Below are 57,671 nucleotides of genomic sequence, written 5' to 3' on the forward strand. Positions count from 1 at the left end.
AATGTAAAAAGTTTGTTTTTATTGTGCAGTTCATCGAATAAATTATTTAAGGAAATCTAAGTCTTTCATAAAAAGGAACTTGCGATATTATTTTTTTACGTCAATTAATTTGTAAAAGGACTAGTTAATATGAAGATTTTTCTTTTCAGGTTGAACTAACAAATTATTTAATATCAAACCCTAATCAATCTTATTAATATTGAAGAAAAACAAATGTTATAACCTATGACTTATGTCAGTATTTAATGATACAACGTACAATATTTTTGTATTAAATATTAAATACATAGATCATGAAAAAAGTAATTTTTAGTGCAATTTTAGCTTGTTTATTTGTTTTTAACGCACAAGCACAAGATGATAATGCGATGTCAAATGATGATTTTAGTAAATGGCAAGTTCGTTTCAGAATTCTTTCGGTAATTCCTTCGCCTAGCGATGACATAGATGGTGTGGATGTTGATATCTCAACAGCTTTTACACCAGAATTTGATTTCACTTATTTTTTTAATAAAAATATTGCTGCAGAATTAATATTGGCAACGACTAAACATGATGTTAATATCAAAAACGGACCAGATTTAGGACATGTTTGGTTATTGCCTCCAACATTGAACTTGCAATATCATTTTTATGCAGATAACTTTAAACCTTACCTAGGTGCTGGTATTAATTACACAATCTTTTATGGTGTAGATGGTGGTGATTTAGAGGATATTGATTATGAAAATACCATTGGGTTTTCACTACAAGCAGGTGTTGATTATAATTTAAATGAAAAATGGTTTTTAAATCTTGATCTTAAGAAGTTGTTTTTGGAAACAGATGTAACTCCTAAAGGAGCAACAGAAAGTTCAAAAGTGGGTATTGATCCATTAGTTATTGGTTTTGGAGTAGGAATGAAATTCTAACTTTGGTATAAAAATTAATTATCTAACATATAGACGAGTCTTAATAGGCTCGTCTATTATTTATAATATAATCTATTGGGTTTAAAGACCACATGAATCATTAAAAAGAGTATGACAGATAATACACCTTATCCCTATTCAAAATTTATTTTCAACTAATTTTATAAGGATATATTTGATATTTATTGATTTATAATTTGTCAAATAATTATCTGTATTCAAGTAATATTTTTGCATTAAATATTAAATTATATATCTTACCATAATTATTAATACTAACGTTTTATGAAAAAATTAATTTTTAGTACAGTTTTAGCTTCCTTGTTTATTTTTAATGCTCAAGCTCAAGAGGAAGATATTCCAGATGATGATTATAGTAAATGGCAACTACGAATTAGAGCTATCGCTGTATCACCAGCACCTTATTTTTATGATGCTATCAGTGGATTTAAGCCTGATATATCTACAGCATTTGCACCAGAAGTAGACATTACTTATTTCTTAAGCAAAAATATTGCTCTTGAGTTAATGTTAACAACATCTAATCACGATGTAGAAATTAAAGATGAGGCTAATTTAGGATCTGTTTCATTATTGCCACCAACACTATGTTTACAGTATCATTTTGATTTGGATGATTTTAAACCCTATATTGGAGCTGGTTTGAACTATACAATATTCTACGGTGAAGATGCAGGAGATTTAGATGCTATTTCTTATAAAAATGAAATAGGATATGCACTTCAGGCAGGAATTGATTACAATTTAAATGATAAATGGTTTATAAACTTAGATTTAAAAAAGATTTTTTTAAAGACGGAAGTAACACCTAATAATGATAATGCCAGTAAAGTAGAAGCCAACCTCGATCCACTTATTATGGGTTTTGGTGTAGGAATGAAATTCTAATTTTGAATCGATAATATATATTTGGAGAAGGTCACTATTTGGTGACCTTTTTAATTATAACGAAGTTAGTAAATATGACGTTGTTAAATGAAATCCTAATTACTCACCAATTCTTGAACCCAATTCATGGCATCAGTTAAGTTGTTAAATATCTCATAAGGTTTGTCATAAAATTGTCGTTCATACTCTGCATTTTTTCGCATCACTTCTGTTTTTGGAATCATAGCAATAGCGATTACATTTGGAATGGTCTCAGTTTTTGGATAAATCAAAGGATTTACAGAATATGATTTTACACGATTAGACACATAAACCATATCTCTATTACTGAAATGTTCTTGAACAATTTCATTAAGTAGTTCATTATGATGTGGCTCAATTGATGCGCCTTCTTTAACTTGGTTTATAATAAAGTTGTCGAAAATGAAAAGTTCAAAATCTTCATAATCTAAATATTTAATGATTCCCATGTTTTTAAGTTTGCTATAAATTACAAAAAAGTAATAGGCAAAAGAAAAGCAACACTTGTTTTATTTCTAAAACTCGCATTGCTTTTCAACTAACCAACCACTTAAAAGACTTCTATATCATGATTTTGTTACATGAGATGATTATAATTCTTCGGAAACGAAACTGGCTTCATTTCTAAATACTAACTTGTCATCAAAAGCATCAAGTAAAATGATACTATCTGTTGTTATTTTTCCAGATAAAATTTCTTTACTCAAAGCATTTAAAACTTCTTTTTGAATCACTCTTTTCACAGGTCTCGCGCCATATTCAGGATTATAGCCTTTTTCAGCTAAATATGTTATAGCTTCAGGTGTTGCGTCAAAGGTAATGCCTTGTTTTGCAATCATTTTTTGAACACCTTTTAACTGTAAACCAACGATCGCTTTAATATCTTTTCTGGTTAAAGGTGTAAACATAATGGTATCGTCAATTCGGTTTAAAAACTCTGGACGAACGCTTTGTTTTAATAATGCCAGAACATCAACTTTTGCCGCTTCCATAGCAGATTCAATATCTTTAGTCGCTTCAAAACGCTCCTGAATAATCTGACTTCCCATATTGGAGGTCATGATGATTATAGTGTTTTTGAAATCGGCAACACGACCTTTGTTATCTGTTAATCGACCTTCATCTAATACTTGTAGTAAGATATTAAAGGTATCAGGATGTGCTTTTTCAATTTCATCTAATAATACTACAGAATAAGGTTTACGTCTTACAGCTTCAGTGAGTTGACCGCCTTCATCATAACCAACATATCCTGGAGGAGCACCAACTAAACGGCTTACACTATGACGTTCTTGATATTCACTCATATCAATTCGAGTCATGGCATTTTCATCATCAAAAAGGTATTCAGCCAACGCTTTAGCTAATTCTGTTTTACCAACACCTGTTGTTCCTAAGAAAAGGAAAGTGCCAACTGGTTTTTGCGGATTTTGTAGACCTGCTCTTGAGCGTCTTACTGCGTCACTAACAGCAACAATGGCTTCTTCTTGTCCGACAACACGTTTATGCAATTCGTCTTCTAATTTTAAAAGTTTGTCACGTTCACTTTGAAGCATTTTTGTCACAGGAATACCTGTCCATTTCGCTACAACTTCAGCTATATCATCATAAGTAACTTCCTCTTTAATTAATGAATTACCTGTTTGATTTTCTTTCAGTTCATTCTGGAATTTTTCGAGTGCTTCTTGTGCTTCTTTAATTTTTCCGTAGCGAATTTCGGCAACCTTACCATAATCACCATCACGCTCGGCACGTTCGGCTTCGAGTTTATATTCTTCAATATTCGATTTGGTAGTTTGTATATTATCTACAACTTCTTTTTCACTTTTCCATTTCGCATTGATTTCATTACGCTCCTCTTTCAGGTTTGCTAAATCAGCACGTAGCGATTTTAATTTGGCTTCATCTTTCTCACGTTTGATCGCTTCTATTTCGATTTCGAGCTGCATGATTTTACGATCAAGCACGTCTAATTCTTCAGGTTTTGAATTGATTTCCATTCGTAATTTAGAGGCAGCTTCATCCATTAAGTCAATGGCTTTATCTGGAAGAAATCGATTGGTAATATAGCGTTCAGACAATTCTACTGCACCAATAATAGCTTCATCTTTAATACGTACTTTATGATGCGTTTCATATTTTTCTTTAATACCTCGTAAAATTGAAATGGCACTTTCGGTATCAGGTTCATCGACCATCACTTTTTGGAATCGACGCTCGAGGGCTTTATCCTTTTCAAAATATTTTTGATATTCATCTAATGTTGTCGCACCAATGGCACGAAGTTCTCCACGAGCTAGAGCTGGTTTTAAAATATTTGCTGCATCCATAGCGCCTTGTCCGCCTCCAGCGCCAACAAGCGTATGAATCTCGTCAATAAATAAGACAATATCACCTTCACTTGTAGTAACTTCTTTAATGACTGCTTTTAAACGTTCTTCGAATTCACCTTTATACTTAGCACCAGCAATTAATGCTCCCATATCTAAAGCATAAATTTGTTTATCGATAAGGTTTTCAGGAATATCACCATCAACAATTCTGTGAGCCAACCCTTCAGCAATAGCTGTTTTACCAGTTCCTGGTTCACCGACTAAGATTGGATTGTTTTTGGTACGACGTGATAAAATTTGAAGAATACGTCTGATTTCCTCATCACGACCAATTACTGGATCAAGTTTACCATCTTTAGCTAACTGATTTAAATTTTTTGCATACTTGTTAAGTGAATTGTAAGTGTCTTCCTGACTCTGTGAAGTCACACGATCACCTTTTCTAAGTTCATCAATAGCAGCTTTAAGACCTTTTTCGGTAGCACCTTGATCCTTTAGCATTTGCGCAATTTTGCTATTCGATTTAAAAATAGCCAGGATTAAATGCTCCACTGAAACATACTCATCGTTCATTTTTTTTGCGATAATTGAAGCCTCATTTAAGGCTTTATTAGCCTCTCTGGACAACATGATATCTCCACCTGAAACCTTTGCAAAACTTTCAAGTTGTTTATCAAGTGCTAATTTTAAAACATCGATATTGATGTTTAATTTTTTAAGAATAAATGGCAATACGTTTTCATCAACTTCAAAAATAGCTTTTATAATATGTTCATTTTCTATTTGTTGATGTCCCAAGCTTTGAGCAAGTTGTTGCGCTTGCTGGATGGCCTCTTGAGATTTTATGGTATAATTATTAAAGTTCATATAAGTATTTCAATTTTTTTATTATTACTTTGGTTAAGTATAAGTCAATAATCTTACCATTTCAGTGTAATAGAAAATAAGCGACAAAATGACCGAATTTATTGGAGCTTAGATGACGATTCGTCAGAATGTAAGCTTTGTATAAGTTTTCGACTGAACTAAAAACAGAAAAATGGGATTTTTAAAAAACATTTTTGGTTCGTCTGAACCTAAAGAAGAAAAAGACTTGCCTTGGCAAGCTCTTACAGAGGTTTCTCAATTGGATGAGATTGAAAAACGTTCGATCACTAGAACTCAAGTGATTTTTAAGCATTCGACACGATGTGGAATCAGCAGTATGGTGATGAACCAATTTGTTAACATGTACGATTTAGATGCAAATTTAGATTTGTATTATTTAGATTTGTTGAGCTATCGCGATGTGTCCAATGAGGCTGGCTATAAATTTCAGGTCATGCATCAATCGCCTCAGTTGCTTATCATTAAAAACGGAGTAACTGTTGCTCATGCGTCTCATGGAGCGATTAATGATATTGATTTGAGTGTATTTTAATGTTATCGTTGAAAAAAATATGGATTACTAAAAATCATCAGTAAATAAAAACTCCCAAAATAATTCTTTGGGAGTTTCTATTTTTAAACTATAATGAACTAACCTCTTCTTAATTTATACGAATTAATGACATTTTTTAATCTCAATTTTAAGTCTTCTCCTGTGTCATATACCATTTGAGCATCAGTTGGAAAATACAGAGGTCTTACTCTAATTAAATCAAGTTCTCTTCTGTCTAGAGCTCTTTCATCTCCTCTAATAGTTGCGTACACATGTTCAAAAATAAATTCACTATCAATTGGAAATACATCTAATATTTGATTTGCTCTCAAATCGGTAAATACAACATCTGCTAATACATGAGTGGATTTAAACTGATGTGTTTCAAAATATCTCGCTTTTACAGTAATAATTTTGTCTATTTTAATTTTTTGTCCAAGACTATCCGTTACGAAATTTCCATCACTATCCGTTTTAAATTTCCAGCCATCAACAATCGTTTTTTGTTTCAACTCTTGTCTTGTGTTCACTTGTTCTGGTGAAATATTGATTTGCTTTAGCTTTAATTGCATAGCGTAGTCATACGTGATGTCTTGAGCTCTATCAATGTGATATTGCGTCCAGAACTTATCCAATCCATAAGTATTAAAGTTTAACAAATCAGCTTCCAGTTGCTGAGGAATGATTTGATAAGTTTGATTTTCAATTGAAACGATAACAAAATCTGTTCCTTTGTTATGAGCTTCAGTCATCAGGCTTCTCGTCTCTTCAAAGTTTGGGTTGATGCTTTCTATATAACTAAAAATATTATAAGCTTCTCTCGCATTATATTTGTTATCAGAATCTAAAAGCGCAATGCCTTCATCAATTAAATAATCTGAGGTTTTGTATCTGTAGTTTACAATTTCAGACGTATAATCATTGAATTTTAGATTCAGTGTTTTGCCATTTATTTGTAAAGGTAAGACACGTTTTATTGCATTTTGTCTAGCATCCAGATCTACGTAAATTTCATAGATTGTTTTAAATTGCTCTGGATTGCCATCTTTTTTAAGATGTTCAAGATCCTTTACATCTTCCTCTAAAACTTTGTAATAAGCCTCTTCAAGCATGACAATATAGTCTTGCTTACGCTTTTTGTCTTTATTGTTTTCAAGTTTTCGTAACGCGTCATTGATAGCTTGGTCATAATTACCATGACTGATGGCTTTTTCAATTTGTTTTCTTCCGCTACATGATGTTAGTACCAGAAGAAGTACTGTTGTGAGTAGTAATTGCTTCATAATTCTGGATTTAAGTGATTGTTTCCTATTAGAATCCAAATATGATGCCAAACAAAAAACTCGAAGACAAATCATTGATTTACTTCGAGTTAAATTTTTAAGATAATAGTGTTTACTTCTTTTTCTTCGGATTAAATACAGGGAGTAATTGTGTTTTTACTTGTCCGAAACCAATACGTACATCATCATTTTCACAATAACCTCTCATGATGACCGTGTCGTAATCGTTAATAAACTTACGCTCTGTACCATCTTTCATTTTGAGAGGTTTGGTGCCTTTCCAAGTTAATTCTAACATCGAACCATACGAATCTGGCGTTGGTCCTGAAATTGTTCCACTTCCCATCATGTCTCCAGAGTTTACCGGACAACCATTAACAGTATGGTGTGCAAGTTGTTGAGCCATATTCCAGTACATATATTTAAAGTTTGATTTACAAACCGTAGTTTCTTTACCACCTTTAGGTTGGATACCTGCTTCTAAATGAATATCAAAACTCTTTTTACCCTTGGTTTGTAAATAAGGTAAGGGTTTTGGATTCTGTTTCGGACTTTCAACTCTAAAAGGTTCTAAAGCATCTAAGGTTACAATCCATGGTGACATTGAAGATGCAAAGTTTTTCCCTAAAAACGGACCTAAAGGTACATATTCCCATTTTTGAATGTCGCGTGCAGACCAATCATTAAATAACACTAAACCAAAAATATATTCTTCAGCTTCATCTATTGGTATAGGCTCACCTAAATCATTTGCATCTGTCGTGATAAAAGCCATCTCTAATTCAAAATCGACCAATTTACTCGGACCAAAAACGGGTGTGTCAGCTCCTTCAGGCATGGTTTGACCTTGAGGCCTGTGAACAGGGATATGAGTCGTGATTATTGAAGAACTACGACCATGATATCCTACTGGCATGTGCACCCAATTAGGAAGTAAGGCATTATCAGGATCTCTAAACATAGTTCCAACATTCGTGGCATGTTCTTTACTGGCGTAGAAATCTGTATAATCTCCAACCAAAACAGGCATTTGCATTTCTATTTCGTCTAATCTGAAGCAAACAATCTCTTTATGTTTTGTGTTATTTTTTAACGTGTCATTATTGGCATCAAAAATTTGTGCAATTCGATTTCTAACAGCTCTCCATGTTTTTCTTCCATCCGCAATAAAATCGTTTAGTGTATCCTGAAGAAATATATCGTCTGTTAATGGAATGCCATCAAAGTAGCCTAATTGATGTAAAGCGCCAAGATCTATTGCTGTATCTCCAATTCGAGTACCAATGGTAATGATGTCTTCTCTTGTAAGAAAAACTCCGAAAGGGATGTTTTGAATTGGAAAATCAGAATACTTGTTCACGTATAACCAAGACGTTCTATTTGGATCATTTGCTGATAAAGGCATATTTAGAAGTATTTTTTGTTTTTATTTTCTATTCAAACCTACATATTTTTTTTTGTTTTAATTGTATAAATTCTCAAAAAATAATGTTAATAACCTGCTCATAAAACATTGCGTTAAACTCTTTTTTTTGAAACCATTTCATAAGATGATTTCTTATTTTTGATAAATTTTAAATGTAATAGTATTTATGCAACGCGATCAACAAATATTCGAACTGATAGAAGCTGAAAAACAACGACAAATTAATGGTTTAGAACTCATTGCTTCAGAAAATTTTGTGAGTGACCAAGTGATGGAAGCTGCAGGTTCTGTTTTAACTAATAAATATGCCGAAGGTTATCCTGGTAAACGTTATTATGGTGGTTGCGAAGTTGTTGACGAGGTTGAGCAAATTGCTATAGATCGTGCAAAAACTTTATTTGGTGCTGTTTGGGCAAATGTTCAACCACATTCTGGAAGTCAGGCCAATACTGCCGTTTTTGCTGCTTGCCTAAAACCTGGCGATAAAATCTTAGGATTTGATTTATCACATGGTGGACATTTAACTCATGGTTCACCAGTTAATTTTTCTGGTAAATTATATAATCCCGTTTTTTATGGCGTAGAGGAAGAAACAGGTGTACTTAACTACGATAAAATCCAAGAAATTGCAACTCGAGAACAACCTCAAATGATTATAGCTGGAGCTTCTGCCTATTCTCGTGATATTGATTTTAAACGTTTTCGTGAGATAGCCGATAGTGTAAATGCCTTATTACTTGCCGACATTTCTCACCCTTCGGGTTTAATTGCTAAAGGTATTTTAAACGATCCTTTACCTCATTGCCATGTAGTAACCACTACAACTCATAAAACATTACGTGGACCACGTGGAGGATTAATCATGATGGGAAAAGATTTTGACAATCCTTTCGGACTCAAACTTAAGAATGGTAATTTGAAAAAAATGTCCTCACTTCTAGATTCTGCGGTGTTTCCTGGAAATCAAGGCGGACCTTTAGAACATATTATTGCTGCTAAAGCCATAGCTTTTGGTGAAGCACTTTCTGACGAATTTATGCATTATATGTTGCAAGTGAAGCGTAATGCTTCAGCAATGGCGAGTGCTTTTGTAAATAGAGGGTATCATATTATTTCTGGAGGAACCGATAATCATATGATGCTTATTGATCTTCGAAATAAAGACATTACAGGAAAAGCTGCTGAAGAAGCGCTTGGAAAAGCGGATATTACAGTCAATAAAAACATGGTGCCTTTTGATGATAAAAGCCCATTTGTTACTTCAGGAATTCGCGTTGGAACAGCAGCTGTGACTACAAGAGGGTTAAAAGAATCGGATATGGAAACTATTGTCGCTTTTATTGATGACGTTATTAAAAATCATGACGATGAGAAGAAACTCGAAGCTATTGCAGACAAGGTTAATGAAATGATGAGTGGAAAGCCATTGTTTTCTTAGTATCATAAGTTAATACTATTGGTTTTGGTATTGAATTAACAGAATCATATTTCTTTTTTGAAAAAAATGTTATTTTTAGATGATAATTTATTACCGTTGCTATGTTGTTAATAATTAAAAGGGAACTTTTTAAAAGACTCATCTTATTCTCCAGTTGTCTGTTTTCTCTTAGTGTATGCTCTCAGGCTTTTTTTCAGAATAATGCTATCCCTTTAGGTCTAATTAATAATACTGCTACTGGTAACAATTTAGGAGGTGTTAGTTTTTTCGATTACGATAATGATGGTTGGGATGATGTTACTATAGCTTGCAAAGGAAGTGATCCTGTCCGTTTTTTTAGAAATAATGGTGGTCAACTTGTAGAGGAATTTTATGGAATAACAATCACAGGACATTCCAAGCAAGTCATTTGGGTAGATTATGATAATGACAATGATAATGACTTATTTGTAACACGATTGGATGGAAATAATTTACTGTATCAAAATGATGGCAACTTAAATTTTACAAATGTTACTGTTGCAGCTGGTTTTTCAAACTTCACCGTGTTGTACACCTATGGCGCAACTTTTGGCGATATTGATAATGATGGTGATCTGGATTTATTTTTGTCTAATAAAGATGTGAGTGGAACAATACCAAATAAATTATATAGTAACAATGGTGATGGTACTTTTAGTGACATCTCATTTGCTGCTGGCATTAGTTTGACTGGACATTCAACTTTTTGTGCTTCATTTTTTGATTATGATAACGATGGATTCCAAGATATCTATATGTCAAATGATCGATTCGCTAATACAAACATTCTCTACAAAAACAATGGTAATAGCACGTTTACTGATGTGAGTGCAATTTCTGGAGCTAATATTGCTGCAAATGCCATGTCTACTACTATTGTTGATTTTAATTACGACGGATGGTTAGATATTTATATAACAAATACGGTAGAAGGAAATCATTTATTGAAAAATAATGGTGACGGAACCTTTGATGATATGGCTATAGTCAGTGGATTGAGTTTTAATAGCATTGGATGGGGAGCTAATTTTTTTGATGCTGATAATGATACAGATTTAGACCTATATATCAGTAGTATGGTTGACAATCCAGATTCAGGATTGCTGATGACTGCTTTTTATGAATGTCAAGATAATCTAACCTACACACTGTCAACAACATCAGGCTTTGATAATGATGAATTTAAAAGTTTTTCTAATGCCATAGGCGACATAGATAATGATGGCTTTCAGGATTTTGTTGTTGCAAATCAAGCACCAGATAACCATTCTCTCTGGCATAACCAAAACGATACTAATAACTGGCTCAAGGTGAAATTAGAAGGGGTTCAGAGTAATAAAAACGGCATAGGCTCTTGGATTGAAGTGTCTGCCAATAACAAAGTCATGTATCGCTACACGCTTTGTGGTGAAGCGTTTTTAGGTCAGAACTCTGCTACTGAAATTTTCGGCATTGGTGATGCAACGACGGTAGATTATGTTAAAGTGTCTTGGTTGAGTGGGATAGAGGATGTATTAACAAACATTAGTCCGAATCAAACCATGTTCATTCAAGAAGGTAGCACATTATCTGCTTTAGAGTTCAATACCAATACAATTGCCATTTCGCCTAATCCTACCAATGGAGTTCTTAAAATAAAAGGCTTGAATCAACCAACGGAGATTAAGATTTTCGACTATTTAGGAAGGTTAGTATATTTAAAACAATTGTCTTCTAAAGATTATGTCATTGACTTAAGTCAAAATTCTAAAGGCATTTATATGCTTCAATTCACTAGTGAAACTTCTAAATTGACTAAGAAAATTATACTGAATTAATCTTCCGAAGGTACAAATTGATAAGCACCCAAATCTGTTGTAGAAGTTCTGCTGTTTCCTAAAATATCAAACGGAACTTGACCAGCGAAAATAGAATTTCCAACGCCTCTGGCTTCAGAATCTTCATTCAATCGTAAATCATTTTCAAATGGTAATTTAAATGATGGTTCGTCATTCAAGAAAATATTGTCGTAGTGCTCGGCATCATCGAAATCTATTGGGTCTCCATTCACATCATAACGAATCAAACAATCTGTAAACTTGTAAAATAAGTTAGCATCAGAGTCACCAAAGATATCAATTTCGGCATTGTCATTTCCGTAGATAATACAGTTATTGAAGTTTGCAGCATCCAGATTATTTATTGTTACTGAATTATCTTCATTAACCTGAAAATTATTCAGTAATACCGAGGGAAACTGTCTGAAACTAGTATCCCAGTAGTTGACAAGTGTACAATGTGTGAAGTTATATTTTCCACCTAAAGTTCCTGCAAATGAGGACTGACCAGAATTATTTATGACTAAATTTTCAGCTCTGATGGACGTTGCTCGAGCTAAGATTCCAAAATTACTGGAATTATAAATTTTTGAATTCGTTATCGTTAATTTATCGTTAGGAGCATCTTGATTAAGTTCACATAGCACGCCAACAGTACTGTTTTTAATTGTGGCATAATGAATTTCATTAGCTACACTACCGTTAAATAAGTAAATCGTTGACCATTGCCCTGGAATGTTTTCGTATAGAGGTTCTAAGCGATCACCTTCAAAGATGACTTCATTTTCTAACACATCCTGATCAGTACTTAATGCTCCATTGACTTTTAAAGACGCATTATTAGTCACTAGTAATCCTGAATTCGCATGAAAATGGACTCGAGCTCCAGCTTCAATAGTAAGTACATCGCCTTCATCAACTGCAGCAAACCCATAAATCACATACGGTTTTTCATTGGTAAACGTGAGTTCGTCATCTTGGAGAAAACGACCCTGAAGATTGGTTTGGTCAGGTGTTCCATCGCCATCAACATCAAACGTCAAAGTTTCAATGACTCGAGTATCTTCATCACGTCCTGGAAATATAAATATGGCATCTTTAATAAGGGTAACCAATTCTACTTTTTGAAGGTTAGTACCACTATCAAATTCTATAGCGTCGGTATCCAAAAATTGTAATTCAGATAATGGATTTCCGTTCGTATTGTATGTGGTTTCTATAAAAATGAATAAACTGTCGTTTGCTAAAAGTTCTACATCTTCAAAAACTTTACCTGCCATCCCATCAACATTTAATCTGTAGTTGGAATTTTCGCCTTGTGATAATCGCACACTTGGAATGGAAATATCAGTATCACTTCTGTTGTAAACTTTTAAATTGTATGTGCTTGAGCCAATATCAGCAAACACAGTATCCAGGTAAACGGTGTCTTTAGAAAACGTTAGGTTTCCAGTGCTGGGAGCGAAGTCAAAGTCTTTACGACAGGAACTCCAAAGTGTTATAAATGTTAAAGTAAGTGCAAAATAAAGTATTCGTTTCATTTGTTGTTTTTGGTCTTCATTACTAAAGTTTTGTTTAAGCATTTGTATCACAAATAATCAAACATGCCTTGAGGCATTAAAAATATAACTTTTGGAAGCAATTTGTAGTATAAAAACTAAATTTTGATATAATTCGTATAATTTAATGGTCTTTTTTCGATTCCTTAATAATCTTTTGAAATTCCTGACTACAAATAACCAGTTCTTCAAGCAAATCGACCTGTTTGTTTATGGCTAGTAATTTAGAATCGATTGCTTTGGCATCACAATAATTAAAGAATAGTGCATGGTATTCTTTTGGAATATTTAAGTCAAGAGTCAGTAAAGCTTTGTTAAAAAAAGGATTCGTATTAAAAAGTGAATCAAAGTCCTTGTAAGTTATAGGAATGGTTGGTGCTTCCTTAGATTTTTTACTTTTAAAAAGCTTTCCAATCATGCCAATAATGGCTATAAAATCCATATTTCCACTCGGAGTTCCTTGGTACTGAATAGGATTCTTTTTGATGTCTTCACGGATTTGATTTTTGAATTCTGATGCCATTTTGATAGAATCAAATTTTCGTTGACGTTCGTCTCTTAAAAGTACAGCGTCAAGTTCATTTAAGGTTTTTTTGACTTCAACCACAACGATGTGATTAAAGTCTACGTTTTTAATTTCAATAAATGTTTTAGTATGAAACAGTGAACTTACGTAGAGTGTGTCTTTTAGTTTCGCTTCAATGGTAAAATCACCTTCGTCATTGGTATACGTCATGATGTTTTGAGTAACATTTACAACTAAGGCGCCTTTTACAGTGGTTTCTGCGTCGTACACTTTTCCATTAATAGTTTGTGCTATAATATGAATTGGCAAAAGCGTTAAAATCAGAAATACAAGTTTTTTCAAGAATGGAAATCGATTGGTTTGCCTTTCAAATTAAGAAAAATCGATTGACAATACAGACAAGATTATGATATTTTAACACTGAGTTATTTAGAATAAATCAATGATATCTTGAGTGATGCGAGTAGGTTTATTGGTTTTATGAGACATAAAGCACCAAATGGTTTCAGAAGTAGTTAAAAGTTTGTTGGTATTTCTGTTATAAATTTCCACCATACGTGTAGATCTTAGCCCTTCAGATTTGGTGACATATGTTTTTAAAAGTAAGTCATCTCCTAAAACGGCTTCCGCTTTATATTGAATATAATGACTTAACATGACCCAATAATAGTTGTCTCTTATAGCAGTTGAAGTATTTGCAATCCAGTTATCTTCAGCGATATCCTGAACCCATTGTACATACCTCACATTATTTACATGGTTACGAGCATCTAAATCTTCAGAAGAAACAGTAATGTGCTTTTCAAATACTAACATACTATTTTTCAAAAACTTCAACTTCAAAAAGCTTATCCCAACGCTTTCCGGTTACAAAAATGGTTTTCGTTTCAGAATTATAAGCAATACCATTAAGCACATCTAAACCTTGATGTTGGGTGACTAATTTACGTAAAGGCGAAAAATCTATGACACCTTCTACAGCACCATTTTCAGGATTTATGATTGCAACGCCATTTTTTTGATAGCGATTGGCATAAATCTTTCCGTTTATCCATTCCATTTCATTAAGACCAATAATTTTACCTTTATTAGTATAAACTTGCAATTTTGAGGCTTCCGCAAGTGTCTCAGAATTTAGCAACCAGATGTTTTCTGTGCCATCGGATTTATAAAGTGTTGTTCCATCATTACAAATTCCCCAACCCTCTTTGCTTTGTCCGTATTTAAAGCTACTCATTTTTTCAAACGTATCTACATGATATACAAACCCTGTATTTTCTCTCCAGGTTAGCTGATAAACACGATCATCTAAAATAGTTAATCCTTCACCAAAATATTGTTGCGCTAAATCTACATTTTTTAAAACCTGACCCGTTTTATAATCTACTTTTCTAACTTTTGATTCCCCATACTGACCAGTGCTTTCGTACAATTCACCATTATGAAACTCTAAGCCTTGTGTATAGGAAGTGATATCATGTGGATATATGTTTACAATTTCATAGCCATAGATTTTAGGTAGCTGGTTATTCAGGATTGTGATTTTAGTCGAAACATCTTCTTTAGAATCGCCATAATCAATCGTTGCAGTTACAGTTTGAATACCTAATTTTTGATTTTTCAAATGAAGAGATTCAGATATGGTGTTACCGTTGAGCTTATAACGAACAGAAGCGATATCGACATTATCAGGATTATGTATTGAAAATGTAACCGTTTCACCAAGCTTAACGACGTTATCTTTGGCATTTGTACGAATTGAAACGTTATTTTTTTTGCTTTCTGAATTTCCACAAGTAATAAGCAAAAAGGATAAAGCAATGAGAATGAAAGATTTAAATGCCGACATTTTTTTTCAAATTTTAATGCAAGTTATTTAATAAAATTCGGTTTAAAAAATCATTGCAAAAGTATTAAAAGATTGTATCTTTGCAGTCGGCAAGTCCTACACAACCAGCTCCTGCTTAATCCTCCAGGTCGGGAACGAAGCAAAGGTACGCGGTCGTAGCGGTGTGATGTAGGTAGCTTGCCTTTTTTTATGCGCTATACTTTCCTAATTATATTGTATTTTTAACTTCAAATAGTTTATTTTATTTATGTCTAAAGTTGTATTAATTACTGGAGGTTCTTCAGGTATTGGAAAATCTATAGGTGAATTTTTAATCTCTAAAGGTTATACTGTTTTTGGCACTAGTAGACATCCTGAACGGTATTCAGCTTCAAAATTCAAACTAATAACCTTAGATGTTGCTGATACAACTTCAATTGCAAAAGCCATTAAAAATGTAGTTGAAATTTCTGGGCGATTAGATGTTCTGATTAATAACGCAGGTGCCGGAATTACAGGTCCAATAGAGGAAATTCCAGATGTAGAAATCAAACGTAATTTTGAAACCAATCTTTTCGGACCTATCAATGTGATTAAGGCAGTGTTGCCGCAAATGCGTCAGCAAAACTCAGGTTTGATAATAAATATTACATCTATTGCTGGATATATGGGTTTGCCCTATCGCGGAATTTATAGTGCAAGCAAAGGTGCTTTAGAATTAATTACAGAAGCTTTTAGGATGGAAATAAAAGATTTTAACATCTCTATGAGCAACTTAGCTCCAGGTGATTTTGCGACTAACATTGCTGCAGGTCGTTATCATGCACCTGTAACCATTGGTTCTCCTTATGAAAAAAAGTATGGTTCAGTTTTAAGAAATATAAATGAAGACGTCGACAATGGAAATGATCCAACCTTAGTGGCAAATGCAGTTTACAAGATTATCAATACATCGAATCCAAAAATACATTATAAAGTTGGTGCTTTTATGCAGAAGTTCTCAATAGTTTTAAAACGGATTCTTCCAGATAAACTATACGAAAGACTGTTACTTAAGCATTACAAATTATAGTATTCGATTTTTAGATGTTGATATGTTTTAAAAAAAAGATATCAATTAAGCTATGTTTAAGTTGTAATTTCGCGTCTGAAATAATCACAATAAAGTTAGTTCTTTAAAAGAGTTAAACTCGGAAAAAAGGAAGAATCAAAAACACATTTTTATGAAATTTTTTATAGATACAGCTAATCTCGATCAAATTAAAGAAGCTCAGGATATGGGCATCTTAGATGGTGTAACTACAAACCCATCGTTAATGGCTAAAGAAGGAATTACAGGTCATGACAATATCATGAAGCATTATGTTAATATCTGCAATATTGTTGATGGCGATGTCTCTGCGGAAGTCATTTCCACAGATTTTGAAGGCATGGTAAGAGAAGGTGAGGCCTTGGCAGAACTTCATGACCAGATTGTTATCAAATTACCAATGATTAAAGATGGCGTAAAAGCTTGTAAATATTTTAGCGATAAAGGAATCAAAACGAATGTAACTTTAGTGTTTTCAGCCGGACAAGCTTTATTAGCTGCGAAAGCAGGAGCAACTTATGTGTCACCTTTTATTGGTCGTTTAGATGATATTTCTACAGATGGATTAAACCTTATTGCAGAAATCAGAATGATTTATGATAATTATGGTTTTGATACTGAAATTCTTGCCGCATCTGTTCGTCATACAATGCATGTTATAGATTGTGCTAAATTGGGAGCAGATGTTATGACTGGACCTTTAAGTTCAATTGTTGGATTGTTAAAGCATCCGTTAACCGATATTGGTTTAGAAAAGTTTTTAGCAGATTATAAAAAGGGTAACTAAACGGCAAGTATTTAAAATAGGAAACACTCTTAAAACGGATTTTAAGGGTGTTTTTATTTTGTGCTCAATTTGTTAGATGAAGCTGTCATTTTTTCTAAGCATTCAGTTAATTCATCATTAAATAATTCAATATTAGAATTCACGATCTCCATGTTTTTATCTACAACAAAAATCTTGTGCGAAAAAGTAATAACATACTGATCTAATGCCTGAGACGGATTAGAAAATTTGTATTCATTTTTCAAAGGATAATTTAATGATCTCACCGTCTTTTTCCAGTAATGTAAATCATTATCATTAAAATTGATAGCTATAAAATTTACTTCCGGAAATTTTTCTTTCAATTCCTTTATTTTAAAGTGGCTATTTCTTGAATGCATCTTGTAAATTGAAGACCAGCAATATACAACTGTAGGTTTGTCTATGAGTTTACTTAAAGCAACGGTATTGCCATTAAAGTCAATTAATTCTGCGTCAGGAAGCAAACGACCTGGTTTTAACTTGCTAGCAGATTCTACCAGACTTTTTAAATAGGTTTTGTCATCTGGATTAGTACTTCGCTCTAAATAATAATTGATCAATGTGATGGTTGCATCACGATCATCTGTATTAAGTACAAAATCTCTGATGTTATGTTTTAGTAAATAATTTTTAATTTTTTCATTAGTGATTGTACTATCGATAAGTGTTAGCTTTTCAATATTATAATCCAAGGCCATTCTGTCAAAAGCTTCATGATGCCCTTCAATGTAGTATTGTTTTAGGGCAATATTATTAAAATGCCAAAATAAAAACCTGTTGTATGCGTATACCTTACTTAAATCTTCATTATTAAGATCTACTTCACTTCTGAAATCGTAAAAGTCGTCTGGTAAATCCTTAAAATGAATCAATTTATTGTTCCCGTAATACGCAAAAGGAAACATTTCATGATATGCATAATAATTGTAATCTATACTCGATCTTACGATGGTTTCAAATAATTTAGAAGAAGGTTTATTAGACAAAAATTCTTCAAAGTGCGCTAGTTTTTGTTTTCTGAGTTTTTTCATGTGCTCTACAAAAACCTCAGGTTCTAAATGTCTGATGGTATTAAACTCCTTATTTTCTATTTCATCATCTAAAAATGATTTGATTAGATAATTATTCTTTTTTGAACCAGAGCCTGTGTAAACTAAAGACTCATCAAAATCATTAGTATTTAACCTAATCAATAAACTATCATTTGCTTCTAATAAAATGGTTTGATATTCGCCACCATGAGTGAAGGTGAAAATACCTGGCTTCAAACTATTAACTTTATAAAGAAATCGGTTGCTTTTATCGAGGTAAATGGTATCTCTCTCTTCGTTTGAATTACTAAGAGTCACATAATTATTACTTGGGTTTATAATTTCACCACCAAAATATGCGTAATCACCTTCATCAGATTTAGATTTTTCACAACTAAAAATAAGTAAGCTTGTTAGTAATGTATAAAGATAAAATTTCATAAATATATTGTAGGTAGTTCAATAACCAAACAAAAATAGAGTTTGCAAATAATAAGTCTTGTTAATTCGTTGTTAAATCTTATAGATACAATGGTTTTATAGAATTTCCTTGAAAAATAAATTAATGCTAGTTGTTTCTTACAATGGATTGATTTCTCTACTTTTGCAAAAAATTAAAATAGATATTATGTTATCAGTTTCAAATCTTTCAGTTCAATTTGGTAAGCGTGTTCTTTTTGATGAAGTAAATACTACATTTAATAATGGAAATTGCTACGGAATTATTGGAGCAAATGGTGCAGGTAAATCTACTTTTCTGAAGATTATTTCTGGAAAGCAAGACCCGACCTCTGGGCATGTTCACCTGGAGCCAGGTAAACGTATGTCTGTACTTGAACAAGACCACAACTTATATGATGAGCATACAGTTTTAGAAACCATAATTATGGGTAATAAACCGTTGTTTAAGCTCAAATCTGAAATTGATGCCTTGTATGCAGATTACACTGATGAGAATGCTGAAAAAATAGGGGAACTTCAAGTGCAATTTGAAGAAATGAATGGGTGGAATGCCGATAGTGATGCTGCAGCTATGTTGTCTAACTTGGGTATAAAAGAAGAATTTCATTACACCTTGATGAAAGATCTTGATGGAAAACAAAAAGTACGTGTGCTTTTAGCTCAGGCACTTTTCGGAAATCCCGATGTATTGATTATGGATGAGCCTACCAACGATTTAGATTACGAAACTATTTCGTGGCTGGAAAATTTCCTGGCTAATTATGACAACTGTGTCATTGTAGTATCTCACGACAGACACTTTTTAGATGCTGTTTGTACGCATATTTCTGATATTGACTTCGGAAAAATTAATCATTTTTCAGGAAACTATACCTTTTGGTATGAGTCTTCACAGTTAGCAGCCAGACAACATGCGCAACAAAACAAAAAAGCTGAAGAGAAGAAGAAAGAATTAGAAGAGTTTATCAGACGATTCTCGGCCAACGTTGCTAAATCTAAACAGGCAACCAGTAGAAAGAAAATGATAGAAAAGTTAAATATTGCCGATATTAAGCGTTCTAGTCGTCGTTATCCTGCTATTATTTTTGAAAGAGAACGTGAAGCAGGAGATCAAATTTTAAATATCGAAGGCTTAGCTGCTTCTATTGATGGTGACACGTTGTTTAAAAACATAGATATTAATTTGAATAAAGGAGATAAGGTCGTTGTCTTTTCGAAAGATTCTAGAGCAACAACGGCTTTTTATCAAATTATTAATGGTAAGGAAACAGCTGATTCAGGTAAGTATGCCTGGGGAATTACTACAACGCAATCGTATTTACCATTGGATAACAGTGAGTATTTTGATAATAATTTAACATTGGTCGATTGGTTACGTCAATGGGCAACTACTGAAGAAGAGCGCGAAGAAGTCTACATACGTGGATTCTTGGGAAAAATGATTTTCAGTGGAGAGGAAGCTCTAAAAACATCAAACGTACTTTCGGGAGGAGAAAAAGTTCGTTGTATGTTGAGCCGAATGATGATGGTTAGAGCAAATGTTTTAATGCTTGATGAACCAACAAATCATTTAGATTTAGAAAGCATCACAGCCTTTAACAATTCACTTAAAAACTTTAAAGGAACCGTTTTATTTACAACACATGATCACGAATTTGCTCAAACTGTTGCTAACAGAGTTATTGAGTTAACGCCAAATGGTATTATAGATCGTTACATGACTTTTGATGATTATATGAGTGATAAAAAGATAAAGGAATTACGGGATAAAATGTATACGGTTACTGCTTAAGACTTTCTTTTTAGTATAAATTTTAAATGTTGGTATGATTATAATATCAACATTTTTTTTGGCTTAATTCTAAAAAATGATTTGTTAGACTTAAATAATTTATAGTTTAAAAATACAATGAGTACCTCTTTTTATAAAACCTCAACTTATATTTTCTCGTATATAAAGTGAACATATAAATTAACAATTATGAAAACAAACAAATTATTTAGCAATGCATTATTCGTAGCCTCTCTTTTAATAGGATCACTATTTGTTGGGCAACATTTGGTGGCACAGAGTAAAATGATGAAAGAAGACACTAAAATGGTTGGTGGAGCAGAAATGTATCCAAGTAAAACCATTGTTGAAAACGCAGTAAACTCGAAAGATCATACAACTTTAGTCGCAGCAGTTAAAGCGGCAGATTTAGTTGAAGTTTTATCAAGTGAAGGACCATTTACTGTATTTGCACCAACTAACAGCGCATTTGATAAATTGCCGAAAGGAACAGTTGAAACACTTTTAAAACCAGAAAATAAAGAACAACTACAAATGATATTAAAATATCATGTCGTTTCTGGAAAGTGGAATGCAAAAGACATTATTAAGTTACTAGAAAAAGGTAATGGAAAAACAGTTGTAAAAACTGTATCTGGAGGTACATTAACGATTTGGACTAAAGGTAAAGATGTATATGTTACTGATGAAAATGGGAATTCTTCAAAAGTGACTATTGCAGATGTTAATCAATCCAATGGTGTGATTCACGTTGTTGATAGTGTGCTTTTACCAAAATCTTAAATTTTATAAGCACTTAAAATTTGAATGTATTAATAAGTTAAATAAGCCTCATCAATTTGATGAGGCTTATTATTTTATGCTTTAAGTTCTTGGTTTACTTCATTTAATATGGCTTTAGCTTTTACATGTTCTTCATTGCTAACATACAATTCCTGAAAACCTTGTATTGAAGCTCCGAAGCCAGCCAAACGACCAGATTCAGATTCGTCTTTAACAATTGGACTTATTCCTACGCTTTCAAGTCGATCTCTTAACATCTGAACAACGATGAAGTTACCAGAAAATAGTTTTGTATAATTCGTATCAGTCATAATATTCTTTTTTATACTAGTAATTTACAAAATTTATACCAATTCCATTCTACTTAATTGCCAAATTAAAATGTTAAATATTTAATAATAGAAATTGTCTTTGTTTAAAGATTATATATATTTGTTAAACAATAAATAGATTATCGCTAGATAATATTTTGATTGATTTAGTTAGGTTGTTGAAAAGCCATATCCTATATTAGGATATGGCTTCTTTCATGTATAATAGTTATTGATTTTTTAGTTTTGATAAATTATATCTATTTGAACATAAGATATTAAAATATGGTTTTCATTTGAATTAGGATACAAATGTTTTAATTTTAGAACATTATAAATTAAATTAATCGTAGTTATTATGGAAAATAAAATGAATCCGCATGCCGATAGAAATCCAAACGGTGAAAATTTTGAGCTTAATGAAAGTATAGCCAATTGTCCGTTTTTTGGAGGAACCAATAAAGTAACTGCTGGAGGTGGTGTTAAAAATCGCGACTGGTGGCCTAATGAACTTAAATTAAATATTTTACGTCAACATGCGCCTCAATCTGATCCAATGGGAGAAGATTTTAACTACGCTGAAGCTTTTAAAAAGTTAGATTATAAGGCTTTAAAGCAAGATGTTTTAAATATGATGACAGATTCTCAAGATTGGTGGCCTGCAGATTACGGTCACTATGGAGGATTCATGATAAGAATGGCCTGGCATAGTGCAGGTACATATCGAATAGGTGATGGTCGAGGAGGAGCAGGTGGTGGAAATCAAAGATTTGCACCTATTAATAGTTGGCCAGATAATGGAAATTTAGATAAGGCAAGGTTGCTATTATGGCCAATAAAGCAAAAATACGGACGAAGTATTTCTTGGGCAGATTTAATGATATTGGCGGGAAATTGTGCTTTAGAGTCTATGGGCTTTAAGACTTTCGGTTTTGCAGGAGGCAGAGAAGATATTTGGGAACCTGAACAAGATGTTTATTGGGGAAGTGAAACGCAATGGGGAGCAAATGAGGCGCGCTATGAAGATGGTGAATTAGAGAATCCTCTTGCGGCAGTAATGATGGGATGGATTTATGTGAATCCTGAAGGTCCAAACGGAAAGCCTGATCCGATGGGTTCTGCTAAAGATGTTAGAGAAACTTTTGGTCGAATGGCAATGAATGATGAGGAAACTGTAGCTTTAATAGCAGGAGGTCACACTTTTGGAAAAGCTCACGGAGCGGCAGATCCTAATAAATTTGTAGGAGCTGAACCTCATGGTGCATCTATTGAAGAAATGAGTACAGGATGGAAAAATACTTTCAAATCAGGTGTTCTCGATGATACAATTACGAGTGGAATTGAAGGTGCATGGACACCGAATCCGACACAATGGGATCATGATTATTTTGATGTATTATTGAACTACGATTGGGAATTGACTAAGAGTCCTGCAGGAGCTCATCAATGGACGCCGACTGCAGCATCTAATGCTAGAATGGCACCCAAAGCAGGAGATCCAAATGGGAAACAGGCTTTGATGATGACTACTGCTGATATTGCTTTAAAAGTAGATCCAGATTATTTAGAAATATCAAAACGTTTTCATAAAGATCATAAAGCTTTTGAAGATGCTTTTGCCCGAGCTTGGTACAAATTAACACATCGTGATATGGGACCAATTGATCGTTATTTGGGGCCAGAAGTACCAGAAGTTGAATTACTTTGGCAGGATCCGATTCCTAAAGTTAATTACAAGCTAAGTGATGCAGATTTAGCGAATTTAAAAAATATGATTCTAGATTCAGGGCTTACCGTTTCTCAAATGGTTAAAACAGCTTGGGCGTCGGCATCTACATTTAGAGGATCTGATAAACGTGGAGGAGCTAACGGAGGACGTTTGCGATTAGAACCTCAAAGAAGTTGGGAAGTAAATAATCCTAAAGAACTGACTAAGGTTCTGAATGTTTATGAAAATATTAAAAGCGAATTTAAAGGCGAAGTATCCATCGCAGATTTAATTGTTCTGGCTGGTAACGTAGGAGTTGAAAAGGCAGCAAAAAACGCAGGATATGATTTGCATTTAGATTTTTCTCAAGGTAGAGGTGATGCAACACAAGAGCAAACAGATATTGAAGCTTTTAATTATTTAGAACCACTAGCAGATGGTTTTAGAAATTATATGAAATCTGATTTGCACATTGCAGCTGAAGATTTATTAGTAGATCGTGCTAATTTACTAACATTGTCTGTACCTGAAATGACAGTTTTAGTTGGTGGATTGCGAATGTTAGGAGCTAATTATGATGATTCTTCGAATGGAGTTTTTACTGATAATAAAGAAACGTTATCGAATGATTTCTTTAAAAATATTTTAGATTTCACTTATACTTGGAAAGCCACAAGTGAAGATGACAGATTTTTTGAAGGCACCAATAGAAGAACTGGAGAAGTTAAATTTAAAGGAACAAGAGCCGATTTAATTTTTGGATCCAATTCAGAATTACGAGCTATATGCGAAGTTTATGGCGCTAATGATGCTGAGCAAAAATTTGTAAATGATTTCGCTAAAGCTTGGGTGAAAGTTATGAATTTAGATCGCTATGATTTAAAATAATAAAGGTTAGATGGCACTGAAGGAATGGAGTGTTAAGTTTCATTCCTTCTTTAATTTTGAGATTATTCATGACAGAAGTAGAACAATTATTTGATGCTATTCGTAGTAATAACACTGAAAATCTTCAGACACTTATTCTAGATAATCCACATATAGTGAATAGCGAGGATAGCCGTGGTTTTACACCTCTAATTTTTGCTTCTTATTTTGATAATGAATATGCAACGCAGCTCTTATTGAAAAATCATGCTAACCTAGAAGCTAAAGACAGTGCAGGTAATACAGCTCTAATTGGTGTTTCATTTAAAGGGAACACCACTTTGGCAAATATGTTACTAAAATATGGAGCCAATATCAATGCTCAAAATAATCTTGGCACTACACCTCTTATTTTTGCAGCTATGTATAATCAAGAAGATATCATCAAAATTCTTTTACAAAAAGGAGCAGACTGTTCTATAAAAGATAATAAAGGTAAAACAGCCAGAGATTATGCCTTGGAAAAGGGTGTGACTAGTATTATTCAGTTGTTAGCATAAAAAAAAGCCACTTTATTTTAAAAGTGGCTTTTTTTAAATTTGAAAACTTTCTAATTGTCGATTGAACCTAAAACCCGTTGCATGAATGTGTTTAGAGCTTCTTTTTTTGGAGTTCCGGTTTGAACCATTTTATGGACTTCAAGAGCACCATACAAATTAGAAATTAATTCTCCTATTACGTCAAGTTCTTCATCTTTTAACGAAGGAACTTCAGTTAAGTTCTCTAAAGTTTCAATAGTTTCAATTACGAAATCTTCATCGTTATCTTCAATAAACTGATTTAGATGTTTAATTATTGGTAACTTCATTAACTAAATCTTTTAAAACATCAAACTTATTTGTTTGAGTCTGGTTTACGAAAGTTCCGTTTTTAAAAGTAGCAAAAGTTGGTAAATTGTCAACCGTTGCAAGTGTTCTGGATTCAGGAAATTTCTCTGCATCGGCTATTATAAAAGTGATGTCCTCATTTTCTGAAGCTAATTTCTTGAACTTAGGTTTCATTATTCTACAGTTACCACACCAACTCGCAGAGTACTGTACAACAACAGTTTTGCGATCTGCAATTAATTGTGATAAATTGTCTTGGTCTAATTCTTTAACCATATTTTTTTAGTTTAAGTGTGCTTTTAAATACTCAGCTGTACCTTTAGCATTTGCTTGCATAGCATCTTTGCCTTCTTCCCAGTTTGCAGGACAAACTTCTCCTTTTTCCTGTACATGAGTTAAAGCATCAATAATTCTTAAATATTCATTAACATTTCTTCCGAGAGGCATATTGTTAATACTTTCGTGTTGAATAGTACCTTCTTCATCAAGAATATAAGTAGCTCTATAGGTAACGTTATCTCCTTCTACAGTAACTACACCTGTTTCTTCATTATAGGTTTCATTAGTAATATCTAAAATACCTAAAGTTGAGGCTAGGTTTCTGTTTGAATCTGCTAAAAGAGGATATGTTACACCTTCTATACCACCATTATCTTTTTTTGTACTTAACCATGCAAAATGAACTTCAGCAGTATCGCAAGAAGCACCTATCACGATGGTATTTCTTTTTTCAAATTCACCTAAAGCTGCTTGGAATGCGTGTAACTCCGTTGGGCAAACAAATGTGAAGTCTTTTGGATACCAAAATAAAAGTACTTTTTTATTGTTGTTTTTTGCCTCCTCAAGAACGTTGATTTTAAAAGTGTCACCCATGTCATTCATTGCGTTTACACTTAAATCTGGAAATTGTTTTCCTACTAATGCCATATTTATATATTTTAAAGTTTATTAATTATGATACAAATTTAGCGACTTCGACAATGTGTTTCAATAGATATAAATAATATAATATTATAAGTTAATAGTATTTAAATATGGACTTAAAATTAGTTCTGATTTATTATTAAATTCATAGTTATTTATAGTGTAGAATATCAACTTGATAAAGAAGGGGGTAAATAGGTGAGTAATTGCTTATCCTTTCTTTACTAATTGTTTTATTTTAATTGAAAAGGCTGCAAATATAAGTGTCATAAATGGACTTAACCAATTAAATATGGCATAGAAGAAATAATCAACTACAGGGACACCTAAAACCCCAGATTGATAAGCACCACAGGTGTTCCAAGGGATTAAGACTGAAGTTACTGTTCCTGAGTCTTCAAGAGTTCTACTTAAATTTTCAGGTGCTAAACCTCTGTCTTCATAGGCTTTTTTAAACATTTTGCCAGGTATAACAAGCGCAAGGTATTGATCTGAAGCTATCGCATTCAAACCGAGGCAACTAACCACTGTGCTAAAAAACAACCCGAAAATTGTAGTTGCCACAGACAATAAGGCTTGAGTGATTCTTGCAAGAGCTCCAATGGCATCCATGATACCACCAAAAACCATGGCGCAAAGGATAAGGTAGATGGTCCAAAGCATACCATTCATTCCTCCAGCTGAAAATAAATCATTGAGTTTTTCATTATCTGTTTCAATTGCAGTGTCAGTAAGAATAGAATTAATAATAGCTCCAAATTTTGATTCAGAAAGATTATTTAAAATATCGGGTTGAAAAATAAAGGAAAAAATTCCTGCCAATACAACACCTGTGCCAAGTGCAATTAAAGGTTTCGTTTTTAAAAGTATCAAAGCAATTACAGCAGCAGGAACTAAAAATAACCATGGTGAAATATTGAATGTATTATTGATTGTGTTTAATAAGTTACTTATATCTGCACTTCCAGTTGTATCGATATTCATACTAATAACGGCAAAAACAATTAGTGTGATTAATATTGTTGGTACTGTTGTAATGGTCATGTATCTAATATGGGTAAACAAATCTGTTCCAGCCATAGCAGGAGCAAGGTTTGTGGTGTCACTTAGAGGTGACATTTTATCACCAAAATAAGCCCCTGAAATCACTGCTCCAGCAATCATTCCTGGATGAATTCCTAAAGCTGTTCCTATGCCAACTAAAGCAATACCTACAGTTGCTGAAGTCGTCCAGGAACTTCCTGTTGCTATTGAAATAACTGCTGCAATTACTACAGAAGCTGGTAAAAATATTTCTGGACTTAACACTTGTAATCCATAATAAACCATTGCAGGAATCACACCACTCACCAACCAAGTGCCTGCTAAAGCACCTACAAGTAATAAAATTATTATAGGAACAATTATACTTTTTATATTTTCCCAAACCTCTTTAACCATAAGTTTTAGAGGAACTTTATTCATTAATCCACCAATCATTGCTACAAAGCCACCCATTAATAATATGAGCTGGTTTGTATAACCTCCTAACCATTCTTGACCATCAACAAAAAAGATATTATAAGCTAATAAACCCATTAAAATGACAACAGGAATAAGCGCTTCATAAATATTGAGCTCTTTGTTTTTTACAATGTCTTGTTTATCTGCTTTAAATTTAGAAATGTTATCGTCGTCTTGCATTGATTAGGCTTTAGTTTTGTAATGTTACGATTTTGTCAAGGGAATTGCAAATTGAATTAGTGGTGTGTTTATGCTATATAATTGTTTGAATTCTGAATGAAATGTATATAAGAAAGCCTTTTGAATATCATTTCAAAAGGCTTTCTTTAATTGAAAATAAATCCTCTAAACCATTTCAGCTTTAAGAATATTTAAAGATTCCATGCACTCACGCATCATTTGATATGTACGTTCAATATCGGCATCTAAACCAATAGAAAAACGAATTAGACCATCACTTAATCCCATGGCTTCTTGTTCTTCCTCAGGAATTTCAGAAGATGTAGAACTTCCAGGAGCAGAGAATAAGGTTTTATAAAATCCTAAACTCACAGCGAGATATCCTAAATTTTTCTTTTGCATCATCTCCATTAATTCGTTGGCTTTATCTAAGCTTCCAACATCAATGGTGAGCATGCCTCCAAATCCGTATTTTTCATTCATCATCGATTTAAATAAATCATGAGAAGGATGAGATGCTAATCCTGGATATACGGTTTTTAAACCATCTTGTTCAAATTTTTCAGCTAAATAAGAAGCATTCAAACTGTGCTGCTGCATGCGAATATGTAAGGTTCTTAAATTCTTTAATACGGAAGCAGATCTTAAGCTATCCATTGTTGAACCTAAAAGCATAGAAGCACCATCATTTACATTTCTAAGCGCATCGATAAATTCTTGAGTACCACAAACGACTCCACCAACAGTATCGCTTGAGCCATTGATAAATTTTGTTAAGCTGTGAATGACGATGTCAGCACCCAATTTCGCAGGTGAAATTGACAATGGAGAGAAGGTATTATCAACGACCAGTGTAATATTGTGTCTTTTGGCTATCTCTGCCAAACCTTTAATATCTGCTACTTCCAGTAACGGATTACTAACCGATTCGCAAAATATGACTTTTGTATTTTTTGTAATGGATGCTTCAACAACATCTAGCTTAGTGATATCAACAAATGAGGTTTCAATATTAAATCGAGGTGTAAAGTTTTTCAAAAAGGCATACGTTCCTCCATAAATGGTTCTGCTCGATACAATATGATCACCTGCGTCACAAAGTTGCATTAATGTTGGTGTAATTGCACCCATTCCAGACGCTGATACATTTGCAGTTTCAGTACCTTCCATGGCAGCTAACGCTTCGCCTAGATATAAATTTGATGGCGAGGAATGGCGTGAGTATAAATAACAGCCATCGGCATTGCCTTCAAAGGTGTCAAACATGGTTTTTGCTGATAAAAAAGTATAGGTTGATGAATCTGAAATAGACGGGTTTACACCTCCGAATTCTCCAAAATATTGCAAGTCCTGAATGTTATTTGCTGGTTTAAAGGCCATTAGTTTTAGATTTTGTTAGCTAAATATGGTTAAGCTTAGTTTATATCACATCAAATATCAATATTTATAGATAATATATCAATAGTTGGTTTTATAATTAGAAAATAAATCTACTAATAAGTATATTTGTGGATGTTTTTGTTTTGCTTATTGACATTCAAATTATAAAACTGAAAATTTTTCAAAATGATACAATTAGATCCAATCGATAAAAAATTACTGCATTTCCTTCAAAAGGATAGTAAGCAAACTAATAAAGAGCTTTCTCATAAATTAAATTTGTCGGTAACTGCAGTATATGAACGTATTAAAAAGTTAGAACGTGGCGGTATTATTTCCAAACATGTCGCTCTTCTTGATAAAAAAAAAGTGCATAAAAATTTTGTGACGTTTTGCAGTATCAAACTTGTGCAACACAGTAAAGATTATGTCATTGATTTTGAAAAACAGGTCACTAAACTTGATGAAGTGTTAGAATGTTATCACATTAGTGGTGATTATGATTACCTGCTTAAGGTTATTGTTGCAGATATGGATGAGTTCCGTGAATTTATGGTAAAAAAACTAACAACGATTAGTCATATTGGGAGTACACACAGCGCATTTATGATAAACGAGGTAAAACACACCACAGCTATTAAAATGTAAACGATTATTATATCTTTAACAAATGCAATCTACATGCTATAAACTAACAGAGTTTTTTATTCTTTTTGTGTTAATTCCTCTAAGTTTTGCAATTCCATATGCTTTGTGGATTAAAATGAGTATTGGTTGTTTTGGATTTCTTTATGTTGTGTTTGTACTCCTAAGAATTGAAAAAAACAGATTTAAAATCACTCCAAACTTGAATTGGAAAACTTTTTTTAAGCGAATTTCTGTTCAGTTTATAGGAATTGTCATTCTAACTATATTATACATGTGGTTTATTGATAGAGACAACTTGTTTATAATTGTAGCCAACAAGCCTCTAAAATGGTTAGCTTTGATTGTGATTTATAGTTCTCTTTCGGTTTATCCACAAGAGCTTATTTTTAGAACGTTCTTTTTTCAGCGGTATCAATTGCTTTTCAAAAGTGACGTTTTATTCTTATTTATCAATGCGACAGTATTTTCACTAGCGCACATATTCTTCAGAAATGGATTAGTTATGATGATGACATTCATTGGAGGAATCTTATTCGCTTTTACGTTCAAAAAAACAAAATCAACCCTTTTGGTATCCATTGAACATGCTATTTATGGCTGTTGGTTATTTACCGTTGGAATGGGAGAAATGCTTGGTTTTCCTAGTTAAAAAAAACGTGTATTTTTATAGTGCTCTAATTACAGTTGAATACCACTATGAAATACCATCGAATTAAAGATTTTTATAAATCTATATTTGAGTCTTATGAAAGTCCGTTACTTGAAGAACATATTAAAAAATTTATAGAACTGGATAAGTTTTTACCTTATAGTTCTACGTTTTTCTGTATCACAAACACTCAAGATTTAAGGTTTGAATATATTAGTAAGAATTTTAATGCATGTTTAGGACTAGATTCTAAAGAGATGAGCATTAAGGGTATGGGTTACTTTTGGTCAAGAATACACCCTGAAGATATCGAAGGTTGGCTTGCTGCACTAAATCAACTTATGGAATTTACTATGGGTAATATTCAGCTTACAGATCGAGATAGAGCAAATTACACATGGAATTTCAGATTAAAAAATAAGAATGGTATTTATGTGAATATTATTCAAAATACCACACCTTTGATGTTCGATTCAGAAGGGAAACCAATTATTGGATTAGCACATTATACTGTATTAGATTCAAGCATTAAAATGAAAATAACAGCATCAGCTAAATTGCTAAATGCTCAAAATGAATACGAAACAATTTATTATAACAATTTTTCTCAAAAACTACTAAATGATGGTATTAGCAACAGAGAACGTGATGTTATTAGGCTACTTTTATTAAATCATTCTAGTAAAATTATTTCAGAAAAGTTGAGCATAAGTCCGCATACTGTTGATACACATAGAAGAAATATTCTCAAAAAACTTAATGTCTCCTCCACAGGAGAACTTATAGGAATGCTTAAAACGAATCAACATTTTTTATGATGTGTTACAATTACTCAAATTGAGTATTGCTTGAATTAAATAAAAAACAGAATTTTGAACTGTTATTAATTCAAGAGGGAAAAATACGCTCATTCAGATTAGGTTTTTTATGAAAATCTAAAAGGAATGGGCTTTTTTTTGCGCTTGTGTAAACACTTAAAATTACTAGTAATTCATTAATCAAAATTGTATTTTTGTATTTGAATTAAAAATCGATAAAAAAATACTTTATGAAATCTTACGATGTAGCAATAATAGGTTCTGGTCCTGGTGGATATGTAGCAGCCATTCGATGTGCGCAATTAGGCATGAAAACAGCAATAATCGAGAAATATTCTACACTTGGTGGAACATGTTTAAATGTTGGTTGTATTCCTAGTAAAGCCATGTTGTCATCTTCTCATCATTATGAAGAAGCTACAAAACATTTTGAAGAGCATGGCATAGAAATTCCTGGTGATATCAAAGTGAACCTAGAAAAAATGGTTGCTCGTAAACAAGCGGTTGTCGATCAAACGACAGGAGGCATCGATTTTTTAATGAAGAAAAATAATATTGATGTTTTTGAAGGCTTAGGAAGTTTTAAAAACGCAACACATATCAAAATAGAAGGTAAAGATGCTGGAGAGATTGAAGCGAAAAACATCATTATAGCGACAGGATCTAAACCTTCAAACTTACCATTTATTACCTTAGATAAAGAACGCGTGATCACATCTACTGAAGCGTTAAAATTGAAAGAAATTCCGAAGCATATGATCATCATCGGTGGAGGCGTTATTGGATTGGAGCTCGGACAAGTATACAGACGTTTAGGAGCTGAAATTACGGTTGTTGAATATATGGATAGAATTCTGCCTACTATGGATGCTGGTTTATCTAAAGAGTTGAATAAAGTCTTTAAAAAGGCGAAATGCAACATGATGATGTCTCATAAAGTGCAGTCTGTTGAACGTACAGGAGACGATGTTATCGTAAAAGCCGAAAATAAAAAAGGTGAGGTTGTTGAGTTTAAAGGCGATTACTGCTTAGTCTCTGTTGGACGACGTCCTTATACTGACGGACTTAATGCGGAAGCTGCAGGAGTGAAGCTTAATGATAGAGGTCAAGTTGAAGTTAATGAGCACTTACAAACTAATGTGCCAAATATCTATGCCATTGGTGATGTCATTAAAGGTGCCATGCTCGCTCATAAAGCTGAAGAGGAAGGTGTCTTTGTTGCTGAAATTCTTGCTGGACAAAAACCACATATCGATTATAACTTAATTCCCGGAGTAGTTTATACTTGGCCAGAAGTTGCTGCTGTTGGTAAAACTGAAGAAGAATTAAAAGACGCTGGAGTAGAGTATAAGGTTGGACAATTTCCATTTAGAGCTTTAGGAAGAGCAAGAGCTAGTGGTGATCTTGACGGTTTTGTGAAAATATTAGCCGATAAAACAACTGATGAGGTTTTAGGTGTGCATATGATTGGTGCACGTTGTGCCGATTTAATTGCTGAAGCTGTTGTCGCTATGGAATACAGAGCATCTGCCGAAGATATTTCACGTATGTCACATGCTCATCCAACATTTGCAGAAGCTGTTAAAGAAGCTGCTTTAGCGGCAACTGAGGATAGAGCACTACATGTGTAATAGAAAAGAATGTCATTCTGAGCATCGTCGAGGAATCTAATTTATATATAAGCAAACTCAATGAGTTTGCTTTTTTTATTTTAAATAGAACATTCTAGAACAATTTAATATCTTTATGTACATAATTATTCAGCCTCAACAACTACCTTCAACTTAATTTGCTTGCTAACCAAAGTGAATGATTAAGTTTTTTCGTAAAATTCGTCAAAACCTGATAAAGGAAAATAAAACGTCTACATATTTTAAATATGCCATTGGTGAAATAATCCTTGTAGTCATAGGTATTCTTATAGCGCTTCAAATAAATAACTGGAATGAAACTCGAAAAACCAACAATCAACTTCATGGGTATTTAAAAAGTATCAGTAAAAACATTCAATCAGACACTACGGAAATCAATCAGATAAAAAGTATTAGAATTCAACACAATCGTGCCGGAAAAGATTATATGAAATGTATGCTTAAAGATTCAATGTCTTTAAGTCTGGTAAGTAGAATGGCTCCTGTTGTTGGAGAACAATATTTAAATGTGAATACAGCAGCTTTCGATGCATTAAAAAACTCAGGTTTTATTGCTAATTTGCAAGGTTCTGCAATTGAAGATGCTATTTTTGATTATTATGCTTATTTTGAAGAAATCCATGAAAGTGAGACGAGTTTAAATAATTTTATAGAGCGTCTGGAAGTGGGTTTGTTTGATGAGGATTTCGATAAAGTTTCAAGATTCTTTAAAATGGAGCATAGACAAATTACAAAAGAGGAATTGCAAATAACTCTAGAACTTATCTATAAGAATTCTAAAATGTTAGGCATCATGCAACGTGTCGCTGATGAAGAATATTTTGAGGTATATGATAGTTTAAGAGCTAAAGGTCATAAAATTGTAAAACTGATAGAAATGGAAATTGCTAATGATTAAATTCTTCCGTAAAATTCGTCAAAATCTAATTATGGAAAACAAAACATCTAAGTATTTCAAATATGCTATCGGTGAAATAATCCTCGTAGTCATAGGTATTCTCATTGCGCTTCAAATTAACAACTGGAACCAAAATAGGTTAAATTCTAGCAAGGAAACAGCAATTTTAGCCGATATTCATAGGGAGTTTATACAAAATAGAAAACAATTAGATTCGGTTATTGGTGAACATAGAACTGTTTATGAAAGCTGTCATAAAATAATCAGTTTATTTCCAATTACTTCGAAACCAGAGCCTGAAGTTTTAGATTCTTTATCACATCATTTGTGGTGGTCTTATGGAGGCATTACTTTTAATCCGTCGCAAACGAGTATCAATGCACTTGAAAGTACAGCTTCTTTCGATATTATTAAAAATGATACCTTACGTGATTTTTTGATTTCTTGGAATGATTTAGTAACCGATTATCAAGAAGAAGAATTGCTTTCAAGAAGTCATATTTGGGACCAATACGATCCTTATATGTCTAAACATTTTGATTGGAATTTTAATTTTAAAGACGAACGAAATAATTTTCAAGCGTTACAAACTTTAGAATTTGAGTACATGGTTAAAGGCAGATTTGATTTGATGGAGCAAATTTTAGAAAGTAGTGGAGAATTAAAAAAAGTACAAGAAACACTAGATCAAATTATCGAACTTTCTAAGACTAATGCCAACAATTAATTACTCTAGATATATAAAATAATCAATTAATGAACGAACTTACACTCACAACTCCAGCACTTTTGTTTTCGGCAATCTCATTAATCATGTTAGCATATACCAATCGGTTTTTAGCTTATGCTGCTGTCATCAGAAATCTACATGATAAATATTTGGAGCAAATGGATGAATCTCTTATCGAGCAAATCAAGAATTTAAGATTAAGACTTAATCTAACGCGTTGGATGCAAATTTTTGGAATAACAAGTTTGTTATTATGCGTGTTAACTATGTTCTTGATTTACATTAATTTCGATGTGTTAGCTGTTTGGGTTTTTGGTTGTGCGCTAATACTTCTTATCGTGTCTTTGGCTTTATTAATAAAGGAAATACAAATTTCAGCGAAAGCATTAAGTCTTCATTTGAGTGATATCGAAAGCCATTTGAAAAAGAACTAATTTCGATTATAATTCTTTTATCAAATCATAAATTCGTAGTCGATTGCTATAATCATCTTCGTTGATGTCTCTTACAAAACAATAGACGCTAATTTTATCGTCTCTTACTTTTGCAGATAGTTCTTCAACCGTAAATGGTCCGAATTCTTTAGATTTTTCAATATAATAAAACTCATGGCCATAAATTAAATCAGAGACTTTCTGTTTGTATTTTTCTCTTAGATAAATTTTTACATCTTCAATACTGTTTAAATCTTCTGTGTAGTTTGTCGTGTTGATAAAAAGTGCAAATTCTTTTTTATTCTGATGGTTTAAAACCAATACATCGTCATCTTTAAAATAGGCTTTTACTACGATAAGTCCATCTTCAGTTTCAATAGAAAATATGTTATTAATACTTAAGGTCCAGGAGGTTTCTATTACTGAAGACTTTCTGGATATTTCAAGTATGTTATCTTCCTTGAATGTGTAAACGGACTTTTTTTTAGAAATTCCATTCACTAAAACCCATTGCTGATTGATAAAATGCGAATCGTGATGGCGATTGTAATCAAAAGGCTTTAAATTCGGAATGGTGTTGCGTAAATAATCTTCCATTAAGCAGGTTTTCAACAAAAATAATAATTATTAATCCAACGTAGTTTTATTGAATTTATTGAATGATTTAAAACTTTTCTAAAAAACTTAAGACCGTTTTTTTGTAGGTTCTACTTATAGGTAAGGCATTATTATGAATGGTAATGTGTTCATTAGTAAAAGATGTAATAGCAGATATAGCAATAATATATGATCTATGAATCCTTAAAAATAGTGACTTCGGAAGCTTTGCTTCAATAGAACTGATGGTTTCTCTCGTGATGATAGTCATGTGATTTAAATGTATTTTTAAGTAATCACTATAGCTTTCAATATAGATAATATCATTAAAATCAATCTTAATCATTTTACGTTCTGAACGCACAAAAAAGAAGTCAGAACTTTCATTTATAGCATTTACTAAAGGTTCTTTTTCTCCATAAATTTCGAAATAAGTATGAATTGCTTTTTGAAGTCTTTCCAATGAAATTGGTTTTAATAAATAATCAACAGCTTTGAGCTCAAATCCTTCTACAGCATAATCTCTATAAGCGGTTGTGAAAATGACCTTAATGTTTGAATTTATTGATTTTGCAAAAGATATTCCAGAAATATGAGGCATGTTAATGTCTAAAAACACCAAATCAATGGTTTGATTACTGATATGGTTAAAAGCTTCCATCGCATTACTGCAACTCGCAACTACATGAGTATTTTTAATTTTTGATAAATGTGTAGCAATAATTTCTCTGGCAATAGCTTCATCATCGACAATTAAACAAGAAATGGTTTGGCTTTTAGTCATGATTGCTGATGTGTAATTGTAGTTGTACCGAAAATTTGTCGTTTTGATTCATAATCTCAAGGTGATACTGATTAGGATATAGCAATTCTAAACGCTTTTTTATGTTATCTAATCCAATACCATGTTGCTGTTCAGTATTTTCTGAGTTTGAATTTTCTATTCTGAAATCGATCATATGTGAATGAGCAGACAATTGAATGTCGATTTTAAGTTGTCGATCAATAAGGCTTCCGTGTTTAAAACTATTTTCAATAAATGGAAGTAATAACATTGGAGCAATGGTGACAGATTCTGATGGGATATCAATATGAAAACTCACATCAAGGGTGTCATTAAAACGCATTTTTTCTAAATCGATATAATCTTGAATATGGGCAATTTCTTCTGAAAGTAAAACGGAAGGTTTCTCTGTTTGGTACAAAAGATAGTCTAATAGATTAGATAGTTTAAGAATCATATCTGGCGTATCATCTGCTTTTTTCAAAGCAAAACCATACATGGTATTGAGTGTGTTAAATAAGAAATGCGGATGAATCTGCATTTTTAAATAATGGAGTTCTTGTTCCTTTAATTTCAGCTGCGCTTCTAAGATTTTCGCCTCCAATTCAGCGTTATTTTTTGATTGTTTTAGATTTAATTTTAACAACTTGAAGGCACTAACAACAATAACAACAAGATAAACAGCTGTGGTGATAAAGAGCACATTTTTAGTCAGTGGATTCATGTCTGCATATTCAAAATTTGAAATGTAAATCAGACTAAAAAAAATAGAAACAAACAAGAGATACAAAGAAATGATTAAGGTATAGCTAGTGTAGAGCGCAAAACGCCAATACTGTTTGGTAATAAGATAGTCTGGAATCAATTTATAACTTGCTACATATGTTGTTGCAATAGTTATTGGCATTAAAAACAGAGAGAACTTAAGAGTGTCTTCATAAGTTGCTTTTTCTACTCCAAAAAAGTTAGTAAAGAAAAATAAAACAACAATCCAGAAGAGGAGGTGTAACAGGATTTGTCCTATTTTTTTTAGTATAAACGCTTTTGTAAACATAACGATATTACAATAATAGTCTATTTTTTTTCTGAATGAAACGATTTTGAGATGAACAACCAATTTAGTATGCTTTTCGACCGACTGGTTAAATCAGGTTTTAAAATGGTTATTGGTCGCAATAAAAAAAAAGAAACGCAAGTTAGGTATAAGTTTGACTATGTTTAACTAAATTTAAAATTATGATAACACTTACTTTTACTATCAAAAGCTTAATCAACCTTTCTGTATTCATGAATATATTTATGGATGGCGGACCATTATTTATGTCACTAATATTAATTTGTTTATTAGTGTCAATTGCATTTCTAGTGTTGGGTTTCTCTAAGATTAATAAAGCTTCAGAAAAATCGGCAAAGCTACTAAAATTGGCTGCCGATTCTAGTTTACTTGGATTGGTCATGGGTTTTTTAGGATCGGTTTTAGGATTGATTTCCGCATTTGATTCTGTTCAAGCCCTAGGTGAACCTGATCCTGCTATTTTTGCTGGAGGATTGAGAGTGTCATTGTTAACGGCAACTTTCGGACTTTTTACGTTTGTAGTAGCGCGTATCGGAATTTTAATTTTAAGGTCTTTTTTATCGTCGGAATCAAAAATCGAGTAGTATATTGTAATCCCATTTTTTTTAAGTGAGTCCATGTCATCAGGCTCACTTTTTTTGTGGTTAAAATTGATTATTCTCCTGTATATTTTTCATAAATTTAAATACTTTAATAAAATATGTGACTAAATCTAAATGTGTGTGTCTTAATAATAACCTTTTATAATCAATCCAACATTTTTTGGAACCCTTAGAAAAAATTAATAAGCTATCTGACGAGGAGCTGGTGAGTAACATTGTAAAAAACAATGACACTCTGCTGTTCGAAGTATTGTACGATCGATTTGCACATTTGGTGTATAATAAATGCTATGGATTTGCTAAGGATGAAGATGAAGCGAAGGACTTAACACAAGATGTGTTTTTAAAACTATTTGTGAAGCTGGCAAGTTTTAAAGGGAAATCTAAGTTTTCAACATGGTTGTATGCTTTTACTTATAATCATTGTGTAAATTATGTAACCCGTAATACAGCTAAAAAATTTGAAAAGCAGTCTGTAGATTATACAGATATAGAAAATATTTCTGAAGAGCCAAACGACGAGGGATTTAATGAGATGCGTTTAGATAAACTCAAACAAGCCCTAGAACTCGTTTCGCCTGATGAAAAAATGATACTGTTGCTAAAATATCAGGATAATCTCTCAATTAAGGAGATTGAAAGTGTTTTAGATATTGGAGAAAGTGCGGTTAAGATGCGAATTAAACGTGCTAAGGATAAATTGTTAACTGTTTATAGTGATAACCTTGTGTAATGGAAAATCCTTTTAAAGACATAGATAAGCCATTGAGATCAGTTCCGCCAGAACTGAAATCCAAGGTCATGAATGATATTGCTATTGCAAAGTTATTGATGGAGTTAGCCGAATTATTCTCTTATAATCTTGGCGATGTTATTGAAACAGTAATGAGTAAAAGACCAAAAAAATAAGCTATTAATATAATCATCACATCATGGATAAAGTAACAGAATACAAAGACATAGCCACAGAGTCTCTCACTGCTATGTGGCTTGAGATAACAAAGATTTTTCCAAGTATTATTGGAGCTCTGGTAGTTTTGGTAATAGGTTGGTTAATCACAAAAATTGTGGTTAGACTAATTAAAAAGGCCCTAAAACTTGCCAAAGCAAATAAACTGGATGATAAACTTAATGAGATTGAAATCATTGAGGGTAAAAAACTCAATTTTGATACTGTAAAAATCGTATCAACATTTGTGAAATGGGTGATTTATATCATGTTACTTATAGTTGTTTCAGATATTTTAAACCTCAAAATTATATCTGAGCAAATCAGTAATTTCTTAGGGTATCTGCCACAACTGTTTGTAGCACTCATCATATTTACACTTGGTTTGTTATTTGCAAACTTTGTAAAAAATGCACTCAAATCCTTCTTTGAGTCTATGGATTTATCTGGTGGAAAAATGATTAGTCAAGTTGTGTTTTTCTTGCTAATTATTTTTATTTCAATTACAGCTTTAAATCAGGCAGGTGTTGATACAGAGATAATTACAAGTAATCTTACTATGATTCTTGCGGCTTTTTTATTGTCTTTTGCACTGGCATTTGGGTTGGGAGCTAGAGAAGTTGTTGCCGATTTATTACGAACGTTTTACACGAGAAAAACTTATGAAGTTGGTAAAAAGATAGAATTTGAAAATAAAGTTTATGAAGTTGAATCGATAAGTAACATTTCTGTAGTTCTGAAAAATTCAGATGGTAAACTTATAGTGCCTATTAAAGATATCGTGGAGAATCAGATAAAAGTTATGGACTAAGTATAATTTAGGGTTAAAGGTTAGCATAATTATATGACCATAGCAATTTGACGATCTTTCGCTTCCCTTTTCATTAATTTGAAAAGGGATTTTTTATTGTTTTTAACAACTAACAACTAACAACTAACAACTAACAACTAACAACTAACAACTAACAACTGACAACTAACAACTACTTCCTTTTGTTTCGCTTGTTGTAATTTTTATCGCCTCTGGTTTTAGGCTTTTTGTATTTTGAAGCAATTTTAAATTTGTAAGAACCTCCTAAATTTTCCTTTTTGTTTTTGTCTTTCTTCTCATGAAAAGCAGGTCCTACTGCATCTTCTGTGCGTTTTGTTGGATTGTTTCGTTCTCTAATTTGCGGACGCTCTTCTTCAATCAATTGCTTAGAAATTTCAACGTTTTCAGGAAATGGAATTAAAGTAATAGTCATGTCCATATACTCCTGAATCGTTTCAATGGCTTCTTGTTCCTTTTCAGTAGAGAACGTAAGGGCTTGTCCTTGTTGCTCTGCACGTCCTGTTCTTCCAATTCGATGCATGTAATTTTCTGGAAATTTAGGTGTGTCAAAATTAATCACATGACTAATATTTTCAATGTCTAATCCACGAGCCATAACGTCGGTAGCAATCAAAACCCGATTGTCACCTGCTCTAAATTGTTCAATACTACGTAGCCTGTAATTTTGAGTTTTATTTGAATGAATTACGCAAGATTGACCAGGAAAACGTTCCTCTAACTCATCATAGAGTAAATCTGCAAGCCTTTTGAAGGCAACAAATACCAAAACTTTATGATAAATTTCGGTGTCTTGAAGCAAGTGTTCTAATAAATTTGTCTTCGTGTGAAAATTGGCAACATCATAGCGTCGTTGTTCAATATTATGAAGTGGTGTTCCCGAAACAGCTATGGTCACACGTTCTGGATTGATAAAGAAATCCGTAATCAATTCATCAACATCTTCGGTCATAGTTGCCGAAAACATTATATTTTGACGACGCTCTGGTAAAATGTCAAAAATATTTAATAATTGATGCCTGAAACCTAAATCTAACATGACATCAACTTCATCAATCACCAGTTTTTGAATGCTCTTCAATTGCAATACATGACTTACTGCGAGATCAAATAAACGACCAGGAGTGGCTACAATGATATCTTGTCCTTGAGCAACAGCCTGTTTTTGTGTATTAATATTGGTGCCTCCATAAACCCCTAAAACTCTAACATTAATGTAAGCTGCTAGTTTTTCAATTTCATCTACAACCTGAACAACAAGTTCTCTGGTTGGTACTAAAATTAATACTCTTGGATTTTCTTGAGTAGAATACTTTAAATGTCGTAAAATAGGCAGCATATAGGCAAATGTTTTACCTGTACCTGTTTGCGCAATTCCTACGACATCTTTTCCTGAAGCTACAAGATTAAAAGCTTCCGCTTGAATAGGTGTAGGTTTTACAAAGCCTAAGTCGTTTAGTGCATTGTATAAAGGTGTATTTAAATTTAAATCTTCAAAAGAGATGGCATCGTTTTCCATAATGCAAAGGTAATTTTTTACTTTGGAAAAACAGACTTGTTCTGCATGGCTTTAATTCAGTATTTTTGTGATTCATCTGAAATGCATTGAGACGTCTTACATCTGTACATATTTCTAACCCGGAAATCTTTAAAAATCAACTACTACTTTGGAGTCAGAAATTTGAAGAAATTGTTTGGTTAGATTCTAACCATTATAAGCACAGTTATGCTAACTACGATGCTGTATTGGCAGTAGAAGCCTTTACCAGTATTCAAACCGACTATCACGATGCATTTGAACAATTAAAAACTTATCAAACCAGTACTAAAGATTGGTTGTTTGGCTATTTGTCTTACGACTTAAAAAATGATGTTGAAGCCCTAACGTCGAAAAATTTTGATGGACTACAATTCCCTGAATTGTGTTTTTTTCAGCCTAAAAAGCTATTTCTGCTAAAAGGAAATACCTTAGAAATACAATACTTGAATTTTGTTGCTGACGAAGTTGAAGATGATTTGCAAACTATTACATCTGCAGTCTCATCGAGCACAACTGAGAAGTCTTCCGAAGACCAGACGATCAAAATTAAACTCAGAATTCATAAAGACGAGTATTTTCAGAAAGTCCATACCATGTTGAATCACATTCATCGAGGTGATATTTATGAAGCTAATTTTTGTCAGGAGTTTTATGCCGAACAGACATCGATTCATCCCTTTGAAATTTATAACAAACTTAATAAGATTTCTAAACCTCCTTTTGCAACCTTTATTCGGTTATACGATAAATATTTGCTTTCGGCATCACCAGAGCGCTATATTAAGAAAGAAGGCAATAAAATTATTTCACAACCTATTAAAGGGACAGCGAAACGTTCGCTACACAAAGACGAAGATTTTCAGCTTAAAAAAGGGCTTTCCGAAGACTCTAAAGAGCGTAGTGAAAATGTGATGATAGTCGATTTAGTACGAAACGATTTGTCTAAAACAGCAACCAAAGGCAGTGTGAAAGTTGAAGAACTTTGTGAGGTATATTCTTTTAAACAAGTGCATCAAATGATTTCTACAGTCACTTCAGAAATCGATGATACCATGCATCCCGTTGATGTGATTAAAACAACCTTTCCTATGGGAAGTATGACAGGTGCTCCAAAAATTTCTGCTATGCGAATCATTGAAGAATTAGAGGAAACCAAACGTGGCTTGTATTCTGGAGCTGTGGGTTATTTTACACCAGAAAGCGATTTCGATTTTAACGTGGTGATTCGAAGTATTTTGTACAATGCTTCAGAGCAATATGTGTCGTATTCAGTTGGAGGCGCAATAACAGCAAAGAGTGATCCACTCAAAGAGTATGAGGAATGCTTGCTGAAAGCGAAAGCCATGCGAGAGGTTCTTGAAAATTAACCCAAATTTCTCCTGAAGCTTTGTTGTATTGCCTTGAAAATGCGTTCTAATCTCGTAACTTCAATATGCTTGATTTTAGAAATCTCTTCAAAGTTGAGTTTTCCAAAAACATGTAAATCCACAATATTTGCAATTTGTGTTGGTACCCAACTATAAAAACCGCCAATAACTTTTGGTGTATTTTTTAGGCTAATGTCTTGAATGTTAAACGCATCTAATAAATTACTGTTACTGTCTGTGTATAAAAACAAATGCTTATGCTTGCGACTTTGGGCATAAGAAATATCATCAAAATCTTCTTGCATGATCAAGTCTAAATCAGCATCAACAGAGAATTGCTCATCCAATCCGTCTAATTCTTCCTCTAAAATGTCGCTTGTACTAATCGTGTTTTTATGAAAGTCTTCGTTTTTAAAAATGGTATCTAATTCACGATCAGCATACGAAAAGAGTTTAAGTTTAATAGCAAGAGCTTCATCGTCAACATTATAGCCAGATTCATATAGCTTTAAAATACTTGTATCTATCAGATCGGTTGAAGTATACATATTTTTAGGTAAAATTCCTGTTGATTCCGCAATATATAGGCGATGCTTAATGTAGGTATGCAGATGTTGTGAAGCAGAAAGCACCTTTTTATCAAATTCATTTTGGCTCGATTTGTTTTGAATGTCATTTAAAGTTTTCATGGCTCTCAATTTTAATGTTGAATTAAATGTAATCTATATCTCAGAATTTAAATATGATAAATGTCATTAGCCATCAAATTGTTTGGGTTTTTAAGTAAAGCAAAGTTGTATATTTGAACCATGATTGAAGCATTCCATAATCATATCAAATCTAATCTCAAATTTCTAGAGAATAGTAAACTTCTTATTGCAGTTTCTGGAGGTCTGGACAGTGTGGTGTTGACACAGTTATGTCATGAATTAAAATTGAATTTTGCTTTAGCACATTGTAATTTCAAATTACGTGGAAAGGAAAGCGATGCAGATGAAAATTTCGTATTAGAGTTAGGCGACACTTTAGATTTGGAGGTTTTTGTTGAATATTTTGACACGGAAACATTTGCTGAAATTGAAAAGCTGTCTATTCAAATGGCTGCTCGTGAACTGCGATATCAGTGGTTTTTTGATTTGGCTAAAAACTTAAACTTCGATTATGTTTTAACAGCGCATCACGCGGATGATAATCTGGAAACCTTTTTAATTAATTTATCTCGAGGCACAGGTCTAAACGGACTCACTGGGATTCCTGAAATCAATGATAATATTGTCAGACCATTGTTGCCATTCTCGAGAGAACAATTAGAGGAATATGCTAAAAGTAATGGCTTAAATTGGCGTGAGGATAGTAGTAATATTTCTGATAAATACCTTCGGAACAAATTAAGACATCATGTGATTCCTGCCTTCAAAGCTGCAAATCCAGACTTGCTTCAGAATTTTAAAAAGACACTAGAGCATCTCAACGATACTTCAGATATTGTTGAGGAAAGCCTAAATGCTGTTGCAAAACGTGCTATCGAATCTATTGATGAGCATCATATTGGGTTTAAAATTTCAGAATTTAAAAAGGTGAATAATCCCAAAGCATATTTATTTGAGATGTTTAAAGCTTACGGGTTTACCGAATGGAACGACGTTGTGGGCTTGTTAGATGCGCAATCTGGAAAACAAGTGTTGTCTAAAACACATCGCTTAATAAAAGACCGAACACATTTGATTTTAACTGATTTATGTCACCATGAGCGCAACCGAAGTGTAAGCGAAGAATCTATCCTCATCAACGAATCTGACATTAAAGTTAAAACACCAATAGGCACTTTATTATTCGATGAAGCTGAAGGCGTTTCCAAACCCTCAAAAATGTCTATTTATGTAGATAAAAATCAATTAGTTTTTCCGTTACAATTGCGACGATGGAAAGATGGTGACCTGTTTCATCCTTCAGGAATGACAGGAAAAAAGAAGCTTAGTAAATATTTCAAAGACGAGAAATTGTCTATTGTAGATAAAGAAAACATCTGGTTACTGACTTCAAATGACAAGATAGTTTGGGTGATTGGAATGCGAGCAGATGAACGATTTAAAGTAACCGAATCTACAACGCATATGTTACGAATAAAATTAAATTAAGTTGTCATTCAGCGGAAGGAGTGACCTAAGAATCTAAAAACACATAATTACATAATGCAAAAATTACTTGGACAAATAGTTGATATTCAAAACAAGCGAATTTTCAAAGGAGTGCTTACTATTGAAAATGGCAAAATTAAATCTGTTGAAGAGAAAGATCATAACGTGAATAACTACATTCTTCCTGGATTTGTTGATGCGCATATTCACATTGAAAGTTCTATGTTGGTTCCAAGTGAGTTTGCCAGAATTGCTGTCAACCATGGTACAGTTGCTACAGTATCAGATCCTCATGAAATAGCCAATGTGTTGGGAGTGAAAGGAGTGGAGTTTATGATTGAAAACGGAAAGCAAACACCTTTTAAATTCAATTTTGGAGCACCTTCTTGTGTACCTGCAACATCTTTTGAATCCGCAGGAGCTATTATAGATTCTGATGATATTAAAATGTTAATGGCTAATCCGGAAATTAAATACTTAGCTGAGATGATGAATTATCCTGGTGTTTTATTTGATGACGAAGACATTCTTAAAAAAATAGCTTGGGCAAAACACTATGATAAGCCCGTGGATGGTCATGCGCCTGGAGTTGTAGGAGATGATATTACAAAATACATCAAAGCAGGCATTTCAACCGATCATGAATGTTTTACATATGAGGAAGGTTTGGAAAAACTTCAAAAAGGGATGAAAGTCTTAATTCGAGAAGGTAGTGCTGCTAAGAATTTTGAGGCTTTAGTAGATTTACTTCCAGAGTATTTTGAGGATATGATGTTTTGTAGTGATGATAAGCATCCTGATGACTTGATTATAAATCATATCAATGCATTGTGTGCTCGTGCAGTCGCCAAAGGCATTGATGTGTTTAAAGTGCTTCAGGTGGCTTGTATTAATCCAGTAAAACATTATAATCTGGATGTCGGTTTGTTGCGCGTTGGCGACGATGCAGACTTTATTGTGGTTGAAGATTTGAAGAATTTTCAAGTTTTGCAAACGTATATCCATGGCGAATTGCTTAGTGAAAATGGCGTTTCAAAGTTGAAGTCTATAGCTTTTGAAAACCTGAACAATTTCAATACTAGCAAGAAGACTATTGGAGATTTCAGAATATCTTCAGAAGCAAAACAAATAAGAGTTATCGAAGCACTTGAAGGTCAGTTGGTGACTAACGAATTGATTGAAAAAGCAACACTTCAAAATGGCAATCTGGTGTCAAATACAAAAACTGATATTTTAAAAATGACCGTCGTCAATCGTTATAACGATGACAAGCCTGCAATGGCATTTATTAAGAATTTCGGATTAAAACAAGGTGCAATTGCATCTTCAGTTGGTCATGATTCGCATAATATCATTGCTGTCGGAGTTTCTGATGAGGCTATTTGTAAAGCCGTGAATCTTATTATTGAAAATAAAGGTGGAATTTGTGCAGTCACATCTTCCGAAGAAAAAATCGTTCCGCTTCCTGTGGCTGGTATTATGAGTGATCAGGATGGTGTAACCATTGGTAAACACTATGCAGAGTTGGATGACATGGCAAAACAATTAGGAAGTACGCTTCGCGCACCTTACATGACCTTGTCGTTTATGGCGCTGTTGGTAATTCCTTCATTAAAGTTGAGCGATAAAGGCTTGTTTAACGGAAAAGACTTTAAATTTACATCTTTACAAATCAGCTAATTCGAAATCAACTTAACAGCAAACAACGTCATAACTCATTATTAAATAATGCCAATCCTAGAGTCCACTTACAAACCACCTTTTCAATTTAAAAATGGATTTATTGCGACTGTGTATTCAGGCTTAGTTAGAAAAGTGAATTTAAGGCAACAGCGTGAACGCATTAACACTCGTGATGCTGATTTTTTAGATTTAGACTGGAGTTATACACAAGATAAATCTGATGCTGTTATGATTTTGCTTCATGGATTAGAAGGTCATGCGCAACGTCCTTATGTTACTGCTACTGCGAAACTTTTCAATCAAAATGGAGTAGATGCAGTTTGTGTGAATTTTAGAGGTTGTAGTGGTGAAGACAATCGGTTTTATCATAGTTATCATTCTGGAGCTACAGATGATTTAGATGACGTGGTTAAACACTGTATTAAGCAAGGTTATTCTAAAATCTATATAAAAGGCATTAGTTTAGGTGGAAATATTACCCTTAAGTATCTTGGTGAGGACCGAGAAGTTCCAGAGCAGATCAAGTCAGCAATTGCCATTTCTGTACCTGTTCATTTAAATGGTTCAGCAGTTGAATTACACAAACCAAAAAATAAAGCTTTTGCCATTCGATTTAAAAAGCATTTGGTAGATAAGTTGAAAGTTAAAATAATTCAATTTCCTGATAGAATTAGTGTTACCGAGATTAATTCAATTAAAACTTTAAAAGATTTTGATGAAGTTTACACGTCAAAAGCTCACGGATTTAAAGATGCACTTGACTATTATGAACAATCGAGTAGCTTACAATTCTTAAAAAATATCAAAGTCCCAACCTTACTGATTAATGCCCTTAACGATTCCTTTTTGTCCTCGGAATGTTATCCTGTAAAAGAAGCAAAGCACAATGATAATTTGTATCTGGAAATGCCAAAATTTGGTGGTCATGTTGGATTTATTCAGAAGAATAATATTTACTATAATGAACAGCGCGCTTTAGACTTTATATTAAACCTTTAATGTCATAATTTCAATATCTTCGAAAAACTATGAAAACAAATACGATATCAATTATTCTCGTTTTATTATCACTTGTTGGCTATTCTCAGGTTCAAATAGGAAATGATATTGATGGTGACGCCATTTATGATTCCATGGGTTGGGACGTTGCTATGTCTGGTGACGGACAAACAGTTGTTGTTGGAGCTCCTGGAAATTCTGATGGAGCTTACGCAGCTGGCCAGGTAAAAGTGTTTCAGTTTAATGGAACTGACTGGATTCAACTGGGAAATGATATTCTTGGTACTGCAGATGAGGATGGACTCGGACGTTCTGTTGATATTACAAGTGATGGCTTAACTGTTGTCGTTGGTACTCAATATAGTGATGTTGGTAGTTTTAATTCTGGAAGTGCTCGGGTATTTGAATTTAATGGAACTAACTGGGTTCAAAAAGGTAATACAGTAGCTGGTGTAAATGTAAATGATGAATTTAGTACAAGTATTTCAATTTCTAATGATGGAAACAGAATAGCAGTTGGCGCACCATATACTGATACCACAGAGTTTGATAATGGCGTTTTAAGAATATTCGATTATGATGGAAGTCAGTGGAATCTCGTGTTTGAGCATTTTGGAGATAATGAAAATGATGTGTTTGGAATGTCCTTAGATATGTCTGGTGATGGAAATCATGTGATTTGTGGAGCATGGATAAATATTGATGGAACAACGAGAGAAGGTTATGCAAAAATATTCTCTTTTGAAAATTCAACTTGGTCACAAACAGGTCAGACCATCTCAGGAGAAGTTCCTGGTAATTTCTTTGGAGCCTCGTCTTCTATTTCCGATGATGGAAGTATTGTCGCTATCGGAAGCTGGGGAAATGATGAGAACGGAACAGATTCTGGTGAAGTAAAAGTTTTTCAGCTTATAGGGAATACTTGGCAGACTTTTGGAAATGAAATACAAGGAAGTGATTCGTTTGAACGTTTCGGTTGGGCAATCGATTTGTCAAGTTCTGGAACTGTTTTAGCTGTAGGAGCACCTCAAGAAAATAACACACGTTTTTTTAAGTTTGATAATGGAAATTGGATTATGGTTGGAAATGCTATTGCTGGTGAAGCAATAAATGATGATTTTGGTTTTAGTGTTGACTTGTCTTCTGATGGAACAAAAGTAGTTATTGGAGATCCTTATAGAGATGTAAATGGAAATAATTCAGGGTTTGTTCAAGTGTATGATATTACAAATGTGCTTTCGGTTGAAGAATTTGAATCGGAAATATTTAGTGTGTTTCCTAATCCAACAAAATCGACATTAACCATTCAAAGTAAAGTAGCTACAAGCTATATTAAAATTGTTGATATCAACGGCAGACTTTTAAATACTATAGATAACTTAAATTTAAGCCAAGAGGTTACCCTCGAGGTCGATTACTTATCTAATGGTATCTATTTCTTAAACATTCAATCTGATAATAGTGAACAGGTGATTCGGTTTATTAAGAACTAGTCTTACATAACTGAAATAATTATATTTACTAAAATTTATTGATATGAAAAAACTATACATTACTCTTACTTTAATATTTACTATTCAATTGTCTTTTGGACAGATTGGGTTTCTGGAAGGATATTCAATAGATAATTCAAATCTTATTATATCAATTTCTACAGCTGATATAAATAATGACGGAGATTTGGATATTTTAGCTACTTCTCTTGGTGGGGCAAATGATATAATGTGGTATGAGAATACAGGGGATCAAAATAATCTCTTTCAAGTAAATGCTTTAGGTGATTCCAACAGCTTTGCAAGTTCAGTTTATCCCAGCGATTTGGATAATGATGGTGATTTTGATGTATTTGTCCCCGCCAGTACATTTATTAATACATTCAAAAATACAGATGGGATTGGTAATTTTGGAGATGCACAAAATATTTCTGCTGAAGCACATTATGGTTTAACGTCAGATTTAGATGGTGATGGAGATATGGATTTTATTACTGTTTCTAAAACATTGAATAGAGTTTCTTGGTATAAAAATAGTGATGGCCAAGGTACTTTTGGTACTGAACAAATCATAACCAATGATATCGACATTAGCTCGTCAACTAGTTTAATTACAAGATATATTCATGTGGCAGATATAGATGGGGATAATGATATGGATATTTTATCTGCTTCTCCACTTGATGATAAAGTAGCATGGTACGAAAATATTGATGGACTAGGTAATTTTAGTGCCGAAAAAATAATAACAACGTCTGCGGATCGTCCAATTACTGTTATAGCAAAAGATATGGATGGTGATGGGGATTTGGATGTTGTATCAGGTTCAACTTCTGATGATAAGATTGCTTGGTATGAAAACACTGATGGTCAAGGTGTTTTTAGTTCCGAACAAATTATAACTACCTCAATATGGCAATTAAGAGGATATGTGGAAGTTGTTGATATTGATAATGATGGTGATAACGATATTTTTACTATACTCAGTAATAATTTAGTTTGGTTTGAAAACTTAAATGGTGATGGGATTTTTAGCTCGCCAAAATTTGTTAACAACGATTATCCATTTTTTGGTGCAAATTATTTGCATATGGCAGATATCAACAGTGATGGAAAAATAGATGCATTAGTAGGGATTGGAACACAGATACTTTTGTTTCTTAACTTAGGAATTGTAAATAAAATTGATGGCACTGTTACATATGATTTAGATGAAAATGATTGTGATTTGAATGATTTTTTTGTACCAAATATTTTAATTTCTTCAACTAATAACGAGGAAAGCTATTCTACATTTAGCCTCGCAGATGGCTCCTACGAATTGTTTCCTAATGAAGGCAATTTGACTACTCAAATTCAAGATTTACCAAATTATTATTCTTCAAATCCCATCTCGTCAACTTCTAATTTCTCGGGTTTTGGTAATACAGATACTGTGGACTTTTGCATACAACCTAATGGTGTTCATAATGACCTAAATATTGTTGTTTACCCAAGCATTAATGACCCACGTCCAGGTTTTGATACTACCTATAAATTAGTTTACAACAATATTGGAACCATGCAATTAAGTGGCTCTGTGTCTTTCGAATTTGACGATACAAAACTTCAGTTTTTAAATGCCAGTGAAACTGTTTCAACTCAAACGAGTAATACATTGACATTTGATTACACCGATTTAAATCCGTTTGAAACCAGAACCATAGATTTAGAATTTAATGTGTTCGCACCTCCAATAACTGAAATAGGAGATGAGCTAATCTCAACAGCAACTATAAGCCCAATGTCTGGAGATGAAACAGAAGAAGATAATGTTTTTGAATTGCAACAAACAGTTATTGGTTCCTATGATCCAAATGATATCACTTGTCTTGAAGGTGAACAAATTTTAATTGATGATGTAGATAAATATTTACATTATCTCATTCGCTTTCAAAATACAGGAACAGCAAGTGCTATCAATGTGAGAGTTGAAAATAGTTTAGATGAGAAATTAGATTGGACAACCATGCAGCTTGAAAGTCTCAGTCATACTGGACGTGTCGAAATTTTAAATGGAAGTGAGGTAAATTTTATTTTTAACAATATCAATTTACCAGATAGTACAAACGATGAGTCTAATTCCCATGGTTACATCGCTTATAAGATCAAACCAAAAGACAATGTTGTTCTTGGTGATATTTTTTATAATACTGCTGAAATTTACTTCGATTTTAATCCGCCAATTGTTACGAATACTTATGAAACTGAAATTGTAGAAGAACAATTGTCGCTTTCAGAATTTGAAGATAAATTATTTAGAGTATTTCCTAATCCTACACATTCAGATTTAACCATTGAAAGTACTCTCTTAATAGAAGAACTTGATATTGTTGATATCAACGGAAGATTACTGAAAAATCATTCCGTTCAAGAATCAGGGACTATTAGTATTAATGTTTCTGAACTAGATTCAGGGATTTACTTTTTAAATATTCAAGCTGAAGGTAAACAGCAAACAGTTAAATTCATTAAGAATTAGATTGTTTTTAATTCTGAAGGAAACCCTTCAACTGCTATATTCCAGACTTCAGGTAATACAAAATACACAAAGAGTGTTACGATGATAATCGAGATGATATTCATTACAATGCCTTTATTCACCATATCTGGAATTCGTAAATATCCAGATCCAAAAACTACTGCATTTGGTGGTGTTGCTACTGGAAGCATAAAGGCACATGATGCTGCAACTGCTGCGCCAACCATTAATACAAATGGATGAACATCTACCGTTAATGCCATTGGTGCCAACACAGGTAATAACATCGCTGTCGTAGCAAGATTGGATGTGATTTCAGTTAGAAAATTCACGGCAGTTACTAGTAATAAAATTAAAATTATAGTTGTAACTCCTTGAAGCGTCGTCATCTGGCTGCCGATCCAATCTGCCAATCCGCTGGTTTCAAAACCTTTTGCTAAAGCCATGCCACCACCAAAGAGTAATATAATTCCCCAAGGTAATTTAACGGCTTCTTCCCAGTTGATAAGGCGTTCTTTTTTGTTTTTCGATGGAATTAAAAATAAGAGTATTGCAAAAAACACAGCTATAATAGTGTCGTCTAATGCTGGAAAAATATGTTGTAGTAAATAAGAGCGCGTAATCCAGCAAAATGCTGTGACTGCAAAAATAATAGCGACTAGTTTTTCTTCATAGCTAATGCTTCCTAAGGTTTTTAAAAGTCGTTTTATTTCTTGTTTTCCTCCTGGAAACTCCGTTTGCTTGAATGTAAAAGCGTAACGTGTGAGGTATTTCCAGCAGATAAAAAGTAAAAGTATCGAAATAGGAAAGCCAAACATAAACCATTGTGAAAATGTAATTTCATAACCATACAGATCCGAAACCACACCTGCAAGTACGAGATTTGGAGGTGTCCCAATTAACGTACCAATGCCTCCAATCGATGCGCTGTAAGCAATAGCTAGCATCAAAGCTTTACCAAAAATCTGATGTTCATTTTCAATCGTTTCCGGATTGTCTTTTAGTTGTTTAATAATAGCAATACCTATAGGTAACATCATTACAGATGTGGCTGTATTTGAAATCCACATCGATAAGAATGCTGTGGCAATCATAAATCCAAGTATGATTTTCCGAACATCGCTTCCTATAATGTTAATGATATGAAGCGCAATACGTTTGTGAAGGTTCCATTTTTCAATCGCTATGGCAATGATAAATCCGCCTAAATATAAAAACACATACTTATGTCCGAAAGATCCTGTCGTCGTTACTAGATCCATTCCGCCAGATAAGGGAAACAAAATGATTGGCAGTAAAGCTGTAACTGCAATTGGAATGGCTTCAGTAATCCACCAGATAGCAATCCAAACCGTAGAAGCAAGTACTGCAACGCCTTCAGGTGATAATCCTTCAGGTTTTACAAACAGATTAATAATGACAAAAAGTAGTGGTCCTAAGACCAGTCCGATGCGCTTTGTAAGATTCATACAATCAAAATTGTAGCCTAAAATACATAAATTATGAGGAAGCTATTTCATTTATTTTGAAATAACTTAAGAGATAAATAATTGTTTTCCTTTTCGGATATACGCGCTATTTTTTCATAACTTTAAATCATCTAAAATTTTGAATATGATAGTATTGCTTGATAATGGTCATGGCGGATTAATAAATGGTGCATATCAAACACCAGGAAAACGAAAAGACTGGAATGACAAAGGCATTATCTATGAAGGCGAATTTAATCGCGCTATTGTCAACGGAATTATTGAACAACTTACATTTTTAAAGATTCCTTATGTAAATATTGCTCCCGAATATTGGGATGTGAGTTTGAAAACTCGCGTCAATCGTGCTAATAAATATTCTGCAAGTAAGAGTGTGTATATAAGTATCCATTCTAATGCTGGAGGAGGAACTGGTAGTGAAATTTTCACATCTGTTAAACCGACAAAAAGTGATGCGATTGCGACTATTTTTGGGGAAGAATACCAGAAAGAATTTCCTGATATAAATTTAAGAACCGATTTTGATAGTGATGGCGATTTAGATAAAGAAGTCAATTTTTATGTGTTAAAACATACCAAAATGCCAGCGATTTTAACAGAGAATTTCTTTATGGATAATGAAGATGAATTCAGAACCATACTGAATGTTCGGGAAGGACGAAAACGTATTATAGATTACCATGTTCAGGCCATTTTGAGAACTCGAATTGAAATATTTAAAGAGACCTCACCATTAAATTTTATACCCTAAAGGGATCCAATTATGACACTTGAAAATTATATTAAAAGGACTGTTGCCTTTCGGAAATCAATATTAGTAATGGTTTTGCTGTTGCTTTTGTCGTCCTGCAAAAGTCTTAAAACTGCAATTTTTGATCAGTATTCGTATCAGCAAGCCATTTCTATTAAGGTGGAAAGTTTAAACCTTATGGATGATGCTTCACAGCCTTTCAACACGTTTGAAGTTGAAGTAGAAGATTTGATGCTGGAGCTTCAGAAGATGGTAGAATACGAAAAAAACAAACCCAATAATGAAGTCAGTTATGCCATGTGGAATGTCCTGGCAAACAAAGATAAAAACTTACTCGCCGGATTTTTTAAACGCTGGAAAGATGATGGTCAACTTTCCGAAGCATTTACAAACGAGGCAAAGCTTCAGGTTTCCGAAGCCTTAGATTTAATTATAAAATACGAAGCCCAAAAGAATAAAACCAATGAGACGAATATTCTTAACTTTTTAGGAACCAATTAAAATTGATGTTATGGAAATTGAAGGACTAATACAACTGCTAAAGGAAGAATTACTCAAGGTTTTAGGAGAGAGTTATTCAGATTATAAAAAAGAAACTAAAGAGGATGTTGAGTCGTTTTTGATGCTTTCTAAGGTGAAACTGGAGCGATGGACAAGTTTGCTTCAGTCTGGTGATCTCACTCCTGAAGACTATGAATGGTTATTGAAAAGTCAGAAAGATTTACTCATACTTAACGCCTTGTATCAAGCAGGTGTTTCAAAATTGAGATTGGGACATTTAAAAAATAAAATTATTAAAACCATTGTAAACACAGTAATCACTGTTGTTGTGTAATTGCTTATGGATCATCAAATAGAATCGACTTCTAAAGAACAAATACCTAAACGATACACGGTTTACAATTGCCACACACATACGTTTACCATTGACCATGTGCCCAATAATTTTGGGAAGAAAATCATGCCAGTGTTGTATCAGGTCATTACGATGAAGGTTGTGAAATGGTACTATCTTAATTTGACCTATAGAAATAATAACTACAAGCGTTTTCTGCATAAATGTAAGAAAGTAAAACACTTTTTCCTCGACATATTAAAGTTTACGCGAGTACTGTATTGGCTTTATACGCTCATTTTGTTTTTCTTCAACTGGCTTTTTAAAATGCTGATTAACTTGTTAGCCTTAAGTAATTTGTTTAGTGCTGAAACGAAAGCAGCTTTTAAACGCTTTAGAACCATTGGACGTTATGCCACCTATAGTAAATCAGGACAACGGAAAGTATTCGATTTACTGGAAAAAACCTATGACACTGATACTAAATTTGTAGTCTTACCAATGGATATGGATTACATGGAAGCTGGTCAACCCATTGCAAATTATATGCAACAACTGGATGAACTTTTAAAAGTGAAGTCAAATAATAAAGGGCAGATGTTGCCTTTCGTGTTTGCAGATCCTCGTCGAATAGCTGACCCTAAAATTAATGTTAACGGATTTTCATATCAAACCTATGTGAAGAGAAATCTTTCAAAACAGAAATTTCATGGGATTAAATTGTATCCAGCTTTAGGGTATTATCCGTTTGATAAAGATTTAATCGAAACCTTTAAGTTTGCGCAAGAACATCAGATTCCGATTACAACGCATTGTATTGAAGGCACTGTGTTTTTTAGAGGAAAAAAGAAAAAAGAATGGGATCAGCATCCTATTTTAAAATATACTAAGAAAAAGGAGGAAGGGCCGATTCCTATTCCGTTACCTCAGACTAAGAATTACGATTTTACGACAAATTTTTCACATCCTTTAAATTACCATTGCCTTTTAGATAAAGACTTGCTGAGCGATTATTTAGGTGTAGAAACCGATTTAAGTAAATTGAAAATCTGCTTAGCTCATTTTGGTGGTACAAAGGAATGGTTGCGATATACTGAAGATAACTGGAACAATTACAACAATAACATTTCACACAGTTCTAAAGAAGATTATCTAAATAGTAAAATTAAAAATACACTTAATCATGGCAGTACGAGAACGATTTGGTGGAATGCAAGTTGGTTGTCGGTTATTTATGACCTGATGATTAAGTATGAAGGTGTTTATACAGACATCAGCTTTATTATTTTTAATGAAGAGTTATTTCCGCTTCTGAAATATTTGCTTCAAGATGACAAAGTGAAACACAAAATTCTCTTCGGAACAGACTACTATGTTGTGGCTCAAAAAAATACCGAAAAAGCCTTATTTCAAAACCTTCGAAGCTATATAGGTGAAGACTTGTTTTATATGATTAGTCATTCGAATGCGAAACGATTTTTGAGTACAAGTTTTAAATCCTATTAAAATTGTAGAATATTATCTATATTTATAGAAATATTTCTATGTATGCTCAAAAAAGTTTTTGGCAGTTCAGTGTTTGGCGTTGAAGCTACAACCATAACTGTTGAGGTGAATGTCGATTCTGGTATTGGATACCATTTAGTTGGTTTGCCTGATAATGCGATTAAGGAAAGTAATTTTCGTATTGCTGCTGCACTTCAAAATAACGGTTATAAAATTCCGGGAAAGAAAATCATAATCAATATGTCGCCAGCTGACTTACGTAAGGAAGGTTCTGCTTACGATTTAACCTTAGCTATCGGAATTTTAGTCGCGACAAAACAAATTAAAGGCGACAATCTAGAGCAATATCTCATTATGGGAGAATTGTCCTTAGATGGAAATCTACAACCCATAAAAGGAGCGCTTCCAATTGCTGTGAAGGCAAAAGAGGAAGGTTTTAAAGGTTTTATTCTACCGAAACAAAATGCTAAAGAAGCTGCAATTGTTGATGGATTGGAGGTTTATGGTGTTGAAAATATCAAAGAAGTTATTGAACATTTCGATAAAGGCATAGATATTCCACAAACGATTATCAATACAAAAGAAGAATTCTATAAAAACTTAGACTTTCCTGAGTTCGATTTTTCTGATGTTAAAGGTCAGGAAAGCATTAAACGTTGCATGGAAATTGCAGCTGCTGGTGGACATAATATTATTTTAATTGGTCCTCCTGGCGCAGGAAAAACCATGTTAGCCAAACGATTGCCAAGTATTTTACCGCCAATGACCTTGTCTGAAGCACTTGAAACGACTAAAATTCATTCCGTAGTTGGTCGCGTTAAAGCACATACAGGTATTATGGCTCAGCGACCGTTTAGAAGTCCGCATCATACAATTTCTAATGTCGCCTTGGTTGGAGGTGGAAGCTATCCGCAACCAGGAGAAATATCTTTGTCACACAATGGTGTGTTGTTTTTAGATGAATTACCAGAATTCAAACGCGAGGTTTTAGAAGTGATGCGACAACCTTTAGAAGATCGGGAAGTTACAATATCCAGAGCCAAGTTTACTGTGACCTATCCATCATCGTTTATGTTGGTTGCAAGTATGAATCCGAGTCCTGGAGGTTATTTTAATGATCCGAATGCGCCTGTAACATCGTCACCTGCCGAAATGCAACGCTATTTGAGTAAGGTTTCGGGTCCTTTGTTAGATCGAATTGATATTCATATTGAAGTCACTCCTGTGCCTTTTGATAAGTTGTCAGATGAGAGAAAAGGAGAGTCTTCCGTAGACATCAGAAAACGAGTTACTAAAGCTAGAGAGTTGCAGACGATACGATTTAAAGATTCAGAAAATGTACACTACAACGCGCAAATGAATACCAAACAAATTAGATCCTATTGTAGGCTCGATAAAGCTTCCATGGACTTACTTAAGAACGCCATGGAACAACTTAATCTATCTGCTAGAGCTTACGATAGGA

54 protein-coding genes and 1 other RNA gene (1 of these 55 only partly in view) are annotated in these 57,671 nt (G+C 33.3%); 34 read left to right on the top strand and 21 right to left on the bottom strand.

What is annotated here, in order from left to right; translation table 11 throughout:
• Positions 1 to 293 precede the first annotated feature (293 nt).
• Complete coding sequence (locus TD18_RS14035; RefSeq protein WP_040253785.1) at positions 294 to 911, top strand: OmpW/AlkL family protein; 618 nt, start codon at positions 294 to 296, stop codon at positions 909 to 911.
• Positions 912 to 1,196: 285 nt separating this feature from the next.
• A complete protein-coding gene (locus TD18_RS14040; protein WP_040253787.1) occupies positions 1,197 to 1,820 on the top strand; it encodes an OmpW/AlkL family protein in 624 nt (207 codons plus the stop codon).
• Positions 1,821 to 1,915: 95 nt separating this feature from the next.
• Here the strand turns inward: TD18_RS14040 and TD18_RS14045 are convergent, their stop codons facing one another.
• Both TD18_RS14045 and clpB read right to left on the bottom strand, forming a co-directional pair.
• Positions 1,916 to 2,290, bottom strand: a complete 375-nt coding sequence (locus TD18_RS14045) for a hypothetical protein (RefSeq protein WP_040253789.1) — start codon at positions 2,288 to 2,290, stop codon at positions 1,916 to 1,918.
• Positions 2,291 to 2,431: 141 nt separating this feature from the next.
• On the bottom strand, positions 2,432 to 5,041 hold the full coding sequence (clpB, locus tag TD18_RS14050; protein ID WP_040253791.1) for an ATP-dependent chaperone ClpB: 2,610 nt from the start codon (positions 5,039 to 5,041) through the stop codon (positions 2,432 to 2,434).
• Positions 5,042 to 5,213: 172 nt separating this feature from the next.
• Between clpB and ytxJ the strand changes: the two genes are divergently transcribed.
• Complete coding sequence (gene ytxJ / locus TD18_RS14055; RefSeq protein WP_040253793.1) at positions 5,214 to 5,594, top strand: bacillithiol system redox-active protein YtxJ; 381 nt, start codon at positions 5,214 to 5,216, stop codon at positions 5,592 to 5,594.
• A gap of 98 nt (positions 5,595 to 5,692) precedes the next feature.
• Here ytxJ and TD18_RS14060 read toward each other — a convergent pair whose 3' ends face one another.
• Positions 5,693 to 6,877, bottom strand: a complete 1,185-nt coding sequence (locus TD18_RS14060; RefSeq protein ID WP_040253796.1) for a hypothetical protein — start codon at positions 6,875 to 6,877, stop codon at positions 5,693 to 5,695.
• 112 nt (positions 6,878 to 6,989) lie between these two features.
• A complete protein-coding gene (gene fahA, locus TD18_RS14065) occupies positions 6,990 to 8,282 on the bottom strand; it encodes a fumarylacetoacetase (RefSeq protein WP_040253798.1) in 1,293 nt (430 codons plus the stop codon).
• A gap of 187 nt (positions 8,283 to 8,469) precedes the next feature.
• Here fahA and glyA point away from each other — a divergent pair, with 187 nt between their 5' ends.
• Both glyA and TD18_RS14075 read left to right on the top strand, forming a co-directional pair.
• Positions 8,470 to 9,741: a serine hydroxymethyltransferase gene (glyA, locus tag TD18_RS14070; RefSeq protein ID WP_040253801.1), complete on the top strand. Its 1,272-nt coding sequence runs from the start codon at positions 8,470 to 8,472 to the stop codon at positions 9,739 to 9,741.
• A gap of 101 nt (positions 9,742 to 9,842) precedes the next feature.
• On the top strand, positions 9,843 to 11,579 hold the full coding sequence (locus tag TD18_RS14075) for an FG-GAP-like repeat-containing protein (protein ID WP_040253803.1): 1,737 nt from the start codon (positions 9,843 to 9,845) through the stop codon (positions 11,577 to 11,579).
• On the opposite strand, the gene TD18_RS14080 is transcribed toward TD18_RS14075, so the two are convergent.
• The 4 genes from TD18_RS14080 to TD18_RS14095 form a co-directional block, all read right to left on the bottom strand.
• Entirely contained in the window at positions 11,576 to 13,120 is a 1,545-nt protein-coding gene (locus TD18_RS14080) for a hypothetical protein (protein ID WP_040254040.1), read from the bottom strand. The genes TD18_RS14075 and TD18_RS14080 overlap by 4 nt on opposite strands.
• A 142-nt stretch (positions 13,121 to 13,262) precedes the next feature.
• A complete protein-coding gene (locus TD18_RS14085; protein ID WP_040253804.1) occupies positions 13,263 to 14,006 on the bottom strand; it encodes a peptidase associated/transthyretin-like domain-containing protein in 744 nt (247 codons plus the stop codon).
• An 87-nt stretch (positions 14,007 to 14,093) separates the two neighbouring features.
• Complete coding sequence (locus tag TD18_RS14090; RefSeq protein ID WP_040253807.1) at positions 14,094 to 14,480, bottom strand: acyl-CoA thioesterase; 387 nt, start codon at positions 14,478 to 14,480, stop codon at positions 14,094 to 14,096.
• A 1-nt stretch (position 14,481) separates the two neighbouring features.
• Positions 14,482 to 15,513, bottom strand: a complete 1,032-nt coding sequence (locus TD18_RS14095; RefSeq protein WP_040253809.1) for a glutaminyl-peptide cyclotransferase — start codon at positions 15,511 to 15,513, stop codon at positions 14,482 to 14,484.
• Positions 15,514 to 15,600: 87 nt separating this feature from the next.
• Between TD18_RS14095 and ffs the strand changes: the two genes are divergently transcribed.
• The 3 genes from ffs to fsa all read left to right on the top strand — a co-directional run bounded on the left by ffs (position 15,601) and on the right by fsa (position 17,369).
• Positions 15,601 to 15,699, top strand: an RNA gene (gene ffs, locus TD18_RS17060) — signal recognition particle sRNA small type.
• 61 nt (positions 15,700 to 15,760) lie between these two features.
• A complete protein-coding gene (locus tag TD18_RS14100) occupies positions 15,761 to 16,564 on the top strand; it encodes an SDR family oxidoreductase (RefSeq protein WP_040253811.1) in 804 nt (267 codons plus the stop codon).
• A 151-nt stretch (positions 16,565 to 16,715) separates the two neighbouring features.
• Positions 16,716 to 17,369 carry a fructose-6-phosphate aldolase gene (gene fsa, locus TD18_RS14105; RefSeq protein WP_040253813.1) on the top strand — a complete coding sequence of 218 codons (654 nt, stop codon included), beginning with the start codon at positions 16,716 to 16,718 and terminating at the stop codon, positions 17,367 to 17,369.
• Positions 17,370 to 17,422: 53 nt separating this feature from the next.
• On the opposite strand, the gene TD18_RS14110 is transcribed toward fsa, so the two are convergent.
• Positions 17,423 to 18,862 carry a TlpA family protein disulfide reductase gene (locus TD18_RS14110; protein ID WP_052461193.1) on the bottom strand — a complete coding sequence of 480 codons (1,440 nt, stop codon included), beginning with the start codon at positions 18,860 to 18,862 and terminating at the stop codon, positions 17,423 to 17,425.
• Between the two features lie 187 nt (positions 18,863 to 19,049).
• On the opposite strand from TD18_RS14110, the gene TD18_RS14115 reads away from it, so the two are divergent.
• Both TD18_RS14115 and TD18_RS14120 read left to right on the top strand, forming a co-directional pair.
• Positions 19,050 to 20,675: an ABC-F family ATP-binding cassette domain-containing protein gene (locus tag TD18_RS14115; RefSeq protein WP_040254043.1), complete on the top strand. Its 1,626-nt coding sequence runs from the start codon at positions 19,050 to 19,052 to the stop codon at positions 20,673 to 20,675.
• Positions 20,676 to 20,864: 189 nt separating this feature from the next.
• On the top strand, positions 20,865 to 21,458 hold the full coding sequence (locus TD18_RS14120; protein ID WP_040253815.1) for a fasciclin domain-containing protein: 594 nt from the start codon (positions 20,865 to 20,867) through the stop codon (positions 21,456 to 21,458).
• Positions 21,459 to 21,532: 74 nt separating this feature from the next.
• Here TD18_RS14120 and TD18_RS14125 read toward each other — a convergent pair whose 3' ends face one another.
• Positions 21,533 to 21,769 (bottom strand): putative signal transducing protein, encoded by a 237-nt coding sequence (locus tag TD18_RS14125; RefSeq protein WP_040253816.1) that lies wholly within the window; start codon positions 21,767 to 21,769, stop codon positions 21,533 to 21,535.
• A gap of 358 nt (positions 21,770 to 22,127) precedes the next feature.
• Between TD18_RS14125 and katG the strand changes: the two genes are divergently transcribed.
• Positions 22,128 to 24,365 carry a catalase/peroxidase HPI gene (katG, locus tag TD18_RS14130; RefSeq protein ID WP_040253819.1) on the top strand — a complete coding sequence of 746 codons (2,238 nt, stop codon included), beginning with the start codon at positions 22,128 to 22,130 and terminating at the stop codon, positions 24,363 to 24,365.
• 68 nt (positions 24,366 to 24,433) lie between these two features.
• Positions 24,434 to 24,904 carry an ankyrin repeat domain-containing protein gene (locus TD18_RS14135; protein WP_040253822.1) on the top strand — a complete coding sequence of 157 codons (471 nt, stop codon included), beginning with the start codon at positions 24,434 to 24,436 and terminating at the stop codon, positions 24,902 to 24,904.
• Positions 24,905 to 24,954: 50 nt separating this feature from the next.
• On the opposite strand, the gene TD18_RS14140 is transcribed toward TD18_RS14135, so the two are convergent.
• The 5 genes from TD18_RS14140 to TD18_RS14160 form a co-directional block, all read right to left on the bottom strand.
• Positions 24,955 to 25,212 (bottom strand): DUF6952 family protein, encoded by a 258-nt coding sequence (locus TD18_RS14140; protein WP_040253824.1) that lies wholly within the window; start codon positions 25,210 to 25,212, stop codon positions 24,955 to 24,957.
• Positions 25,193 to 25,507 carry a thioredoxin family protein gene (locus TD18_RS14145; protein WP_040253827.1) on the bottom strand — a complete coding sequence of 105 codons (315 nt, stop codon included), beginning with the start codon at positions 25,505 to 25,507 and terminating at the stop codon, positions 25,193 to 25,195. The genes TD18_RS14140 and TD18_RS14145 overlap by 20 nt, the downstream gene beginning before the upstream one ends.
• Before the next feature lie 6 nt (positions 25,508 to 25,513).
• Positions 25,514 to 26,158: a peroxiredoxin gene (locus TD18_RS14150; RefSeq protein ID WP_040253829.1), complete on the bottom strand. Its 645-nt coding sequence runs from the start codon at positions 26,156 to 26,158 to the stop codon at positions 25,514 to 25,516.
• A gap of 207 nt (positions 26,159 to 26,365) precedes the next feature.
• Positions 26,366 to 27,838 (bottom strand): Na+/H+ antiporter NhaC, encoded by a 1,473-nt coding sequence (gene nhaC / locus TD18_RS14155; protein WP_040253831.1) that lies wholly within the window; start codon positions 27,836 to 27,838, stop codon positions 26,366 to 26,368.
• Between the two features lie 165 nt (positions 27,839 to 28,003).
• A complete protein-coding gene (locus TD18_RS14160; protein WP_040253833.1) occupies positions 28,004 to 29,218 on the bottom strand; it encodes an aminotransferase class I/II-fold pyridoxal phosphate-dependent enzyme in 1,215 nt (404 codons plus the stop codon).
• Positions 29,219 to 29,404: 186 nt separating this feature from the next.
• On the opposite strand from TD18_RS14160, the gene TD18_RS14165 reads away from it, so the two are divergent.
• The 7 genes from TD18_RS14165 to TD18_RS14195 all read left to right on the top strand — a co-directional run bounded on the left by TD18_RS14165 (position 29,405) and on the right by TD18_RS14195 (position 35,047).
• Positions 29,405 to 29,866, top strand: a complete 462-nt coding sequence (locus TD18_RS14165) for an Lrp/AsnC family transcriptional regulator (RefSeq protein ID WP_040253836.1) — start codon at positions 29,405 to 29,407, stop codon at positions 29,864 to 29,866.
• A gap of 22 nt (positions 29,867 to 29,888) precedes the next feature.
• Positions 29,889 to 30,515 (top strand): CPBP family intramembrane glutamic endopeptidase, encoded by a 627-nt coding sequence (locus TD18_RS14170; RefSeq protein ID WP_040253838.1) that lies wholly within the window; start codon positions 29,889 to 29,891, stop codon positions 30,513 to 30,515.
• Positions 30,516 to 30,562: 47 nt separating this feature from the next.
• Positions 30,563 to 31,333, top strand: a complete 771-nt coding sequence (locus TD18_RS14175) for a LuxR C-terminal-related transcriptional regulator (RefSeq protein WP_040253842.1) — start codon at positions 30,563 to 30,565, stop codon at positions 31,331 to 31,333.
• A 230-nt stretch (positions 31,334 to 31,563) separates the two neighbouring features.
• On the top strand, positions 31,564 to 32,964 hold the full coding sequence (gene lpdA / locus TD18_RS14180; RefSeq protein ID WP_040253844.1) for a dihydrolipoyl dehydrogenase: 1,401 nt from the start codon (positions 31,564 to 31,566) through the stop codon (positions 32,962 to 32,964).
• Between the two features lie 178 nt (positions 32,965 to 33,142).
• Positions 33,143 to 33,883 (top strand): DUF6090 family protein, encoded by a 741-nt coding sequence (locus tag TD18_RS16810; protein ID WP_052461194.1) that lies wholly within the window; start codon positions 33,143 to 33,145, stop codon positions 33,881 to 33,883.
• Between the two features lie 31 nt (positions 33,884 to 33,914).
• On the top strand, positions 33,915 to 34,610 hold the full coding sequence (locus tag TD18_RS16815) for a DUF6090 family protein (protein WP_162483192.1): 696 nt from the start codon (positions 33,915 to 33,917) through the stop codon (positions 34,608 to 34,610).
• 29 nt (positions 34,611 to 34,639) lie between these two features.
• A complete protein-coding gene (locus tag TD18_RS14195; protein ID WP_040253847.1) occupies positions 34,640 to 35,047 on the top strand; it encodes a DUF2721 domain-containing protein in 408 nt (135 codons plus the stop codon).
• Positions 35,048 to 35,053: 6 nt separating this feature from the next.
• Here the strand turns inward: TD18_RS14195 and TD18_RS14200 are convergent, their stop codons facing one another.
• The 3 genes from TD18_RS14200 to TD18_RS14210 all read right to left on the bottom strand — a co-directional run bounded on the left by TD18_RS14200 (position 35,054) and on the right by TD18_RS14210 (position 37,482).
• A complete protein-coding gene (locus TD18_RS14200; protein ID WP_040253849.1) occupies positions 35,054 to 35,644 on the bottom strand; it encodes a hypothetical protein in 591 nt (196 codons plus the stop codon).
• A gap of 67 nt (positions 35,645 to 35,711) precedes the next feature.
• Positions 35,712 to 36,428 (bottom strand): LytR/AlgR family response regulator transcription factor, encoded by a 717-nt coding sequence (locus TD18_RS14205; protein ID WP_040253852.1) that lies wholly within the window; start codon positions 36,426 to 36,428, stop codon positions 35,712 to 35,714.
• The gene (locus TD18_RS14210) at positions 36,421 to 37,482 is read right to left on the bottom strand and encodes a sensor histidine kinase (RefSeq protein ID WP_040253854.1); all 1,062 of its coding nucleotides are present in this window, start codon (positions 37,480 to 37,482) and stop codon (positions 36,421 to 36,423) included. The genes TD18_RS14205 and TD18_RS14210 overlap by 8 nt, the downstream gene beginning before the upstream one ends.
• A 182-nt stretch (positions 37,483 to 37,664) precedes the next feature.
• Here TD18_RS14210 and TD18_RS14215 point away from each other — a divergent pair, with 182 nt between their 5' ends.
• The 4 genes from TD18_RS14215 (at position 37,665) to TD18_RS14225 (ending at position 39,865) form a co-directional block, all read left to right on the top strand.
• Complete coding sequence (locus tag TD18_RS14215) at positions 37,665 to 38,087, top strand: MotA/TolQ/ExbB proton channel family protein (RefSeq protein WP_040253856.1); 423 nt, start codon at positions 37,665 to 37,667, stop codon at positions 38,085 to 38,087.
• A 178-nt stretch (positions 38,088 to 38,265) separates the two neighbouring features.
• Positions 38,266 to 38,838: an RNA polymerase sigma factor gene (locus tag TD18_RS14220; RefSeq protein WP_040253858.1), complete on the top strand. Its 573-nt coding sequence runs from the start codon at positions 38,266 to 38,268 to the stop codon at positions 38,836 to 38,838.
• Positions 38,838 to 39,014: a hypothetical protein gene (locus tag TD18_RS17400; protein ID WP_162835795.1), complete on the top strand. Its 177-nt coding sequence runs from the start codon at positions 38,838 to 38,840 to the stop codon at positions 39,012 to 39,014. Before TD18_RS14220 ends, TD18_RS17400 begins: the two co-directional genes overlap by 1 nt.
• A 23-nt stretch (positions 39,015 to 39,037) precedes the next feature.
• On the top strand, positions 39,038 to 39,865 hold the full coding sequence (locus tag TD18_RS14225) for a mechanosensitive ion channel family protein (protein WP_040253859.1): 828 nt from the start codon (positions 39,038 to 39,040) through the stop codon (positions 39,863 to 39,865).
• Between the two features lie 172 nt (positions 39,866 to 40,037).
• Here TD18_RS14225 and TD18_RS14230 read toward each other — a convergent pair whose 3' ends face one another.
• Positions 40,038 to 41,402: a DEAD/DEAH box helicase gene (locus TD18_RS14230; protein ID WP_241480682.1), complete on the bottom strand. Its 1,365-nt coding sequence runs from the start codon at positions 41,400 to 41,402 to the stop codon at positions 40,038 to 40,040.
• Positions 41,403 to 41,488: 86 nt separating this feature from the next.
• Between TD18_RS14230 and pabB the strand changes: the two genes are divergently transcribed.
• A complete protein-coding gene (gene pabB / locus TD18_RS14235; protein WP_040253862.1) occupies positions 41,489 to 42,790 on the top strand; it encodes an aminodeoxychorismate synthase component I in 1,302 nt (433 codons plus the stop codon).
• Here pabB and TD18_RS14240 read toward each other — a convergent pair.
• On the bottom strand, positions 42,787 to 43,479 hold the full coding sequence (locus tag TD18_RS14240) for a hypothetical protein (RefSeq protein WP_040253865.1): 693 nt from the start codon (positions 43,477 to 43,479) through the stop codon (positions 42,787 to 42,789). The two genes, pabB and TD18_RS14240, sit on opposite strands and share 4 nt — an antisense overlap.
• Before the next feature lie 120 nt (positions 43,480 to 43,599).
• Between TD18_RS14240 and tilS the strand changes: the two genes are divergently transcribed.
• From tilS to TD18_RS16820, 5 genes are read left to right on the top strand one after another with little or no spacing between them, the layout of a single operon-like run.
• Positions 43,600 to 44,928 carry a tRNA lysidine(34) synthetase TilS gene (gene tilS, locus TD18_RS14245; protein WP_040253867.1) on the top strand — a complete coding sequence of 443 codons (1,329 nt, stop codon included), beginning with the start codon at positions 43,600 to 43,602 and terminating at the stop codon, positions 44,926 to 44,928.
• Between the two features lie 54 nt (positions 44,929 to 44,982).
• Complete coding sequence (gene ade / locus TD18_RS14250) at positions 44,983 to 46,608, top strand: adenine deaminase (protein WP_040253869.1); 1,626 nt, start codon at positions 44,983 to 44,985, stop codon at positions 46,606 to 46,608.
• Positions 46,609 to 46,656: 48 nt separating this feature from the next.
• Positions 46,657 to 47,610 carry a YheT family hydrolase gene (locus TD18_RS14255; RefSeq protein ID WP_040253871.1) on the top strand — a complete coding sequence of 318 codons (954 nt, stop codon included), beginning with the start codon at positions 46,657 to 46,659 and terminating at the stop codon, positions 47,608 to 47,610.
• 29 nt (positions 47,611 to 47,639) lie between these two features.
• The gene (locus tag TD18_RS14260) at positions 47,640 to 49,103 is read left to right on the top strand and encodes a T9SS type A sorting domain-containing protein (protein ID WP_040253873.1); all 1,464 of its coding nucleotides are present in this window, start codon (positions 47,640 to 47,642) and stop codon (positions 49,101 to 49,103) included.
• A 43-nt stretch (positions 49,104 to 49,146) separates the two neighbouring features.
• The gene (locus TD18_RS16820; protein ID WP_052461196.1) at positions 49,147 to 51,624 is read left to right on the top strand and encodes a T9SS type A sorting domain-containing protein; all 2,478 of its coding nucleotides are present in this window, start codon (positions 49,147 to 49,149) and stop codon (positions 51,622 to 51,624) included.
• Here TD18_RS16820 and TD18_RS14270 read toward each other — a convergent pair.
• Complete coding sequence (locus tag TD18_RS14270) at positions 51,621 to 53,093, bottom strand: SLC13 family permease (protein WP_040253876.1); 1,473 nt, start codon at positions 53,091 to 53,093, stop codon at positions 51,621 to 51,623. The two genes, TD18_RS16820 and TD18_RS14270, sit on opposite strands and share 4 nt — an antisense overlap.
• Positions 53,094 to 53,238: 145 nt before the next feature.
• On the opposite strand from TD18_RS14270, the gene TD18_RS14275 reads away from it, so the two are divergent.
• The 5 genes in view from TD18_RS14275 to TD18_RS14295 are tightly spaced (at most 42 nt apart) and all read left to right on the top strand, a layout consistent with a single transcriptional unit that may run on beyond the window.
• Positions 53,239 to 53,865: an N-acetylmuramoyl-L-alanine amidase gene (locus TD18_RS14275; protein ID WP_040253880.1), complete on the top strand. Its 627-nt coding sequence runs from the start codon at positions 53,239 to 53,241 to the stop codon at positions 53,863 to 53,865.
• Positions 53,866 to 53,877: 12 nt separating this feature from the next.
• Complete coding sequence (locus tag TD18_RS14280; protein WP_052461197.1) at positions 53,878 to 54,366, top strand: hypothetical protein; 489 nt, start codon at positions 53,878 to 53,880, stop codon at positions 54,364 to 54,366.
• 10 nt (positions 54,367 to 54,376) lie between these two features.
• Positions 54,377 to 54,700, top strand: a complete 324-nt coding sequence (locus TD18_RS14285) for a hypothetical protein (protein ID WP_040253883.1) — start codon at positions 54,377 to 54,379, stop codon at positions 54,698 to 54,700.
• A gap of 6 nt (positions 54,701 to 54,706) precedes the next feature.
• The gene (locus TD18_RS14290; RefSeq protein WP_084205931.1) at positions 54,707 to 56,206 is read left to right on the top strand and encodes an amidohydrolase family protein; all 1,500 of its coding nucleotides are present in this window, start codon (positions 54,707 to 54,709) and stop codon (positions 56,204 to 56,206) included.
• Positions 56,207 to 56,248: 42 nt separating this feature from the next.
• Positions 56,249 to 57,671, top strand: partial view of a YifB family Mg chelatase-like AAA ATPase gene (locus TD18_RS14295; RefSeq protein WP_040253888.1) — the 5' portion only. 116 nt of this gene lie beyond the right edge of the window; 1,423 of the gene's 1,539 nt are visible here — the first part of the coding sequence; the start codon lies at positions 56,249 to 56,251; the stop codon falls past the right edge of the window.

The sequence above is a fragment of the Psychroserpens mesophilus genome, assembly GCF_000826645.1.
Lineage (GTDB): Bacteria > Bacteroidota > Bacteroidia > Flavobacteriales > Flavobacteriaceae > Psychroserpens > Psychroserpens mesophilus.

Excerpts from the sequence above, each read along its gene's own strand:
- TD18_RS14035 (WP_040253785.1), top strand. The coding sequence starts at position 294 with ATGAAAAAAGTAATTTTTAGTGCAATTTTAGCTTGTTTATTTGTTTTT.
- TD18_RS14040 (WP_040253787.1), top strand. The coding sequence starts at position 1,197 with ATGAAAAAATTAATTTTTAGTACAGTTTTAGCTTCCTTGTTTATTTTT.
- TD18_RS14045 (WP_040253789.1), bottom strand. The coding sequence starts at position 2,290 with ATGGGAATCATTAAATATTTAGATTATGAAGATTTTGAACTTTTCATT.
- clpB (WP_040253791.1), bottom strand. The coding sequence starts at position 5,041 with ATGAACTTTAATAATTATACCATAAAATCTCAAGAGGCCATCCAGCAA.
- ytxJ (WP_040253793.1), top strand. The coding sequence starts at position 5,214 with ATGGGATTTTTAAAAAACATTTTTGGTTCGTCTGAACCTAAAGAAGAA.
- TD18_RS14060 (WP_040253796.1), bottom strand. The coding sequence starts at position 6,877 with ATGAAGCAATTACTACTCACAACAGTACTTCTTCTGGTACTAACATCA.
- fahA (WP_040253798.1), bottom strand. The coding sequence starts at position 8,282 with ATGCCTTTATCAGCAAATGATCCAAATAGAACGTCTTGGTTATACGTG.
- glyA (WP_040253801.1), top strand. The coding sequence starts at position 8,470 with ATGCAACGCGATCAACAAATATTCGAACTGATAGAAGCTGAAAAACAA.
- TD18_RS14075 (WP_040253803.1), top strand. The coding sequence starts at position 9,843 with ATGTTGTTAATAATTAAAAGGGAACTTTTTAAAAGACTCATCTTATTC.
- TD18_RS14080 (WP_040254040.1), bottom strand. The coding sequence starts at position 13,120 with ATGAAACGAATACTTTATTTTGCACTTACTTTAACATTTATAACACTT.
- TD18_RS14090 (WP_040253807.1), bottom strand. The coding sequence starts at position 14,480 with ATGTTAGTATTTGAAAAGCACATTACTGTTTCTTCTGAAGATTTAGAT.
- TD18_RS14095 (WP_040253809.1), bottom strand. The coding sequence starts at position 15,513 with ATGTCGGCATTTAAATCTTTCATTCTCATTGCTTTATCCTTTTTGCTT.
- TD18_RS14100 (WP_040253811.1), top strand. The coding sequence starts at position 15,761 with ATGTCTAAAGTTGTATTAATTACTGGAGGTTCTTCAGGTATTGGAAAA.
- fsa (WP_040253813.1), top strand. The coding sequence starts at position 16,716 with ATGAAATTTTTTATAGATACAGCTAATCTCGATCAAATTAAAGAAGCT.
- TD18_RS14110 (WP_052461193.1), bottom strand. The coding sequence starts at position 18,862 with ATGAAATTTTATCTTTATACATTACTAACAAGCTTACTTATTTTTAGT.
- TD18_RS14115 (WP_040254043.1), top strand. The coding sequence starts at position 19,050 with ATGTTATCAGTTTCAAATCTTTCAGTTCAATTTGGTAAGCGTGTTCTT.
- TD18_RS14120 (WP_040253815.1), top strand. The coding sequence starts at position 20,865 with ATGAAAACAAACAAATTATTTAGCAATGCATTATTCGTAGCCTCTCTT.
- TD18_RS14125 (WP_040253816.1), bottom strand. The coding sequence starts at position 21,769 with ATGACTGATACGAATTATACAAAACTATTTTCTGGTAACTTCATCGTT.
- katG (WP_040253819.1), top strand. The coding sequence starts at position 22,128 with ATGGAAAATAAAATGAATCCGCATGCCGATAGAAATCCAAACGGTGAA.
- TD18_RS14135 (WP_040253822.1), top strand. The coding sequence starts at position 24,434 with ATGACAGAAGTAGAACAATTATTTGATGCTATTCGTAGTAATAACACT.
- TD18_RS14140 (WP_040253824.1), bottom strand. The coding sequence starts at position 25,212 with ATGAAGTTACCAATAATTAAACATCTAAATCAGTTTATTGAAGATAAC.
- TD18_RS14145 (WP_040253827.1), bottom strand. The coding sequence starts at position 25,507 with ATGGTTAAAGAATTAGACCAAGACAATTTATCACAATTAATTGCAGAT.
- TD18_RS14150 (WP_040253829.1), bottom strand. The coding sequence starts at position 26,158 with ATGGCATTAGTAGGAAAACAATTTCCAGATTTAAGTGTAAACGCAATG.
- nhaC (WP_040253831.1), bottom strand. The coding sequence starts at position 27,838 with ATGCAAGACGACGATAACATTTCTAAATTTAAAGCAGATAAACAAGAC.
- TD18_RS14160 (WP_040253833.1), bottom strand. The coding sequence starts at position 29,218 with ATGGCCTTTAAACCAGCAAATAACATTCAGGACTTGCAATATTTTGGA.
- TD18_RS14165 (WP_040253836.1), top strand. The coding sequence starts at position 29,405 with ATGATACAATTAGATCCAATCGATAAAAAATTACTGCATTTCCTTCAA.
- TD18_RS14170 (WP_040253838.1), top strand. The coding sequence starts at position 29,889 with ATGCAATCTACATGCTATAAACTAACAGAGTTTTTTATTCTTTTTGTG.
- TD18_RS14175 (WP_040253842.1), top strand. The coding sequence starts at position 30,563 with ATGAAATACCATCGAATTAAAGATTTTTATAAATCTATATTTGAGTCT.
- lpdA (WP_040253844.1), top strand. The coding sequence starts at position 31,564 with ATGAAATCTTACGATGTAGCAATAATAGGTTCTGGTCCTGGTGGATAT.
- TD18_RS16810 (WP_052461194.1), top strand. The coding sequence starts at position 33,143 with ATGATTAAGTTTTTTCGTAAAATTCGTCAAAACCTGATAAAGGAAAAT.
- TD18_RS16815 (WP_162483192.1), top strand. The coding sequence starts at position 33,915 with ATGGAAAACAAAACATCTAAGTATTTCAAATATGCTATCGGTGAAATA.
- TD18_RS14195 (WP_040253847.1), top strand. The coding sequence starts at position 34,640 with ATGAACGAACTTACACTCACAACTCCAGCACTTTTGTTTTCGGCAATC.
- TD18_RS14200 (WP_040253849.1), bottom strand. The coding sequence starts at position 35,644 with ATGGAAGATTATTTACGCAACACCATTCCGAATTTAAAGCCTTTTGAT.
- TD18_RS14205 (WP_040253852.1), bottom strand. The coding sequence starts at position 36,428 with ATGACTAAAAGCCAAACCATTTCTTGTTTAATTGTCGATGATGAAGCT.
- TD18_RS14210 (WP_040253854.1), bottom strand. The coding sequence starts at position 37,482 with ATGTTTACAAAAGCGTTTATACTAAAAAAAATAGGACAAATCCTGTTA.
- TD18_RS14215 (WP_040253856.1), top strand. The coding sequence starts at position 37,665 with ATGATAACACTTACTTTTACTATCAAAAGCTTAATCAACCTTTCTGTA.
- TD18_RS17400 (WP_162835795.1), top strand. The coding sequence starts at position 38,838 with ATGGAAAATCCTTTTAAAGACATAGATAAGCCATTGAGATCAGTTCCG.
- TD18_RS14225 (WP_040253859.1), top strand. The coding sequence starts at position 39,038 with ATGGATAAAGTAACAGAATACAAAGACATAGCCACAGAGTCTCTCACT.
- TD18_RS14230 (WP_241480682.1), bottom strand. The coding sequence starts at position 41,402 with ATGGAAAACGATGCCATCTCTTTTGAAGATTTAAATTTAAATACACCT.
- TD18_RS14240 (WP_040253865.1), bottom strand. The coding sequence starts at position 43,479 with ATGAAAACTTTAAATGACATTCAAAACAAATCGAGCCAAAATGAATTT.
- tilS (WP_040253867.1), top strand. The coding sequence starts at position 43,600 with ATGATTGAAGCATTCCATAATCATATCAAATCTAATCTCAAATTTCTA.
- ade (WP_040253869.1), top strand. The coding sequence starts at position 44,983 with ATGCAAAAATTACTTGGACAAATAGTTGATATTCAAAACAAGCGAATT.
- TD18_RS14255 (WP_040253871.1), top strand. The coding sequence starts at position 46,657 with ATGCCAATCCTAGAGTCCACTTACAAACCACCTTTTCAATTTAAAAAT.
- TD18_RS14260 (WP_040253873.1), top strand. The coding sequence starts at position 47,640 with ATGAAAACAAATACGATATCAATTATTCTCGTTTTATTATCACTTGTT.
- TD18_RS16820 (WP_052461196.1), top strand. The coding sequence starts at position 49,147 with ATGAAAAAACTATACATTACTCTTACTTTAATATTTACTATTCAATTG.
- TD18_RS14270 (WP_040253876.1), bottom strand. The coding sequence starts at position 53,093 with ATGAATCTTACAAAGCGCATCGGACTGGTCTTAGGACCACTACTTTTT.
- TD18_RS14275 (WP_040253880.1), top strand. The coding sequence starts at position 53,239 with ATGATAGTATTGCTTGATAATGGTCATGGCGGATTAATAAATGGTGCA.
- TD18_RS14280 (WP_052461197.1), top strand. The coding sequence starts at position 53,878 with ATGACACTTGAAAATTATATTAAAAGGACTGTTGCCTTTCGGAAATCA.
- TD18_RS14285 (WP_040253883.1), top strand. The coding sequence starts at position 54,377 with ATGGAAATTGAAGGACTAATACAACTGCTAAAGGAAGAATTACTCAAG.
- TD18_RS14290 (WP_084205931.1), top strand. The coding sequence starts at position 54,707 with ATGGATCATCAAATAGAATCGACTTCTAAAGAACAAATACCTAAACGA.